This window comes from Pseudoflavitalea sp. G-6-1-2, from assembly GCF_012927185.1.
Classification (GTDB): Bacteria; Bacteroidota; Bacteroidia; order Chitinophagales; family Chitinophagaceae; genus Pseudobacter.
On sequence record NZ_JABBGB010000004.1, the window covers coordinates 57,672 to 115,342 of the forward strand.

A 57,671-nucleotide genomic window follows, 5' to 3' on the forward strand; every position below is an offset into this window, starting at 1 on the left:
ATCCACTGCCTGCTGCAAAGTGATGGGATTGGCAGACTGCGCATGCGCGCTCATGGCCGGACCAAACACCAGCAATGCAATCACTGTTGTTGCAGTGGCCAGTTTTTTACCTCCGCCTCCGATCTTTTCAAATATCATGTAGAGGCATGGAAGCACAAGCAGTGTAAGCAGCGTAGCTGTTACAAGCCCGCCGATCACTACGGTTGCCAGTGGCCGCTGTACTTCTGCTCCGCTGCCTCCGGACAATGCCATGGGAATGAAGCCCAGCGAGGCTACGGTAGCCGTCATTATTACCGGGCGCAAGCGTATGCGCGTACCCGTTATCACTATCTTCGTAAGGTTATCCATACCTTCTTTTTTTAACCGGTTAAATTCTGCGATCAGTACAATGCCATTCAACACTGCCACACCGAATAGGGCAATGAACCCAACACCGGCAGAGATGCTGAAGGGCATATCGCGCAACCATAATGCTACAATGCCTCCGATCGCTGAGAGCGGAATGGCGGTGAAGATCAGCAGTCCGTATTTCAATGATCCGAATGCGAAATACAGTAAGAATAAGATCAGCAGCAATGCTACAGGTACGGCAATCGCCAGCCGCTGACGCGCTTCCTGCAGATTCTCGAACGTACCGCCATATGCTGCATAGTAACCCGGACTGAATTTGATCTCTTTTTCAATTCTCTTTTTGATATCGGCAACCACGGTGGCTACATCTTTCCCACGAACGTTGAAGCCTACCATAATGCGTCTGCGCGCATCTTCGCGCTGTATCTGATTGGAACCAGACCTGATCTCCACATCTGCCAGCTGCTCCAGCGGAATCTGATTTCCGTTTGGTGCTGTAACATAGAGTGTGCGCAGGTCTTCGACAGTCTGACGGTTCGATTTATCGAGGCGGACCACCAGATCAAAACGGCGTTCGTTCTCGAAAACCTGTCCGGCTGCATCACCTGCAAATCCGGCGCGGATCACCTGATTCACCGTTTCGATATCGAGACCGAACTGCGCAATTTTATCGCGCTTGAATTTTACGATCACCTGCGGAAGACCAGTAGCCTGCTCCACATACACATCCACTGCGCCATCGATGGTGCCCGCGATCTTTCCGATACGGCGTGCATAGTCTCCGAGCTGATCGAGATCTTCTCCGAAGATCTTCACCACCACATCCTGTCTTGCACCAGACATCAGTTCGTTGAAACGCATCTGGATGGGTTGCTGAAATCCATAGGTAACACCGGGTATGTTTTTTTCGAGCTCTGCCTGCATTTTCGCTGCGAGTTCTTCGCGCGTATTGGCGGAGACCCATTCCTTTCTGTCTTTCAGTACAACAATGAGGTCGCACAACTCAACAGGCATAGGGTCTGTAGGGATCTCGCTCGATCCGATCTTTCCTACCACCTGTTTTACTTCGGGGAAATTCTTCAGCAGCACGTCGGCAGATTTGCCGGCAGCATCTACAGTTTTGGAGAGACTGCTTCCGGTGAGTACTCTGGTCTCCACCGCGAAATCGCCTTCTCCGAGTGTAGGAATGAATTCAGATCCCATTCTGCTGAAGAGCCACACACTGGCCACCAGCAGCACTACTGCTGCACTGATGGTAATGGCTTTTGCACGAAGTGCGCCACGAAGCATCGGTTCGTACACACGTTGCACAAGCGACATGATTCTATCGGAGATGGTTTTCTTATGACTGATCTTTTTGCTCAGGAATAAGGCACTCATCATCGGAACATACGTGAGTGAAAGAATCAGTGCGCCAATGATGGCAAACGAAACTGTCTGCGCCATCGGACGGAACATCTTCCCTTCGATACCCGTGAGTGTGAGAATGGGGAAATAAACTATGAGGATGATGATCTGTCCGAATGCGGCGGCATTCATCATTTTGCGGGAGGCGTTGCTTACCTGCTCATCCATTTGCAGCTGATCGAGCCGCTTCGCGCGGCTTAGCCCCAGCTGATGGATGGTTGCTTCCACAATGATCACCGCTCCGTCTACGATCAATCCGAAGTCCAGCGCTCCGAGGCTCATCAGGTTGCCGCTCACTCCGAAGAGATTCATCAGGCTTACGGCAAAGAGCATGGCCAATGGAATTACGGAGGCTACGATCAGTCCGCCACGAAGATTGCCGAGCAATATCACCAGTACAAAAATCACGATCAGCGCGCCTTCGATGAGGTTGGTGCTAACGGTTTTGATGGCGCTGTCTACCAGTTTGGTTCTGTCGAGAAAAGGTTCAACGATGATGCCTTCGGGTAAAGTTTTTTCGATCTGCGCCATGCGTTCTTTCACGCGGCGGATAACTGCGGAGGAGTTTTCTCCTTTGAGCATCATCACCACCGCTCCGGTAACTTCACCTTCGTTGTTGCGGGTCATGGCGCCATAGCGGATGGCAGAGCCTATCTGTACGGTTCCTACGTTGCGGATGAGTACGGGTACGTTGCCGGATGTGTTCTTCACCACAATATTTCCGATGTCTTCCATACTGCCGATGAGGCCCACACTTCTTACAAACCAGGCATTGGGATTTTTATCGATATAGGCGCCGCCGGTATTCTGGTTGTTCTTTGCGAGTGCATCGAATACTTCGGCGATGCTGATGTTCATGCTGCGCAGCTTTTCGGGGTTCAGCGCTACTTCGTATTGTTTGAGGTAACCACCGAAACTGGCAACATCGGCTACGCCTTCCACACCGAGCATCTGACGGCGGACGATCCAGTCCTGAATGGTGCGGAGATCCATGGCGGAATACTTTTGCTCGTATCCTTTTTTGGTATGGATCACATATTGAAAAATCTCTCCGAGGCCGGTAGTGAGCGGGGCCAGTTCGGGAGCGCCCATGCCGGATGGGATCTTATCGTTTACGCTGGTGAGCCGCTCGTTCACCTGCTGGCGGGCCCAGTAAATATCGATGTCTTCTTTGAAAACGATGGTCACTACGCTCAATCCAAAACGGGAGAATGAGCGTATCTCTTCAATACCGGGTACGGTGGCCATTGTCTGCTCAACGGGGAAGGTCACAAAACGTTCGATGTCCTCCGCTCCATTGGAGGGTGATACAGTGATCACCTGCACCTGGTTATTGGTAATATCGGGCACTGCGTCGATAGGCAGGCGGGTAAAAGAGTATACCCCCCAGCCTATCAGCATCAATGTAAATAATGCAACGATCAGTTTATTGCTGATGGAAAATTGAATGATCCTGTTTAGCATAATTCCTCAGGTAAAAACGGGTAGAATAAAATATACCATAATGATCAGCACAGGGGTACGTGCATGATCAGGCAATGGTGTTACAATAAAAGAAAGGGATGTTGGATCAGCCTAATTGCGGGGGTTGCCATACGGGAATGGAAACTTCCAGCACTTCATCCGTATATGGTGTAGCGTTATGCGCTGTATGAGTAGTGGGGGGAATGATCAGCTCCGGCACTTCGTGCGAAATGGAGGTGATGGCGCAGCAGCTGCAGTGGCAGAAGGGCGAACAGTACTCTTCGTGAGCATGCTCATCGGGCTGCTGAACGATTGTTAGCGACCTCGACGGACGATGCGTGTCTGAGCAGGGAACAAATCCCAGCACAATCACCAGCATAGCTATGAGGTATCCGATCAGGCGCATGTTGCAAAAGTAATAGGTTTGGCCGGCATTGGGTTATAACCGGTCCGCTAAAATATCCCGCCTGTTGCAAAAACCCAAAACTGTTTGACCAATGCCTCCGGATTCCATGTTTAGGAGGCTGTTTACGTTGATGATCAGGTTAAGAGGGGATTAAATCTAATGCGACCCTGCCGCTGATCCAGAAAAAAATTACAAAATCTAGTGACGTTCAATACCTTTGCCGTACCCCTTTCTCATTCTGAAGCTACTTTGCGAATCATCCACTCATCGGCTGCCCCCTCCGCATGACTGGAACAGGAATGTCTTTCTTTGTTCACGTAATAGATAAATGCGCTTTATGACAAAGTTGAATGCCATGGCTCAACACAAATGGAAAGTTATCATTCTGTCCTTTCTGATCTTACCACAATGGCTGCAGGCGCAGAGGCCTGCCGGTGATAGTCTTCTCGCAGAAGCTACACTCGATAATGTGATCCGTTATGCCATCAAAAACCAACCGGCCATTCAGAAAGCCCTCCTCAACGAGAGCATCACTGAAACAACCATAAAAAGCAAACTGGCCGACTGGTATCCTCAATTGAATTTCGCTTACAACCTGCAGCACAACTTCAAAGTGCAAACTGCAGTGATCGGCGGCAATCCTGTGAAACTGGGTGTGGACAATACTTCCAACCTTCAGTTCACTGCTACGCAGAACCTCTTCAACAGAGATGCGTTGCTGGCCAGCCAGACTGCAGGTGATGTAAGAAAGTTTGCGAAACAGAATACCGGCGCCAGCAAAATAGAGGTGGCTGCCAATGTTTCAAAAGCGTTCTACGATGTACTCGCCACCAAACAACAAATTAAGGTAACGGGCGAAGACATCACGCGACTGGAGCGCAGCCTCAAAGATGCCTTCCATGGCTATCAGGCAGGCGTAACCGATAAAACAGATTACAAGCGCGCCACTATCGCACTCAACAATACCAAAGCGCTTTTCCAGACAAATAACGAATTGCTGAAGGCCAAGATCGAATACCTGAAAGCGTTGATGGGATATCCTGTGAACGAAACGCTGAACATCAAGTACGATACCCTTCAGATGGAAAGTGAAGTTGTGCTCGATACCCTGCAGGCTGCCAACTACGGAGGCCGTATCGAATACCAGTTGCTCGAAACGCAGTACAAACTGCAACAGGCAAACCTGAAATACAACAAATGGAGTTTCATCCCTAACGTAGCTGCCAATGGCGCTTACAATTTCAATTTCCAGAACGATGAATTCAGCAAGCTCTACAACAAGAACTATCCCAATGCATTTGCAGCGCTCTCTGTAACCGTTCCGATTTTTCAGGGAGGAAAGAGAATTCAGAATATCCGTGCCGCTGAATTTCAGATGCAGCAGATCGAATGGGATATGCTGAGCCTGAAGAACAATATCAATGCAGAGTACTCGCAATCGCTTGCAGCATATAAAAGCAATCTCGCCAGCTATCTGGCGCTGAAAGAGAACCTGGGCCTGGCGCAGGAAGTATATGATGTGATCAATCTCCAGTATCGCTCCGGTGTGAAAACCTATCTGGAAGTGATCACTGCAGAAACAGATCTCCGGTCGGCACGCATCAATTATTACAATGCATTATACCAGTTGCTGTCGGCCAAGATAGATGTACAAAAAGCATTGGGACAGCTCAATTACTAAGACGAGACGAAAATTCATTCAAACACAAACACACACTTTCTATATGTTGATCCGACAAATTCAGCAATACGTAGGAATCAGTTGTCTGGTAATCATTGCTGCCTGTGGCGGCAATAAACAGCAGCAACCCGGAGGAATGCCACAAGGGCCCCAGGCTGTGAACGTAACTACATTCCAGGTAGAAGCTACCAGCGCCAGCTACAACGATCTTTATCCTGCCACTATCAATGCACTGGAGCAGACGGAGATCCGTCCGCAGGTGAATGGATACATAACAGGCATATTCTTCAAAGATGGCCAGCGCGTTTCAAAAGGACAAAAACTCTACAGCATCGACCAGCAGGCATATGAGGCAACTTATCAGCAGGCGCAGGCCAATGTTGCCGTACAGGAAGCCAATCTTGTGAAAGCACAGAAAGATGCCAACCGCTTTCATGAGCTGGACAAATACGACGCCATTGCCAAGCAACAGGTAGACAATGCAGATGCAGCGCTCGAAGCCGCCAAAAGGCAGGTGGAAGCAGCCCGCGCCAATGTACGCGCAGTGCAAACCAATGTGCGTTACACCACACTGCTGGCGCCATTCAACGGCACCATCGGCATCTCACTGGTGAAAGTAGGAACGCCGGTATATGCAGGACAAACCATCCTCAATACCATTTCTTCCAACGATCCCATTGCTGTTGACTTTCCGGTTGATCAAAGCAGCATCTATCAGTTCACCAAAATGCAGCAGGAAGGCAGCAAAGCGGGCGACACAACATTCAGACTCGCATTCGGGCAGGACATCTATCCTTTCAACGGAAAGATCAGCCTCATCGATCGCGCTGTTGATCCGCAGACAGGTTCCATCAAAGTGAGACTGGTATTCCCCAATCCGAAAGACATGCTGAAACCCGGAATGACAGGCACGCTCCGCGTAAACCGCACCAACAGCGATGCCGTAGTGATTCCGCATAAAGCTATCACAGAACAGCTCGGTGAATTCTTCGTATACGTAGTGAATGGAGATAAGGTAAGTCAGGTTAAAGTGCAGACCGGCCAGGCCATCGGCACCAACCTCATTGTGAAGAGCGGACTGAAACCCGGCGACGTAATTGTAGTGCAGGGTGTTCAGAACCTCCGCGAAGGAGCATCCATCAAAGTAGTGCCAGACACTACCGGTCAGAAGAAACCATAAGGAATTGTAATTGATAAGCGGATCATGCGACAGCTAAGCTTCCATGATCCTGGAAAAATGAGAAAACAATGATAGCGGATACTTTTATAAAACGGCCAGTTACTGCCATCGTGATCTCGATAGTGATAGTGCTGGTGGGGTTGATAGCCCTCACCACCCTGCCGATTGCGCAGTACCCGGATATCACGCCCCCGGCCGTGAGCGTTAGCGCCAACTTCACCGGGTCGGATGCCGAAACCATCGAGCAGACCACTACCACGGCCATCGAAACGCAGATCAACGGTACACCCGGCATGAGCTATATTTCCAGTAACAGCACCAGCGCCGGACAATCGAGCGTGAACGTTACTTTCGATATCGGCACCAATATCGACATCGCAGCCCTCGACGTACAGAACCGTGTGAGTGTTGCCGAACCTACCCTCCCCGATGTGGTGAAGAGACTGGGTGTAGTGGTGAGAAAACGTAACCCCAGCATTATGATGGTAATGGCGCTGTACTCACCCAATGGTACACACGATGCTACCTTCCTGGGCAACTACGCCAATATCTACGTTAAAGATGCCCTCCTTCGTGTGAAAGGGGTGGGTGATATCACTTCATTAGGAGATGATTTCTCCATGCGTATCTGGCTCAATCCCGATAAGCTCGCCAACCTGAAACTCACGCCCAACGAAGTAATGGCCGCACTCGCTGAACAGAACCTGCAGGTGGCAGGTGGTACCATCGGTGGTAATCCTCAGCCTAAAACGCAGACATTCGAATACAGCGTGCTCACCAACAGCCGCCTCAACCGTGTGGGCGACTTTGAAAATATCATCGTAAGAAGCAATCCTGCACAGGGTTCTATCGTATACCTGAAAGATATCGCCCGTGTTGAACTGGCGAAATTCAACTATGGCTTCAACGCCTACGTGAACGGCAAACGCGCCGCTTTCATGCTGGTGTATCAGGCTCCCGGCGCCAATGCCCTCGATACCTACGAAGGCATTATCAAAGCGCTGGACAAACTGAAAGAATCATTCCCTAAAGACGTCGATTATACCTCTCCGTTCGAAACGGTTTCTGTGGTGAAGGTATCTATAAATGAGGTGATCCATACATTGGTGGAAGCCTTGCTGCTGGTAACGCTGGTGGTATTCATCTTCCTTCAGAACTGGCGCGCTACCATCATTCCGATACTGGCGATCCCGGTTTCGATAATCGGTACATTCATCTTCTTCATACCACTCGATTTCACCATCAATACACTTACACTCTTCGGCTTCGTACTCGCCATCGGTATTGTGGTGGATGATGCCATCGTTGTGGTGGAAGCGGTGCAGCACTATATCGATCACGAAGGACTATCGCCGAAAGAGGCAACCATGGCCGCGATGAAGGATATCTCCGCGCCGGTAGTGGCCATCGCACTGATCCTTGCCGCGGTATTCGTTCCGGTAGGTTTTGTACCGGGTATCGTAGGGCGATTGTATCAGCAGTTCGCCATCACTATTGCGATATCGGTGCTGCTCTCGGCCTTTGTGGCGTTATCGCTCACACCGGCCCTGTGTATCCTGCTGCTCAAACACTCCAAAGGAGAGAACGATAAAAAGAACTGGCTCGAAAAATTCTTCGCAGCCTTCAACAGGTGGTTCGATCGCGTGAGCACCAAATACACACGCGGTGTAGGCAAATGGATCAAAGGCACTCCATACGTACTGGTGATGCTGGTATGTTTGTTTGTGGGACTCTTCTTCCTCTTCCAGAAAAAACCATCAGGATTTATTCCTACGGAAGATGAAGGAAGACTTTTCGTAACCTACGAAATGCCCGAAGCAACTTCCACTACACGAAGTGTGGCCATGCTCGACACCATTATGGCCCGCCTCCTGAAGATGCCCGCTGTAAAAGGCGTGGGTGGTGTAGCCGGATTGAACGCCATCAGCTTCTCCAACAAATCGAACATGGGTACCGTGTTCGTATCACTGAAAGATTGGGAGCAGCGTAAAGACAAAAAAGACCACGTAACCGGTGTGATCGGACAGATCATGGGAGGCATGGCTGATCTGAAAGAGGCGAGGATCCTCGCTATCGCGCCACCGGCCATTCCGGGCCTTGGGCAGACAGCCGGTTTTACGTTTGAATTGCAACAGACCACCAGTACCGATAATATTCAGCAGTTTGAAGCGGTGGCCAGAAAATTCCTCGGAGCTGTGAACCAGCGCCCGGAAATAGCCATGGCTTACACCTTCTTCAATACCAGAACGCCGAGCTACAAAGTGAATGTAGATCGTGAGAAAGCCAAGAAGCTGGGCGTGGCAGTGAACGATGTGTACAGCACTATGAGTACCTTGCTCGGTAGCTCGTATGTGAACGACTTCAACATTTACGGAAGAAACTTCCGTGTGATGGCGCAGGCCGACAGCAGCTTCCGATCAACACTCGAAAACCTCGGCAGTTATTTTGTGCGAAACAATCAGGGCAATATGGTGCCGCTGAGCTCGCTCATCACTTCGCAGGTGGTGGAAGCGCCCGCTGTGATTTCGCATTACAATATCTATCGTTCGATCGAGATCAACGGATCGCCCAAGCCAGGATTCAGTTCCGGTCAGGCTATCAAGGCGCTGCAGGAAGTGGCTGCACAGACACTGCCTGCAGGTTATGGGTATGATTTCTCCGGTCTGAGCCGTGAGGAGATCAAAGCCGGAAGCAGCACGGTCACCATCTTCATGGTATCGATCATATTCGTATTCCTCTTCCTGGCTGCATTGTATGAGAGCTGGAGTATTCCGTTCTCAGTATTGTTTGCAGTACCGATCGGGGCATTCGGATCGATCCTCACACTTACCTTCTTACCCAACCTGAGCAATAACGTGTATGCACAGATCGGTCTGATCACTTTGATTGGTCTGTCGGCGAAGAACGCGATATTGATTGTAGAGTTTGCGAAAGAACGGGTGGATCGCGGTATGGATATTCTGCACGCGACATTGCAGGCGGTGCAGCTTCGTTTGCGTCCGATCATCATGACCTCACTGGCGTTCATTCTCGGCGTACTGCCGCTGGCATTCTCATCTGGTGCGGGTTCCGAGGCACGTAAGACAATCGGCTGGACCGTATTCGGAGGTATGCTTGCCGCAACCACGCTGGCCATCTTTGTGGTGCCGGTGCTGTTTGTACTGATCACTAAATTATCATTCGGAAAGAATTTGAAGAAGTTACAGCAGAAAAGAGAGGAAGAAGCGAACATAGACAGGAATATTCAGCAGGGATAGGATTTGCTAATCCATCAACTATAAGGGGCGTACCGCATGCGGTGCGCTCTTTTTTTGTGGGATGTTGAACGCAATATTTGAGGACGGATTTTTGTTGAAGGTCGTTTACTGCAAAGGGTTATCCGGACAGTCCGCGAAATGTGCCGGGCAGCGTTGTGTCTCCGATGGGCTTTGGGAATGGAGGATTAAGCTGCAGGGCTATTCCGGGCTTTTGCGCAACACATTTCAAGGTCCGTGTCCGGATAACCCTTTGCAGCAGGTCGCTGAATGTGCGTGTTTGAATGATGTTACTTTTAAGGCTGTGCGATTACAAAAAAGAATGCCCGCAGTGGAAACTGCAGGCATTATACCCATAACAACAATTGCTGGCCAGCAGCAATATTTTCATCATATGTAGAGAGCGTTTCGCTCTTGAAATAATAGTCTACTAATTTTGTAGACTAAAGATACGGAGCATTTGCTTACCAGAAAAATATTGTCGGGAAAAATGCTGATATTTTTTTTCGGGCAGCTTGGGGAGTGTATGCCGTAAGCACATCCGATCAGCTGAAATACAAATGGGGATTGACTTTCATCCATCCCCATCTCATAGTATTCAGGTCTTTATGCAGGTATTGCGGCAAGCCGCAATACTGTTGGTTTATTTCAGCGCCTCTACACTTTCAGTAATCCTCTGAAAGACCTCGATGCATAGTAAGAATCCGCGCCATTGTGATACAGAAAAACATGATCGTATCGCTTGTCGCAGAAAAGCGCACCTCCCAGCTTTCTGATCGCTGCCGGAGTTTCGATCCAACTCGAAGTTTTTGTATCGAAGCTGCCCAGTTTTTGCAAAGCACGGTACTCTTCTTCGTTGAGCATCTTAATGCCCATTTCATCAGCCATGTTCACCGCACTGTCTTCAGGTTTATGTTGCTTTCTCGCTTCCAATGCTTCGTGATCATAACAGATACTCCGTCGTCCTTTGGGCGTTTCAGCTGAACAATCGCAGAAAATATACTCCCCCGTTTTCTTATCATACCCTATCACATCCGGCTCACCTTCGGTGGCTTCCATTTGGTGGATCGACCAGAGCTTTTCTGAATGCGCTTCGAGCTTTTTCAGTACGTCTGCCCATTCAATTCCTTTATGCCGGTTCTTGTTTTTATCGAATCGCGCCTGAAGGGTTTTGAGCAGTTCGTTGCGTTGTTCAGCGGACAACTTACGTGTTGTTGTTTTGGCCATGATGTTGATTTTTGGGTAAACAGGAACTTGTTTTGTTGCGTAGCTACCTGACTACAAATATAGGGCCAGCCATTGAATGCTTTCCGGATTCTTTCCTGTAAAACACCGGCATCCGGCCCGGATTATATGTTTCGCACCCCCACCCCAATTCAAAATAATTGATTACATTTATTAACAGGTATATCAAACGGTTACAAGCAACTCCCGCTCTGCTCTGCAATTTTTCCGAAACAAAGTTCAGGTCATCATCAGTAATACTCCCCTGCCCGTACCGCAGTACGATACTCTATTGCATTTATCCATTCAAACATATTCTCATGAGCAAAAATTTCAGGAAGGAACACGATTTCCTTGGAGAAAAACAAGTACCCAATAGCGCATACTACGGCGTTCAGACCCTGCGGGCCAAAGAGAACTTCGATATTACCGGCATTCCATTGAGCAATGAACCCCTGTTCATCAAAGCATTCGGTTATGTAAAGAAAGCAGCCGCCCTTGCCAACAAAGACTCCGGTGTGCTGGATAAAAAAATTACAGAAGCCATCGTGTACGCCTGCGATGAACTGATCGCAGGAAAATACGTGGACCAGTTCATCAGCGATCTCATTCAGGGTGGGGCCGGAACCAGCACCAATATGAATGCGAATGAAGTGATCGCAAATATTGGTCTCGAATACATGGGTTATGCCAAGGGCGATTACGAACACCTCCATCCCAACAACCACGTAAACTGCTCACAATCCACTAACGACGCCTATCCTACTGCATTCCGCATAGCGCTGTACTTCATCATCAACGACTTTACAGCAGCATTGACAAGATTGCAGCAGTCGTTCCTCAAAAAAGGAAAATCATTCAAAGATGTACTGAAGATGGGCCGCACCCAATTGCAGGACGCCGTTCCCATGACGCTCGGTCAGGAGTTCAATGCCTTCGCCACTACCATCGGGGAAGATGTGCAGCGCATGAAAGAAGTGCAGCTACTGATCACCGAAATAAATATGGGAGCCACTGCCATCGGAACCGGTGTGAACGCTCCAAAAGGCTACGCAGAAAAATGCGTAAAACATCTCGCCAAAGCCAGCAAAGTGCCCGTGAAGCTCGCAGCAGATCTTATCGAAGCCACTTACGATACCGGCGCTTATGTTCAGCTCAGCGGCACCATGAAACGTTGTGCAGTTAAGCTCAGCAAGATCTGCAACGATCTCCGGCTGCTCAGCAGCGGCCCGCGTTGCGGATTGCAGGAGATCAATCTTCCACCCATGCAGCCAGGTTCGAGCATCATGCCCGGAAAAGTGAATCCCGTGATCCCCGAAGCAGTTAACCAAACCTGCTTCTACGTGATCGGTGCAGATCTCACAGTAACCATGGCTGCTGAAGCCGGACAACTGCAACTCAACGTGATGGAACCCGTGATCGGTTTCTCGCTCTTCACATCACTCAAATACCTCACACGCGCCTGCGATATGCTTCGCGAGAAATGTGTGGACGGCATCACTGCCAATAAAGAACGTACCAAAGAAATGGTGATGCACAGCATCGGAATAGTTACACAACTCAACCCCATACTGGGTTATGAGAAATCTGCCGATATCGCCAAAGAAGCGCTCAAAACCGGAAAATCCATTCATGATATCGTAGTGAAAGAAAGAAAACTCATCACACAGAAAAAATGGGATGAGATCTACAGCATCGAAAATCTCATCAATCCGAAATTCATCAATCAGTAATCCAATACCTCACTGCCTATGCTTTGGATACAATTTGCTATTCTGCTGGCTGCTATCCTCATCGGTTCCCGAATGAAAGGGATCGGATTGGGTGTGATGGGAATGGTGGGGATGCTCATCTTCATTCTGATATTTCACATGAAGCCAGGCGACCCGCCGATCGAAGTGATGCTGATCATATTGAGCGTAGTGTCCGCCGCTGCCACATTACAGGCCGCAGGAGGAATGGACTACCTTGTACGATTAGCAGAAACTATCCTCCGGAAAAATCCATCACATATCGTATTCCTAGGTCCGTTGGTTACTTACTTCTTCACGCTGTTTGCAGGAACGGCGCATATCAATTATTCCATACTGCCGATCATTGCGGAAGTATCCACCAAGAAAAGGATCAGACCCGAACGGGCAATGAGCATTTCGGTGATCTCATCGCACCTGGCCATTACAGCAAGTCCGGTTTCAGCAGCTACTGCCACACTGCTTGGAATTGTGCGTGATGGCGGGTTTCAGCTCATCGATATCCTGAAAGTCTGTATCCCTGCCACCATCATCGGCACCATCGTTGGTACTATCAGTGTATTGAAGATGGGTAAGGATCTCGATAAAGATCCGGAGTTTCAGGAGCGAATGAAAGACCCCGAATTTGTGAAGCGGCTCGATCAGAGTTCAGAGTCCACGGCTCCATTGAAGCCCGGAGCCAAATTATCAGTGGCACTCTTCGGCATCGGCGTATTGCTGATCATCCTTTTCGGATCTTTCCCGCAGCTGCTGCCGAATTTCAGGGAGACGGAAAACTTCGTACCCAATTTCGCAGTAGGCGCCGACGGATCGATCCGCATGGCAGCGATGATCGAGATCATCATGCTTACCGTATCCGCATTCATCATCCTGCTTACCAAAACCAGTACAGCATCGGTTGCAAAAGCGAGCCTCTTCAGTTCCGCTGCACAGGCTACGCTCAGCGTATTTGGTGTGGTGTGGATGTCTGCCACATTCATGGACAATCACGTGGTGGCTATCGAAGCAGCTCTCGGATCGATGGTGCGCGACTTCCCCTGGACGTTCTCCTTTGCATTGTTCATATTCTCGATGCTGGCTTTCAGTCAGGCTGCCACTACCAAGGCACTGATGCCGCTCGGCGTGAGCCTGGGCATTGTGCCGCCACACCTGATTGCGATGTTCCCGGCAGCAAATGGTGATTTCTTTCTCCCCGGTTATCCAACGCTGTTAGCAGCGATTCAGTTCGACCCAACCGGTTCTACACATATCGGAAAATACCTGCTCAACCATAGTTTCATGCGACCGGGAATTGTGGCCATTGCCACATCCGTTGCAGCAGGTTTTATTCTGGCAGGAATTCTGTTATGAACATGAAGATTGTTTTCGTTTTTCTTTGCAGTTTGATTACCGGCTCTGTGATTGGTCAATCGCCTAAAAAACAGGTGAACGACCAATCGCAGAGCTGGTTTTCTGTAAACTCTACTTTTCGCCTCAACGAGAAGTGGGGAGTGGTAGGTGATCTGCATATCAGAAGAAGCAATTTCATGGCAGATCCGAATTTTTATTTCGTTCGCGCAGGAGCAGGATACTGGTTCAACAAGCAACTCAATTTTGTTGCCGGGTATGCGCATATGTGGCTGGCATCTGCAAAGAAAGGCGAGCGTGTATTTGTGAATGAAGACCGGCTCTATGGTCAATTAGCCTACAGCACAAAGCTTGGAAAACTCGCACTGCTGCATCGTTTCAGGAATGAACACAGATGGAAGGAATCGGTTGTGGGCGACGATCTTCCCAACAAAACAGGGTTCTCCACAAGGCTTCGTTATCTCATCAGTCTCACCTACCCTGTATTCAAAAATCCGAATCTGCCGCAGGCATGTTTGGCCAATGAGGTGCTGGTACAATTCGGTAAACCGATTGTGAACAATACTTTCGATCAGCTGAGATTATTTGCGGGAATCAGACAAACGCTGGGACGCGGATGGAGCTTCGATTGTGGGTATATGATGCTGTATCAGCAACGCGCATCGGGGTATCAGTACGATCGCAATCATACTTTCAGATTGTTCTTTTATTACACGTTGAATCCGAAACCGGTAGCGCCAGCTCCGGCTCCGGAATATGAAGACGAATGATGTACAATTTATCTCACCTGTCCATTGCCCCGCACCAGCCACTTTTCGGTAACCAGCTTCTCCAATGCAAACGGTCCGCGCGCATGCAGCTTCTGCGTTGAGATACCAATCTCTGCACCAAGTCCGAACTCTTCTCCATCAGTAAATCTTGTAGACGCATTCGTATACACCGCTGCAGCATCCACTTCATTCAAGAATCTTTCACAGTTCTTTTTGTTCTCCGACACAATCGCTTCTGAATGGCGTGTTGAATGCTCGCGGATATGCTCCAATGCTTCATCGATATCGCGTACCACTTTCACTGCACATTTCAAACTGAGGAACTCTCTTCCGAAATCTTCCGCTGTGGCTTTTTGCAGAAAAGGATATCCCTGCAATAATTTGTAGGCTTTAGGCTCTGCGAATATTTCAACGCCATGCTCCGCCAGCCTTGGATGTAATTTTTTGAAGAAGTCAGCTGCAATTGCAGCATCCACCAGAATTGTATCTGCGGCATTACACACCGATGGACGCGAAACTTTCGCATTCACTGCAATATTCAATGCCTTGCTGATCGAGGCTTCTTTTTCGATATACACATGACAAACGCCAGCGCCAGTCTCGATTACAGGCACCTGGCTGTTCTTCCTCACAAACTGAATCAAGGATTCAGATCCGCGGGGAATCAGCACATCCACGTATTTCGTAGCTGTGAAAAGTTCACTCACTACTTCTCTCTCTGAAGGAAGCAACGTTACACAATCAGGATCGAGCCGGTTATCCTTCAACACTTTTCTGATCAGCGCTACGGCTGCACGATTGGTATTGTCTGCTTCGCTGCTGCCCTTGAGCACACACGCATTGCGACTCCTGAGACAGAGCGCAGCGATATCGAAAGTTACATTTGGACGTGATTCATAGATGGCTCCTACCACTCCCAGTGGCACAGCCACACGCTCCAACAGCAAACCATTGCTGAGTTTGCGGCTCTCCAGCACTTTACCCGAAGGATCGGGCAGCTTGCTGATATTGCGGATGCTGGCAGCGATATTTTTGATGCGCTGCTCATTCAGCAGCAGTCTGTCGTTACGCGGATTATCGGGAGATTGCTTTGCAAGATCTTTCTTATTCGCACGTATCAGCACTTTTGCATTCGCTTCCAGCGCCTTTGCCATATCGGTGAGCGCCGATTTCAACTGCTTGTCTGTAGCGCGTTTCAGCGATACAGAGGCGTTGCTGGTTTTTTTTATCTGTGGTAAGATGGTGTTCATTACTGTTCAGTTCAATGCTTGTACTAAAATACAACAATGTCGTCTGCATGTGCAGCGATCACATTCTTCACTTTCAGGTTTTCTTTGATACTCGCTGCTCCCAGTTTTACTTTGGCAACACCGATGATGGTGCCTTCATCATCTTTCAGCTGCACCACTTCACCCTGTGTAAATTTCCCATGCACCTGCGCAATGCCCACTGTGAGCAGGCTGCGTCTTTGCAATACAGCTTTGGCTGCGCCGCTGTCAACGGAAATGCTTCCGAAAGTGATGCTGCCGCTGGCCAGCCATTTCTGGCGGGCTTTGAGATTGCTCTCTTGTGGCAGAAAGGTAGTGCCTTGTTCTCCGGCCAATGCTGATGCGAATGGCGCATTGCCTCTCAGCCCGGTGATGATCACTTTGATGCCGAGAGAATTGGCGAGTCGTGTAAAAGTCAGCTTGGACGTCATGCCACCCAAACCAAGGCTGCTCTTATCTGTGGTAACAAATCCGAGTATGTGGGTATCGATATTGGTTACGAGTGGAATGATCTTTTTCTCATCATCCATAAATCCGCCCACGGAAGTGCAGATGATCAGAGCCTCCGCATCAAAGCCAATAGCAATAAGGGTTGCAAGCTCATCGTTATCGGAGAACTTCAACTCCACATTGCTCACGAGATCGTTCTCATTCACAATCGGAATGATCTTGTTTGCCCAGAAGGTTTCGAATGTTTCTTTCAGTTGGAGAAACTGTGCACGTCTGCTGAAATGCACGCGTTCGGTAAGCGCCTGCGCTACCGGAATATCGTATGCGGTAAAATATTTCTGATAAAGACGAATGAGGATGGGATTGCCGATGGCGGCCGCCGCTTTTCTTTCTGTAAGCGTTCCCTTGTACTGCTTGATCAGCGATTTGCCGCTGCCAACTGCGCCACTGCTTACCAGCACTACGTTGTAGCGCTTCGATAAAGTCGCAATTTCCGCAGCTACTTTTTTGATGATGGCCTGACTGATCACGCCCTTGCTATCTGTGATCACTGCTGTTCCCAGCTTGATCACTAACACCGGTTTCTGCATGGTATAAAAAATAAAAAGGGTCAGGATAGAAATCCAACCCTCTTTTATAATCCAATATCCTATGAAAAACCATAGTATTAACGGAAAGAGGGAGGAGTTTATTGTTCCTGTTATTTCAAAATCCCTGAATCAACTACTCTGCGCAGGTACTTCTTGTCCTGAATGATCCAGGTTACTTCATAACTGCCGATCAGTTCCTTGTTCAGCATGTACACGTAAATGGTTCGTTTATCGGGAGAAAGGTACACACCGTTGTATGTTCGGGTGGTGCCTTTTTCGTCGTTGTAAGTGAAAACCGGACTGTACAGATCACCGTAGGCTTCCTTCGGGATCTGAACGGTGTCTTTGCCAATTGTCATTACCACCGAAGCGATGGAGTATTGCGGTGTAGCGCCATAGCTGCCGTAAAAGGGTTTGCCATCGATACGAACCACATGCTTCTTTTCACCGTACAATCCCATCTTATGTTTGCTTGCATCGAACGGACCAGACCTGATGGTTACTGCAATGCCATTGCCTTCAAAAGTGATGAAGTTGGCGCCATAGTCCACCGGCGGGATGGCCGGGAGCGGGCTCTTGTTCAGCCTGTCTTCCAACGCTGCCAGTGCAAAAGAAGCCACCTCACCTTTGAGGTCTTTCTCTGCCATTCTTGTATACCCTTCGGTTTTCTTTCTGTAATCGGGATACGTGTTATCGTCTTCCTGTGCAATTACCTGCATACTGCAACACATAAGCAGTAAACACCATACAAGTTTCATAGAATTAATTTGGTGCTAAGTTAACACATCTTTCAATGCCCGCTGAGCGGCGTGCAGACCACACATTCCATGTACACCGCCTCCGGGCGGGGTGGACGATGAGCAGATGTAGATGCCTTTGGCAGAAGTTCTGTAGGGAGAGAAGCGCAGCGCGGGTCTGGTGAAAATTTGACGGATATCAAGTATGCCTCCGTTGATGTCTCCACCGATATAGTTGGGATTGTATGCTTCCATGGCCTCCGTATCCATCACATGGCGTGCAAGGATGCGTTCGCGGAATCCGGGAGCAAATCTTTCCACCTGTTTTTCGATTATTTCGGTCATGTCTTTCCGTGAGCCTGATGGCACATGGCAGTAAGCCCATCCGGTATGCTTGCCTTCGGGCGCGCGGGTGTTGTCGATGATGCTTTGCTGTGCCAGCAGCACAAAAGGATGTTCGGGATGTATGCCATCCATCGTTTGCTGTTCGCTCCGCACAATCTCTTCGAGCGTATTACCGATATGCACGGTGCCTGCTTTACGGCATACATCCGCAGCAAAAGGAATCGGCGCATCCAATGCCCAGTCTACTTTGAAAACGCCCATGCCGTAACGATAACGCTCCAGCTGCCATTTGTATAAAGATGAAAAACGATGGCCGGCGATCGTCAGCAACTGTTTCGGTGTTATATCGAAGAGCACGGCTTTCGATGATGGCAATTGCGAAAGCGAACTGATGTATGTATTTGTCTGGATGGTTCCACCCAATGATTCGAAGTATGCACCCAGGGCATTGGCGATGGATTGCGATCCGCCTTTAGGTACTGGCCATCCTTTCAGATGTCCGGCTGCCATCAGCACCAATGCGATTGCGGATGTGGTTGCATTGCTGAGCGGCTGCATACTGTGTGCGGCCATTCCGGCCCATAACCCGCGCGCATCGCGGGTTTGAAAGCGATGAGCCAATGATGTGGCGGATTGTAAAGCCTTCAGCCCGAAGGAGGCCATCTTCAGCGGATACTTCGGAAAACTCAGCGGCCCCAGCACATCGGCAGCAATAGACGGCCAGTTGTTCACTACGGGTCTGATGAGTTGCAGGTAAGCCTGTTCGTCTTTTCCCAGTGCGGCAGCAGTCTGTTCCAAAGAAGGACTGAGCATGGCAGCAGTTCCATCATTAAAAGGATGGGCAGCCGCAACAGATGGATACAGAAATTCCAGTCCGAACTGATGCAGCGGCAGTTTGGAGAAAAACGGCGAGCCTGCCGCGAGCGGATGAATGGCCGAACAGATATCGTGATGAAATCCCGGCAATGTGCATTCCATAGTGCGCATGCCGCCGCCGATAGTAGGTTTGCCTTCGAGCAGCAATACAGATTTCCCGGCCTGCTGCAGACGTATTGCTGCGGCCAGTCCGTTGGGGCCAGCGCCCACCACTATTGCATCGTAGTCTGTTCTGTTCACTGCCTGAGTTGTTCTTCCCAATTTACTGCCAGATATCGAAACGGCCAGCATTTTTCGACAGAACTGCCTGCCACTGAACGGACGATGGTTCCGTACTTCCCTCAAAAGCCCATCCAATCGCTATTTCGAGGCCGATTGCGCGGAAGCTCAGGCACAAAAAAAACCGCCCCTTTCGGGAGCGGTCCACAACTATTTATGTCCGTTATCTTATTTCAGATTTGCTTTCAGCAGCTCGATTGCTTCTGTAGCATCTTTCTCTTCTGTAAGATCGAATACTGAAATGGTTTTGCCATCAACAGTAACGTTGGCATTGTTCACGATCTTTTCGATCTGCTCGTCGGTGAAGTTAGCTTTCAGTTGTTTACCGAAGCTGAAATCAGTGAAGGCTTTGATTTTGCTGTTGTCAGCGAAATCGGAGTTGTAGCGGCGCAGTTCAACCAGTGCTTCTACAGGACCTGCAGAAAGGTGAACACCGTTTACACCCTGAGATACTTCTGCCAGACCAAGTGCAGCCTGATTGTCGAGGAATTCGCGACGGAGGCTTCCTTTATTGGCAGTAGTTGGGTTGGTAGTTCCGATGAAGTTGTTGCGGGCATCGCTCCAGTTGAGATCGCCGCTGAGTGTCATTACAACGATGCTTCTTCCCTTCTCAGTGAAATGTTTCAGCTGACGTGGGTGGAAACCATTGATCACATATACTACTTCGCTGTCGATTTTGATATCTTCTGCATAAGTACCACCTGCGAGTTTCTTGTTCTCTTTGTTCTGCCAGAGGAAGTCGAGAGAATAAGCGTTGAACTGAGGATACTGATCGAGGAATTCAACACCACCGAGCAGTTTCACATCATTTACAGACTTTCCGTAGAGGCTGCTGAATTTCTCCACTGCTGCTTCAGAGAGGCTGTTCTTAGCATCAGAAGAGATCTTGTTGATTACACCATAGTGTTGGGCAATGATATTGTATTGCTCCAGGTATTTGGCAGAAAGTACTTTTACATTGTGGATGGTAAGACCGAAATGACTGATCCTTTCGCGCACCAGTTCCAGAACTGCTTCAATGTTGATGCTATCGCTGGCTAAAGTGATCTCAGGCTTGATAAAGAATAAGAACTCATTTTTACCAACAGGGGCAGCCGTATTGGAATAGACCTCTTCAAAGAAAAGTTTTTCTTCCTGTGCTTTTTTAATGCTGCCGATGATGCTGGCGGTGAGTTGATCGGCTGTAACCGTTGTATTGCTCATTGTTTTCTAAAAATTTTCGCAAAGATACCCGGTTTTTTTCTGATTTTCAGACCCTTTTTTTCCGTTGGGGATCATACGGTATTTGGCCCCAAACCCTTGCCAGACGGCCCTTTACATTTTCCGGGTAAGGGTTTACCATCCTGAAATATGCGTTTTTTTGGTTTGTGCCCTGGGTTTTGCGGGTGTATGTTTGCATTATCAAAATAACCACCCGGCCCAACGGTGTAGCTACAAAAAGCAGCAAGGTGCTGCGTTTCAGGCCGACTGAGTTTCCGATTGCCTCCATAGAAGCGATTCACTATTACGAACTGTAAACTTAAAAATATATTAACATGAAAAATGTTGCTAAAACCTCCATGTCTATTGTAGCCTTATTGGTTATCCTTACCCTTTCTTTCTCTACCTCTGCATTCGCAAACGGAGAAAAAGAAAAGGCTCCCAAAAACGAAAGCACCAACAGCATCGAGCTGAAACATATCGGTGATTATGAGAACCAGCCTATCTTTCAGCTGAATCTCACTACCTCTGAAGCTGATGAGTTCACCATCACACTGCGCGACAGCGATGGCAACCTGCTCTATGCCGACAAAATCAAAGGCACTGTTATTTCAAAGAAATTCCTTCTCACTACTCAGGAGATCGGAGATAATATTGTTACCATCGAAGTAAGAAGCAAGAAGAGTCCTAAAGCTGAAGTATACACGATTAACAGGAAACAGAATCTCGTAGAAGAAACTTACGTAACTAAGATCAGGTAACAAATTGTTAGGTTATTGTAGTTAAGAAATTAGTGTTTGAACGAAAAAGACTGCCCGTCCCCGGCAGTCTTTTTACGTTTAAAACAGTCCCGTCCCGTTATTCTGCAATCCATCGTCGAATTCAGTTGATTCGTCGCAAGCCACTGCTGCCAGCTGCCGCCATACTGTACTTTTGGCCGAAACGATACCAGGTTCAGTAATATCAGTAACTGAAAGGCAATGATTTGCAGCAATAGAAAAATCTACCGGAATGTAAAGGCGGCCGAGCTCACAGCATGGCTGCTCTATGTGCTGTTCTGGAGTGTGTTTTTCTATCTGGTGCTCGATATGAGCTATCATCCTAAAAATAAACTCACCTACGCCTATATCAATCTCATCGATTCTGCCATCAAGATCATTTTCACAATCCCGCTCTGGTGGCTCTTCATAGTAAAGCTGGCCAATGTTCCCCTACGCATCAAGCTGCTGCTGCATATCCCCGCATTGGCCGTTTTCTGTTACGTGTGGGTGCATGTGTATGGCTACACTATCACCAAACTCTGTCTCACTGTTTTTGATGTAACCACTTCCATGTGGGATGTTTATATCACGGCGCTTTTTTATTGCGGCGAATTCGCCGTATTTCATGGATACAATTACTGGCTTCGCACCAAAAAGCAACATATCCGCGAACAGGAACTGATGGAACTCAGCCACCGCAGCGAAATCAGGGCTTTGAAAGCGCAGATAGAACCGCATTTTCTTTTCAATACACTCAATAGCATCAGCGCTTCCGTACCGCCTTCACTCGAAGAAGCAAGAGTGTTGATTGCCAAACTCGCAGACACTTTCAGGTATGCACTGAAAGTGAGTGAACGCAGCGCCGTTCCTCTGGAAGAAGAGATCGGATTCGTGCGCACCTGGCTTTCACTCGAAAAACACCGGTTCGGAGAAAGACTGAAACTGGTGTATGATATCGACCCCGAAACCCTTTCCACATCTGTACCTCCGATGATTCTGCAGCCTTTGCTGGAAAATGCATTGCATCATGGGATCAGTCCACTTGTAAATGGTGGAACTGTTACCGTGAGTTGCCAGCTCGAAGAGGATCATGTTCGCATATCCATTTCCGATACCGGCATTGGTTACGATGGTCTGCTGACCGACCTGTTTCACAAAGGAGTAGGACTCAGCAATACCAGCAAACGCCTCGAATTGCTCTTTGGCGAACCGCTCAATATCAGCAGAAATACCACAGGCCTGCGGTTCACTTTCCGGATACCCATTTCCCAATCGGACAAAGAACAGGCCCTGTTTTATACGATGCCCAAATTATCAGGAACCCGCTCAGACAGGGTTTCATCCGAACAGTAATGAACGCAGACTGTTCCAAAACCGGACGAACAACCTACCCTCACATCTTCTTATTCGCTGATTTTCAATCCGCTGCATTTCCGGCACTTTGTTGGTAATTTTAGAAGTTCAAGTATCGTCTATGACTTCACACAGCCTGAAAATTACCTTCCGCAATATGTTCAGAAAGGGTTCCTGGAACCTGCTGAACATAGCAGGATTGGCCATTGGCATCACCTGCGCAGCACTCATTTTTCTATGGGTGGAAGATGAAACCAGTTACGACAATGTGCATCAGAAAAAAGAGCAACTCTACATCGCCACGGTGAATATGAAAACCGATGGAAGGATATTCACGCACAATTCCACACCCGGACCAATGGCGCCCGTACTTAAAGCGGAGCTCCCCGGTGTAAAAGAAGTTTGCAGAATGACCGAAGGGACTAGCACCTCCCTCTTCACCATCGGCAACAATGCGTTGTATGCAGATGGAAGATTTGCAGAGCCATCCGCCTTCAGCATGTTCACGCTGCCATTCGTAGAAGGCAATGCAGCAACGGCTTTCAGCCAGTTGCATTCGCTGGTGATCACGGAACGTACCGCCATTAAATTCTTCGGCACCTCCCATCAGGTTACCGGAAAGACCGTACGGATGAACAACAATCAGGATTACGTGATTGGTGGCGTAGTGAAAGACATCCCCACCAACTCAAGCATCAGCTTTGAATGGCTGGCCCCCTTTCAGCTGTTTTCCGATGAAAACCCCGGCGTAAAAAAATGGGATAATTTCTGCGTCAATACGTACGTTGAACTGGCGCCTGAAGCCGATGCAGATCAGGCCAACAAACTGCTCGCACAATTTGTGAAGCAACGAAATCCTGAAGGCAATTCATCCATCTTTCTCTTCGGCATGAAAGAATGGCGCCTCTACGACCAGTTTGAAAACGGTGTTCAAACCGGCGGAGGACGGATCACCTACGTGCGGCTATTCAGTTTCATTGCCTGGATCATTCTGCTGATCGCCTGCATCAATTTCATGAACCTCAGCACTGCCCGCAGCGAAAAGAAATCGAAGGAAGTGGGTGTTAGAAAAGTATTGGGGGCAGGCCGGTCCGGACTGATTGGCCAGTTCATCAGCGAGACCATGTTCATGAGTTTCATTGCAGCCATACTCGCCGTACTACTGGTTACGATGCTGCTGCCTGCATTCAATACTCTCGTGCAAAAAGACCTGAGCATATCCTTGAACAATCCCAGGCATATTTTTTCATTGCTGCTCATCAGTGTGGTATGCGGATTGGTGGCGGGCAGTTATCCATCTTTCTACCTTTCTTCTTTCAATCCCATTGCGGTTTTCAAAGGAACGGGAAAGCGTCAGGGCAGCGCCACTTTTATCCGAAAAGGACTGGTGGTACTGCAGTTCAGCGTTTCTATCATCCTCATCATCTGTACCGTGATTGTGTATCAGCAGATCGATCACGCCAGAAACCGTGAGCTCGGATTCGAAAGAAAAAAACTCATCGCTATGGATGTTCAGGGCGATATGGTGAAACACTTCGATGCCATCGATCACGATCTCCGGATGAGTGGCCTCATCAGCAGCACAGCGCTTAGCGATCATAATACGTTAACAGCAGGAAACAATACCACCGGCTTTTCGTGGGAAGGAAAAGACCCGGACAAAATAGTGCTGATCAGTGTGAGAGTGGTAACAACTGATTTCCTCCATACATCAGGAATGAAGCTGGCGGAAGGAAGAACTTTCGAAAACAATCCTTCCGATACACTCAATGCAGTGATCACGGCTTCATTTGCAAAACTGATGGGCGGCAACTCCGCCATCGGAAAGATCATCTACGACGACAATGTGCCTGTGCTCCGTGTAATTGGTGTAGTAAATGATTATGTGTATGGAGATATTTACAGCAACGCAGACCCCGTGGTGTTTGTCTGCAATAAAACACATGCAAACGCTGTGATGTACATGCGGATGTCTGAAAATGCAGATGCACAGCGAACACTGGCTACCATTGAATCTGTGATGAAGAAACATAACCCCGGATATCCCGTGTATTTCAGGTTTGTGGAAGACCAGTTCAATGCCATGCTTGGCAGTGAATTGCTGATAGGGAAACTCTCCAGAATATTTGCTTCGCTCGCTATTCTGATCTCCTGTTTGGGTTTATTTGGACTGGCTGCGTTCACCGCTGAACGCCGCACCAAAGAGATCGGTGTACGAAAAGTGATGGGAGCAAGCACAACAGGCATCACCACTTTACTGTCGAAAGATTTCCTGAAACTGGTGATCATCGCCGCCGTGATGGCGTTCCCTGTTGCATGGTATGCCATGCATCGGTGGCTGCAACAGTTCAACTACAGAGTGTCTGTGCAGGCATGGGTATTTGTAGCGGCAGGAGTACTGGCAGTGATCATTGCGTTGCTGACGATCGGCTTCCAGTCTGTGCGGGCAGCGAAAATGAATCCGGTGAAAAGCCTGCGTACCGAATAAAACCTTTTCCTTTTAATTACACTAAGAAAAGAAGGCCATCTGAATTCAGACGGCCTTTCTTTTTTGGTACACCTTTACGGGCTGGGACTATTGTTTAGCAATCCATTCTTTGATTGCATCCATATCAACATTTGCAAGCACGATCTTTCCTGATGGATCGATCAGAAATTTCTGAGGCACTGCTCCTACTGCGTAATTCTTTGCTGTGGCCGATTTCCAGCCATCCTGATCTACCACCTGCTCCCAAGGGAGCTGATCTTTTTCAACAGCTTTCAGCCAGGCTTCCTTCTTTTCGTCGATGCTGATGCCGAGAAAAACAATATCCTTTCTGGTGAGGCTGTTGTAATAAGCAAGCAGGTCCGGATTTTCTTTGCGGCAGGGACCGCACCAGCTGGCCCAGAAATCGATCACCAGATATTTGCCACGGAAGTCCGTAAGACTTTTGTTCTTGCCGTTCTTATCGGGCAAAGTGAAGGCCGGAGCAAGCTGCCCCGGCTGCACTTTTTTCCAAACTGCAAGACGGTTATTGATGATGGTAAGGAAATTATTGGTGACTTTCTTTTTGTTAATGGTAGCAGCCAGTTCTTTCATCTCTGTAAAACTGAACTGATAGTAATTTGAATACAACAGGTAACTGCCGATAGCATTGGCTGAATTTTCGCTGATCAGTTTGCGGAGCAACTCTGCCTCCTGCTTCTCTGCATTCAGTTCCATGTTGCGATAGAATTGCAGACTGTCGGTTCGCTGCTCTTTCTGAAGACGCGCGATTGCAAAACCTGCAATGCGCTTTTGCTCATATACAACCGCCTGAGCTTCCTGCACTTTATTCCATTGCTGCTGCAACTTACCGCCTCGAATAGCAGGTCTGATAAGCCTTCCGGAGGTATGCAGTGTTCCATCCACCTGATATACGGTATCGCTTAACGCAAAGAAAGTAAGCGGGAATTCGTATTTGCCATACTGAAACCGAACGATGCTGGCATTGCCAATTTTTCCTTTCAGTGAAAAAGAACCGTTGATGATCGATGCAGAATCGAACAACACCCAGTTTTCTCCGGATGGTTTCAGCAGGTATACTTTCGTTTCTTTCGCGTTGCTGATAGTGCCGTTTACAGTATAGGCAGATGCGGTTAACGACACAGCAGACAGGAGGGTCAGTGCAGGAATTAATTTTCTCAGCATGCTTTAGAGTTTTTCAATTTTGTCGATGATCGCCTGCGCCAGTTTCTGAATTTTGGATGTTTCCAGATCTGCGAGCTGACGTGCTTTCCGCGCTGCTTTCAATCCTTCTTCTTTGTATCCGAGTACATAACAGGCTTCAGCAAGTGTAGCCTGATTGCTGTATTCTTCAGGTTCGAGCATTGCGGCGAGTCTTGCCATTTCATAACATTGTTTTTGCACTGCCGTGTCGCCATTGGACATATAGCCTGCGCGGCGGGCAATGAAACTGAGATCATCAGGATTATTGCGCAAAGCTCCTGCCTGTGCAGTGCGGGCGGTTGCGAGAAACGCTTCTGTGTTCTTGTTGGTGAGATAGTACTCCACCTGCAGCATCACAGCGTTGCGTTGCGCCACTGCGCTGGTATCACGAAGAATAAGTGTGAGCTTATCGAAAAATGCTTTGTCGTTTTTGGAACGGATCAGTCCATACATGGTAGAACTGGCCAGCTGACTGAGTTTGGTGCGGATCGACGCCTCATCTGCAAATGCTTTGAATGATTGCTGATGGGCGATGAAGTAGCTGCCCAGTTTATCTTCTTCCTCACGCGCAAAGGTTTTAATGATGGTCCAGCCGAGTGGGGAATTCAGCTCTTCTTCTTTCACACGGGTGATAAGTTCGGTACGCACCTTATCGAACTGGCCGCCGTTTACGCGTTGCAATACAATTGCATAATCGGTGAGCAGCTGAAGGGATCGGTCGCCTGCATTGAATTTCTTTTCCATGGCAGCGAGTGTGCTTCCCGGATCATTGGCGCGTTTGGCTTCGGTAAGGAACTCCGCCACACTCATTTTCGATCCGGTGCGGTGAATCTGATTGCCTTTGGCATCGAGAAAGAGATAAGTAGGGAAGCTGGTTACTTTGTATTTTTCGCGCAGCGCAATACCTTCTCCTTTCTCCATATCGATTTTGAAGTTGATGAATTGTTTGTTGAAATACTGATGTACAGTATCGTTCACAAATACAAACTTCTCCATCCATTTGCAGGGAGCACACCAGCTGGTGTAGCAGTCTACGAAAACAAGCTTGTTGCTTTTCGCAGCGGCCTGCAACGCTTCGTTAAAGCTTTGATTGGTGAACTGAATGGTGTTCTTTTCCTGAGCAAAAAGGGAGATGCTGCTGAAGATCAGCAGCATCATCCCCGGTACGTTTTTGAAAACTGACATACGGGTAATTTATTAAGAGAGATCTAATAATCAGGGTTCTGCGCCACCAGCCCTTTGGAAAGTTGTACAGACATTTTGGGAATAGGCATAATATACCTGCTCGGAGAAATTACACCGGGCCTGATGTTTTTGATAATGATATCGCCGAGGCTTGCATAACGAACCAGATCGAACCACTCTTCTCCGCTTTCAGCGCCCAGCTCGCGAATTTTCTCACCACGGATCAGCTGCAGCAGTTCAACGGGATCATCACTGGTGAATTCAGCCATTTCTACCCGTTTGCGAACAGCATTAATGGCATCTCTTGCATCCTGCAGATTTCCATTGCTGCGCACAACGGCTTCTGCACGGATAAGATACATTTCTGCCAGACGGAGAAAGTATTCGGTATCTCCACTAACTGCCTGCCCTCCAGGGATAGTATTGTTGGTGAACTTTCTGTTTCTCAGAGCGCCTGAAACTGTTGTAAGCGCAGCAGTATCACGGTTATCTCCTATAAGCATCAATTTGTAAAACGCTGATGGAATATAGGTAGAGCGATACATGAACGCTTTGTTGTTGCGATCAGATTTATCATCATAGGGTAGCTGAAACATGGCCTCCAGCGGCGAGAAAAATATCTTCTTGCTCCAGATATCAGAGAACTTGTTTTCAAGTTTGAAAGGACCTTCATCGATCACTTGTTTTGCCAGTGCGGCTGCACCTGCATAGTCTTTCATGTACAGCAGCACTTTCGCTTTCAAACCTTTTGCCGCCTGGCGTGATGCGTATAAAGTTTTTTTGAATGAAGGAGCTTTATTGATAGCCTCATCGAGATCAGACAGAATCAGATCATACGCTTCTTTTACGGTGCCTCTTGGAGACGGTTCAGCTGATTCTACCGGAGCAGTTTTCAGTACGATGCCGAATTTGGAATTCAGATCGTAATGCTGGGCAAACATCCGGAGCAGATAGAAATTGCAGAGGGCGCGGAGAAATTTCGCTTCTCCCAACACTTCATTCTTGCGAACATCCGGAGTTTCGATCTGAGGTACGTAAAGTATCAGATAGTTGGTGGCATTTATTACAGCGTACAGTTTGGTGTAAACTGCATCGAGCGTATAGTTGTCGGCGCTTGTTTCGTTATTGGAGAAACTGATCTCAGAAGATCCCCCCTGAGTTCCCGGCGCCATGGTGCCACCAAGCAGGCAGGCAGTTCCTGGATAGTATACATTTATCTCGAGGCCTGTTTTCAGCTTGCTGTATGCTCCAATCATCGCGCTGTTGGCCTGCGAAATATTTCTGATGGCCTTATCTTCCGGCAGTTGATTCACAGGATCAACATCTACCACATCCACCAGGTTGCAACTGGTAATGGAAAAAAGTGTGGCGGCAATACCTGCTATATAAATATGCTTTAACATGATTATTTCAGTTTAGAAGTTAGCAGTAAATCCGATTGTAAAGGTTCTGGTCAGTGGGTAGGTATTGCCATCCACTCCCTGCGCAAAGTTGTTGGTGCCCGCTGAGTTCACTTCAGGATCGAGACCTCTGTATCCGGTAAGTACAAATACATTGCTTACAGATGCATAAGCCCTTACACCAGTAAGGAAAAGGCTGCGAAGGAAATTGTTGCGCAATTGATAGCTAACCTGCACATTCTTCAGTTTGATGAATGTGCCATCTTCAATAAACAGATCAGAAGTACGGCTGTTTTTGTTTGGATCTCCCTGTGCCATTCTTGGAACCCAGGTATTGGTGTTTTGCGGAGTCCAGGCATTTAAGATATCTGTAGAATAATTGTTGTTATTGGTAGAGAAGATCATCATGTCTTTCAATCCGCTATTCCAAACTTTATTGCCAATGGAGAAGTTGAAGAACATGCTTACTTCGAGGTTTTTGTAGCGGATAATATTGTTCCAGCCACCATAAAAATCAGGTTCTGATTTTCCGATGTATGCGTCTCCGTCATCTACAGTGATCTGTCCGTCTCCATTGATGTCTACGAACTTATAATCGCCGGGTCTTGTATTAGCTGACTGATAAGCGCCTCCCGGAGCTTTTGCATTCAGGGCATCGATTTCCGCCTGACTTTGGAAAATGCCGGCTGTTTTGTAGCCGGTGAAATATCCCATTGACTGACCTTCTTCGAGGTTACGGTATCTTCCTCCGTTCAGTTTAAGTACTTTACTGCGTTGTCTGGTTATGTTGAAATCAACCAGGAAAGCAAAATCTTTCTTGTTTACCAGATCGCTGCCGATCTGCAGTTCCCATCCCTGATTCAGAAAATCGCCGAGGTTATCCCACTGCTCTCTTCCTCCGGTTTCACGAATGATGTCTTTCTGCACAATCATTCCGTTGGTTACTTTTCTGTAGTAGCCTACTGATCCGCGGAGTTTGTTATTGAAGAGGTTGAAGTCGGCAGCGATATCCAGCTGATTGGTTGTTTCCCATCTGATGTTCGGATTGGGGATTTCAATATTGGAGACGCCGTTGGATCCTCCATAAAAATTACCTGCCCCGAAGAATACATCCCAGATGAAATCGGCGAAGTTGGCTGAACCGGATTTACCATAGGATGCACGCAGTTTCAGATCTGTAACAACTTTATTTCCCAACAGAAAATTCTCTCTTGAAAGGCGCCATGCAACTGCACCGGAAGGGAAATAACCTGTACGGTAGTTGGGACCGAATTTGGTAGAGCGGTCTGTACGTCCGGTGAAAGTGAGGTAATATTTTCCGTCGTAATTATAGTTTGCTCTCGCAAAGTAAGAGGCAATACCACTATTGGTTCCCCCACTTTTGTAGATAGAGATAAGATCGGCACCACCGAGATGATTCAGTACGTTATCGTCATTGAAATTGGTGGATTCAAGCTGTACGTAGTTAGATCTCAGTGAAGAGAATGAAGTTCCCAGCACTGCATTGATACCGTGCATTCCAATACGGTTGTTGTAGGTGATCGTATTATCGAACACTGTTGTATTGGTATTGCTGATATAGTCTCTTCTGGAACCTTTTCTTTTGTTGTAGGCTTCGAACACATCGGTTGAAGGCACATATTCTTCACTGGTTCCTTTGAGAGAGGTTACTGAGAACGCAGAACGGAACACCAATCCTTTCAGCAATTCCAGTTCGCCAAAGAAAGAGGTGAGGATGGTTTGGTTCTTCAGTTTATTGGGCTGCAGCATGCGTGCAACTGGGTTGGAAATTACACTGTCTGGTGACGCGCCATAATTTCCTTTCGCATCATAGATGGGAATATCCGGGCGATATCTTACCAATGTGTAATACTGGCCGGTGCCTCTTCCATTGGTTTCATTCACACTGAAGTTGATATTGGTTCCAAAGCGGAGTTTTTCAAACAGGGTACTTTCGAGGCTCGCTCTGAGGTTTTGTCTGGAGAAATTTGTTCCGATGATTGCTCCATTGTTTTTGGTAAGTCCTCCTGAGAATGAATAGAGTGTATTTCCACTGGGACTGCCACCGCTGATATTGAGATAAATATCATTTGAGGTACTCGTACGCGTAGACTCGTTTGCCCAGTTGGTGCTGGCGCCGGGATATGGATTGAAGTTTGAAGGCAGTTTATCTGCCCCATATGCATCAGTTACCAGTTTATGATACTGATCTGCATTCAGCATGGTGTATTCCTTTACAAACTTATCTGCAGCTGTATTTACATTGAAGGTGATATTAGGCTTCTCTCCTTTCTTTCCTTTTTTAGTGGTAACCAGCACAACGCCATTGGCGCCTCTTGAACCATAGATGGCTGTTCCCGATGCATCTTTCAGGATGTCGATGCTTTCAATGTCTTCTGAATTGATGCTGGCAAGCGGAGATATCTTATTGCGCGTACCAGAATTGTAGACTTCATTTCCGTAGCCGTCACCCACTTCCATGGGAATTCCGTCGATTACATAAAGTGGTTCATTGCTGCCGTTTGCTGAAGTGGCGCCACGAACACGAATGGTAGCAACAGCACCGGGGGCACCGGTGGTTTTAGTTACGAGTACACCAGCTGAACGGCCGGCCATCATAACATCGAAAGTGCTTGCATTCATTTTGTTCAGTTCATCTCCTTTGAGTGAACTAACAGAGCCGGTTACATCCTTACGGCTTACCTGCCCATAACCTACTACCACTACGCTTTCCAGCTGCTTGTTATCTTTTTTCAGAATTACGTTCAGTGTATCATTCACTACAGGCACATCCTTTGCCTCAAATCCGGCGGATGAAACATGCACCAGATTTCTGCCGGCAGGGATCTTTATCTGAAACCTTCCTTCATTATCTGTATACACTCCTTTGAATGATCCTTTCACTTCAACGGAAACTCCGGGGATTCCTTTGTTGTCTTCATCCACCACTCTTCCTCGTACTTCATTGTCTTTCTTCTCTTTTACAATGGAAGTTGTTTTTGCAAAAACCACCAGACCATTGTTCACTTCCCGGAATTGCAGATTGGTATTGAGCAGCAGTTTTGTGATAATCTCATCTACAGCTGTTTCTTTGAAGCTCAGATCGTTGATAGTGTATTTAGACACTTCATTTTCATTGAATGAAATGCTCACACCGCTCTTCAATTGCAACTGTTTCAAACATTCACTGAGCGATTCGTAATTGTAACGGATGGTTACTCTTTTGTCGCGGATACTTTGTGCAGCTGCCTGCTGCGCAATCAGCAGCAGCATAAGCAACAGGCCATTTCTGATAGCCGTAAACTGTTGCCGGAAGCGGGTTACAGGGCCTCTACCTTCCCTGAAGGTACTTTTCGGGTTGTGCATACTCACGAGTAGTTTTGGTTAAATAATTACAGACAGCCTTCGCCGTCGAGATAAATGGTCTTATTTCTGATACTGTACTTTACGTGATTGATGAGTTTCAGCAGATCGAGCACTTCTTTCAGCGGATCTTTATCGCGGAAGTTGATGGTGTTCTTGCATTGAGCCAGATCCTTATTCACAAATACCACCTCATAGTCGTATACATTTCTGATGTACACAGCCAGCTCTTTGAGTGAGATATTGTTGAGGTAGATGCGGCCATTTTTCCAGTCGTTCGCTTTGGCGGGGTCGATGGTATCGATGCTGTACCGGTGATTGTTGCGGCTATAGGTAAGCACCTGATCGCGCTGCAGATTTTCGTGGCATTGCAGGGAGTCGCTCACCGCTACTTTTCCGTTGGTTACTGCCACTTTGATTTCGCCGAGCTGCGGGAATGCCTGGATATTGAATGCAGTGCCCAATACTTCCACCTTCAGTTCATCCACCTGCACCATAAACGGGTGTTGAGTATCTTTCGCTACATCGAAATAGGCTTCCCCATATTCGAGAATTACATTGCGGTTGGCATCGAAGCTGTTGGCGAATCTGATCTTGGAATGAGCGTTCACCCAAACCTTCGAACCATCCGGGAGTGTAACAGCTTTCTGCTGACGCTGTGTCTGAACAATGGTGTAGCTGATGGGTTTGTCGGCGCTCCGGCGATTGAGGAAAATGCCGAGAGCCGCCATTCCGGCGATCAACACCAGTATGGCGGCAGCCACTGTCCACGGTTTCAAAAGGGTACGAACCGGCGCGGCAATTGTCTCGTCGTGCATTTCCGTGGTCTGGGATAATTGTGGTTTCAGCGCTTCCCAGGCCAATAGTTTATCGGCTTCCATTTCTTCCGCTGTAACGGGAATGGAGTATTGCAGGGACTGGTACCATTTTTCCAGAATCATTTCTTCTTCGGGAGAGATAGCTCCGCCAGCCTGCTTATTGAGCAGGTAATATATATAGTCGTTGTGCAAGGTTGCAGTTTGTTACTGTGTAATTACAGATGGCAGTACCGATAGTACCATCGGAAAAAAATTATTTTTTTTCCAGCATCGTCAACAGGATAATAATCAGGATAGAAGGCTCAATTCTGGCAGCAATGTATTCTTTCACCTGGTCGTTGGCGCGGTACAGCTGATTCTTCACGGTTTGTACCGACACATGCAGGTTTTTGGCAATTTCAGCGGGGGACAATTGTTGTTCTTTATTCATCCTGAACACCAATTGCATTTTTGGAGGAAGTTGGGAGATGGCTTCTTCGATCAGTTTTTTCAGTTCGCCTGAAGCCAGTTTTTCGGCCACGTCGTTGGCAGCGCCGGTGAACCGGCCTTCCATGTCGCGGATAAACTGCTGTCTTGTTTTGGTGCGGGCATAATGGTTGTAGATCCTGTTTTTAAGGCAGGTGCTGAGCCAGGGGAAGAGCGAAGTTTCGCTCCGGATCGACTCCCGGCTGGTCCATAAGCTGAGGAAAACTTCCTGAACGGTATCTCTGGCCTCTTCGCGTGAAGGCAGTTTGGTAACTGCGATGGCATACAGCATTTCCCAGTACTTATCAAAAAGTATCTGGAACCCTTTTACGGGATCCTGTTGCAATAACTCCAAAGCGTCCTGGTCAGAAAAGTTCATGGAATGCACTTCGTCAAGGGGCAATTTATAAAAATTTACTCTCCCGGTATACCCCGGAACAATTGATTCACATGGCAAGAAAAGGTCTAATGGATCGATAAGGCGGGATAAAATACGTGCCGGTGCACGTTGATACTGCTAAGATAGCATAAAAAAAGATTGGCATACGTTATTATGCCTTCAAAAGAGTGGCAGGTAGGGATGAGATATAGGTATAGCACCAGAGCACTCCGGAATTCCGGTGTGCTCTGGTGGTCGGATGAGACCAGTTACACAGCATGTTCTTTGAAGAAAGGAGATTGTCTGCCTCCCTTGAGCTCGCGCACATCTATTCTCGGGGATTTTCCGAAACGCCAGAGATAGCCACCGGCGCTGATTGCATTGCCGCGGGCCACCTGCAGAATATTGCTGGCATTGCCATCTGTGCTTCGTGCTGCTTCGCGGGCACTGGGATAGCTTTGTATCTTCTTGCCCCGAAAATTGTATTGCGAAACGGGCCGCATTCTTTTGGCGCGGGCCTTCTGCAATCTGTCGAGAATTTGCCGGCGCGTGAGCTTATGCAGCGGAGAGGGAGACCGTCCCAGCTCCTTGATCCTTTTCTGCTTTTCGCTGAGCGTGGCCGAACGGAGATTCTGTGGAGCAAGATTGAAAGAGTTATTGTCTTTGTAGAAAATAACAATGCTCTTGTCTTCGAGATCCATCTCTTTCACAAAACAATGATACACCAATCGCGCAACTGTATACCGGTAACGAACGCCTTCTACAGTAAGGGTGATGCTGAGATACGATTTGAAATCGCCCTTGAATTCGTTCTTATGTCGGTGAACATAGGGCTTCATAATCATGGGGCGCTCATGATAGATCACTCCATTTGAATAAACTGCTTCGTATGCCAGACGCTTTACACGCCCTCTGTTGGAGATCTTGAAATATCCTTCAAGTCCGGGGATGTCTTTCCATCGCTCCCCTTCCAGATTACTTAGGCTAAGGTTCAGATAAGGTTTAGATTCTCTTCTCATTGGCAAGGTTAATACCGGATATAACGGAATGCCATATCCCGGAATAAAAATACTATTTCTATCTGGTCGACTATTCAAGTGTCGACGAAAAAATTTGACATAATTCATTTCCCTCATGCGTTTGAATTTTATCAACCAACCTGTACCAATAAACGATGATGAAAGCGCGGCTGCTGCCCTATTTCGTCGAAATTGCCGTAGGCGTTTGCTGCGGTATTCCGCAATTGCTGCAAAAAGCAGCAATTGATCTCCGCAGGATGACGCATGTACATGAAAACATTAGAATATTCCGCGTATGTGCGTTTCTGTTAATTGTTTAAGTACTAACATAAGTGCAGCAAATGGACCATGCCGGGCAACTGCATGTTGTAACAAGGAGATTCACAGTACTTGTTTTGCCTCCCCGAAAACCGGTAGCGGTTATGAAAGTATCGCTGCATCTGCCTCCCAGAGACTAATCAGATGGTTATTAATCAGCATTTTATCGTATTTTTAGATCAAGTGGGAATTATGGCATCGGCGCTTCCCAATCAGCGCTGGCACGAATCTTTTGTTGAAAACAAATAAACTATTCAAGTATGGCACAAGCTCCCCGGAAAGTAGTTGTAGTAGGTGGAGGATTCGGTGGCGTTAATTTTGTAAAGAAACTGGCGAACGACGACCGGTTTCAGGTAACACTGGTAGACAAGAACAATTATCACTTCTTTCCCCCGCTTCTTTATCAGGTAGCCTCTTCTTTTATCGAGCCGTCGAATATCAGTTATCCCTTCCGGCGCATGTTTCAGAAAATGCGCAACTGCCGTTTTTTTATGGGTAGCCTGCTCAGGGTAAATCCAGATGAGAATACCATCGAAACCGATAACGGTATCCTTCCTTATGACATACTCGTACTGGCAGTAGGTGCGGAATCTAATTTTTTTGGCCTCACTAACGTACAGGCAAAAGCGCTTCCCATGAAATCCATCGACGATGCATTGCTTCTGCGGAATCAATTGCTGCTGAATATGGAAGAAGCCGTTCGGAGCAACGACCCTGAAGTGAGGGCCAGACTGCTCAACATTGTGATCGCAGGCGGAGGCCCCACCGGCGTGGAAGTAGCAGGCATGCTGGCAGAAATGGGAAGATATATCGCCCAAAAAGAATACCCCGAAATAAAAGACCTCACCTCACATATCTATCTCATCGATGCAGGATCTGCTCTATTGGGTCCCATGAGCACGAAAGCTCAAAGAGAAGCCCTCAAACAACTTGAAAGGCTCGGTGTACACGTAATTCTCAACAAAGCGGTAAAAGATTATGTGGATGGGAATGTGATACTCGCCGACGACAGCACCATTCAAACCCATGCATTGATCTGGACCTCCGGCGTTACCGGCCGCAGCATTCCCGGACTCTCCGCCGACTCCATTGGAAGAGGGCGACGTGTAATTGTGGATGCGAACAACAAGGTGCAGGGCACTAGCAATATCTATGCTATCGGAGATATATGTTTTCAGACTTCCGACCCTGCGTATCCGAACGGACATCCTCAATTGGCGCAGGTGGCTATTCAGCAAGGCACATTACTCGGAAAGAATCTGAAAAGAGTAGAGGATGGAAAGAATATGCTTTCGTTCTTCTATTACAATAAAGGATCATTGGCCATCATCTCCAAATACAAGGCAGTGGCGGATTTGCCGAAGATGTTCTTCAAAGGATTTATAGCCTGGTTCATCTGGCTGTTTGCGCATATCATACCTCTGGTGGGATTCAGGAACAAAGTGTGGCTGGCATTTTCATGGATGTTTGCGTTCCTTACCAATAACCCTACTTTGCGGTTGATCATACGTCCGAAAAAGAAAGAGGCTTCCTAGATAAAATATTGAAGAGTATTAAATGGTCGGAGATCTCCGACCATTTTTCTTTTTATACAATTGTGTTTCAATATGGCCGAAACCTCCCAGGCATGTGCAAACATCAGTTCACATTCCCCTAACAATTCCTTCAACATTGCATAACACAGCTGAGTGGGGGGCCTCCCCGTCAACTAATACCTTCGCGGCCAGAAACTCCATTCAAACCAATTTTCAGTTTATGAAACAATTGTACGCAGCTTTGGTAGCTATATTAGTTACCAGCTTCGCTATGGCACAAACTGCCACTGTTAAAGTAAAAGTGCTGGACGAACAGAATTTTCTTCTCCCCGGCGCAAGCATTCAACTCGACGCACAAAACTCCCGTTCCATCTCAGGCAATGAAGGCATCGCTACCTTCATCAATGTTGCCAAAGGGAAACATACCATCACTGTAACTTATATCGGATACAAAACATTTCAGCTCGAATTTGATTGTGCTGCCAGCATGGAACTCACAGCCAAACTGCAAGCCGGCTCCAACGCACTGCAATCGGTGCTGGTATTGGGCGATCGTCTGAAAGGACAAGCCAAAGCGCTCAACCAGCAAAAGAACAGCGATAACATCACCAATATCATCAGCTCCGATCAGGTAGGAAGATTTCCTGATGCGAATGTGGGTGATGCCCTCAAACGCGTACCAGGCATTACTATGCAGAACGATCAGGGTGAAGCACGCAATATCGTTGTTCGCGGTATGGGCCCGGAGTTCAACTCCGTTACTTTCAACGGAGAGCGCATCCCTTCTGCCGAAGGCGATAACCGCCGTGTGCAGATGGACCTCATTCCTTCAGACATGGTTCAGACCATCGAAGTAAATAAAACACTCACTGCCGATATGGATGCAGATGCCATCGGCGGATCGGTGAACCTCATTACCCGCTCTACTCCAAATGGATTCCGTTTGTCCGGTACCTTGGCTGGTGGCTTCAGCCCTATCCGCAACAATGGTTTCAACGGAACTGCCAGCGTGGTAGTGGGTGATCGCTTCTTCAAAGACAAGCTGGGAGTAATTCTCAGCGGATCTTACAACCGCAATGTATTCGGATCGGACAACGTGGAATCCGTATGGCTGAAAGACGCCAATGGTAAAGTGTTTGTGGGCGATCACGATCAGCGCGTATACAACGAAATGCGCATCCGCAGAAGTACAGCGGTTACCGTAGATTACAAGATCAATACTCTGCACAGCATTTCTCTTACCGGCAGCTACAACTGGCGTGATGATAAAGAAAACCGTTTCCGCCTCCGCCATCGCTACCGTGGCAACTTCGACAAACCCAATCCCGCAGACCTGATCTACGACGACAAAGGAGAGATCGCCGGTTATAAAAATGCTGAAGTAATTCGCCAGACAAAAGGTGGACTGGATAACGGCCGCAACGAAAACCGCCGCCTCGAAGACCAGCGTGTTCGTTCGCTCGCACTGAAAGGAGATCACCTCTTCGGAAGACTCCGCAGTACCTGGAGTGTACAACTGGCCAAAGCTTCAGAAGAAAGACCTAATGAAAGATACATCGCGATGGGCCGCAGAAACATCACTGTTAATCAGGATATCACTGACCCAGAACGTCCATTTACATCAGACAATACACCCCTCACTTCTTACAATCGTTTGGGTGAATTGTCGGAGCAGTTCCAGAAACAATTTGAATCTGATCTGAATGCCAAACTGAATTTCGAATACCCGCTGAACATCTTCCCTAATCAGAAAGGAAGCATCAAAATCGGCGGACGTCTCAGAAGCAAGAAGAAAGAGCGCGACAACACTTTCTTCAATTACACTCCGGTAACTTCATTCGGCGATATCACCAAACTGCCGCTGATAGATGAAACCAACAGCGATTTCTATCCCGGAAGCAAGTATGCAGCCGGACAATTCATCGATCCGAAATACCTCGGTAACCTTAAATTCAAAGATGCTGCACAGTTCAAAGAAGCCGATGCACCGGATGAATACGTTGCTACCAATTTCAAAGCGAGAGAAACCATCACTGCAGGTTATCTTATGCTGAAACAGGATATCACTGAGAAATTCTCTGTAAACCTCGGCGTTCGCGTGGAGAACACCAGCATCGACTATACCGGCAATATCGTTGAAGACGAAGAAGAGCTGAAAGGCCAGAACAGCCTGAAATTCGATTACACGCATGTTCTTCCTAATCTCAACCTGAAATACCGCTTCAGCAACTATTTCGTGGTAAAGGCAGCATACACAGAATCGGTTTCACGTCCCAAATACTTTGATCTTGTTCCTTACATGCTCATCAAACGTGGTGATGGTGAGCTTCAATCCGGCAATCCCCAACTCAAGGTAGTTACCTCAAGGAATGTCGATCTGATGGCTGAATACTACTTCAAAACAGTTGGCCTCGTTTCAGGTGGTGTGTTCTTCAAAAAACTCGATAACTTCTTTTACAAGCATATCGATCCTGCATATACCACTGAAAAATTCGCAGCAGACTTTCCGAATATTGCCAACCCAATTCCTGCGGGCGAAAGCTGGACCTACTCTCAACCCCGCAATGGCAAAGGCGCCGATGTATATGGATTTGAAGTGGCAGTACAGCGCCAACTCGATTTCCTCCCCGGCTTCTGGAAAGGATTTGGTGTATACTTCAATTACACCTACACGCATTCAAAAGCAAAAGGCCTTGTGAGCGTAGATGGAAAAACAACACGCAACGACGTGAAACTTCCAGGCGCAGCACCCAATATGTTCAATGCCTCACTCAGCTATGAGAACAAACGTTTCTCTGCGCGTCTCTCTGCCAACTACACTTCTTCTTATGTTGACGACAGCGATGATGGCGGTTACAACGCAGACAGTTTCTACGACAGATATTACGATAAACAATTCTTCCTCGATGCAAACGCATCATACGCCATCACCAGCAGATGGAGAGTATTTGCCGAGGCCAACAACCTCACCAATCAACCTCTCCGTTATTATCAGGGTGTACAGGAAAGAACTGCGCAACTCGAATTCTACGGTCCTAAATTCACCACAGGTGTGAAGTTCGACCTGATGAAATAAGTTACATTTATCGTTGAAAAATTAGTTGATGAAGCACACATTATTATCCATACTCGCAATATCCTTACTCGCATGCGGACAGCAGAAGAAACTGTCAGCAAGTACAGATCCCAATGCGGTGAAGCCGGCAGTAGTCACTGAAAAAGTGATGTTCGATACAGATGATCCTGCTATATGGATTCATCCTGCAGATAAATCAAAAAGCCTGATCATCGGCACCGATAAAGAAACCGGAGGCGGCCTCTATGCTTTCGATCTCAACGGAAAGATTGTGAAAAAGGCGCTTGGACTGCAACGCCCCAATAACGTAGACATCGCTACCGGCGTGGTTCTTGGCGGAAAGGCAACAGATATCGCTATCGTTACGGAACGCGAAACAGACAAACTTCGTTTCTTTTCACTTCCCGATCTGCAGGAGATCACTGCCGGCGGACTCGAATGCTTCGCAGGCGAAGCTGCACGCAAACCCATGGGAGTTGCCGTGTACACACGTCCATCCGATAAGGCAACTTTTGTGATAGTGGGAAGAAAAACAGGCCCTTCAGGCTCCTATCTCTGGCAATACAGACTGCTGGATGATAAAGGGAATATCGCCCTGCAACTCGTAAGAAAATTCGGCAACTACAGTGGCAAAAAAGAAATAGAATCCATCGCTGCCGACAATGAGAACGGATACATTTATTATTCCGACGAACAGGCCGGCATTCACAAGTACTACGCCGATCCTGCAAAAGGAAATGATGAACTCGCGTACTTCGGTCAATCAGATTTCAAATCGGATCTCGAAGGGATTTCTTTCTACAAATTCCCTGACGGAACCGGTTACATTCTGGTTTCCGACCAGCAGGCAAACCGTTTCAATGTGTATGCACGTGAAGGCAGCAAAAGCAACCCGCATGAGCATACGCTGATTGCAAGCATCCCAACTTCTACCATGGAAAGCGACGGCAGCGAAACCAGCTCCGTGAGCCTTCCCGGATTTTCAGGAGGTATTTTTGTAGCCATGAGTACAGACCGAACATTTCAGTTCTATCGCTGGACAGATATTGCGGCTAAAGCCGGACTGAAAGTACTCACACCAGCACAGTAAGTTTTGTTTTAATAACCATAATCATTGCAGCCGCTCAATTCTTTGAGTGGCTTTTTTGTTGCCACGAAACAGCACCACATCGGTGATATTTGAATATCTTTATTGTAATACAAACCAGATCCATGAGCAATAACCTGAAGACATTTGTGGCGATCCTTTCGGTCTTACTGATCTTCATTCTGATCGCCTGCGGCAGCAATGGCATCGGAACAAAAGAAGATACTTCCGCCAGCACAGACCATACAGACAATAACACGGAGCATTCACCCATCAACAATACTGATTGTGTAATCAAAGCCAAACTCGGTGCCCGCGACTGGACTGCACACTCCGTAATCGTCAACAGAATCGACGAACATCTCACCATCAGCACCAGTGGCGACGGCAATGAGCAGGAAATTCACAGCCTGCAGATCATGATCCATAATTTTACTGGTCCTGGAACATACACTTACAAAGGTGATGGTGTGGTAACATTTTCGGTTGGATTAACACAGACAGACAGTTATGTTACAACGGGAAAGGATGATCACGGAACCATCACTATCACAGAATACGCGCCTGATAAATTCAAAGCCAGTTTCAATTTCAAAGCAAGCGACAGCGACACCATGGGCCAGCCTATCGAAGTAACGGGTGGCGAAGTATCCATAGAGAAAGGCGCCTGCACTATTCAGGAGATCATCAATAAGAAATGAACATTCCCAGTTTATACGTGAAGATCTTCGAGCAGCTGCAGATAATCATCCCATTTGTCAACTGATACACCGAGGCCATGGTTGAGATTCAGTTGTGTTATTTCGGCTCTCAGTTGCTGCATCGGAAATTCATTGGCCAGCGCCAGCAGGTCGATGCGCATCAGCACTTCTTTGGTGAATGTTCTCTTGGCATCGGCAAAACTCACTGATTGCAGAAAAAGCTTTACAGGTGCGGCATTCAGCAGAATATAGGTGAACGCTGCAAAGTCCGCATCATCGAAACCGAGCATATAACAGGTATCATCCAGCATCAGCGGTTTTCCGTTTTGCGGCAACACCAATGTAAAACGGAACGATTTGTACAATCCGGAGATAGCAATTTTATAGGGTCTGAAAGAATAGGAACCGATTCCAAAAATGGAGAAGGGGGGCCTGTTTTTGTAGATGGATGATTTTCTTCCATCGAGCAGCTCTCTGTATCGATTGAGATATTCGAATGTATTTGGATAAGCGTTTCGGATATAACCCGTATCTGCTCCGGGTTTCTGTTGTGTAACAATGGTGAATTTTCTGGCTGCATCCACCACGCGCTGTTGAAGATCGGAGCTTTTGAGCAGTCCGTACACGAGCGGCTCTTCGAGCGGAAACAGCTCCTGTTTTGCATTGCGGAAGAGTCCGGCTTCCTGCTCGAATTCCATTACAGTGGTGCAATCGTGTTTCAGTCCCTGCCGCCACTCGAAGGGAGAGAGCCCATCGATATAACTGTGCTGGATATAGGTATCGAGGTTGGACACATATTTTTCTCCTTCCCATCCGAAAATATTCAACTGTGTTTCCGGAGAATAGAATGCGTATTGCGAGCAGGTGAAAGAAGGCGCTTCATTGAGTTTGAAGCAAAACAGCGATGCTTCTGCTTTTACATCAAACTCACGCTGGCTGTTGATCTGGTACTGCCGGATGTCTGCAATGGGATGCCGGTATTTTTTCTGATCGCAAACGATATTCCGGATCACGGAGTTTTTGATCAGCAGGGCTACCTGTCCTTTTCTGTGCTGAAATGCCCGAACCAGCATCAGCACAATATTTTCCGCGATATCGAAATTACCCTTGCCTGTTACGGCATCGATACCATTGAATTGTTTGAAATTCGATTTTGCAGGAAGATTGTCCGATTCGAGACTGCCCAGCATCGCATTGGTAACCCATGGTGGATTGCCCGCAACGAGCACTGTTTCGTGAACATCATCATTCAGTGTTTCGAAGTCGAAATCGAACACATTGGTATGCCAGATGCTGATTGCAGGTTTATGCGCATCGGGATGATGCAGAAAGTGATCGATCAGCGAGAATTTCGTTTCCCACACATAAGGCCGGTAGATATCCAGTGCATGTATTTTTTTGAGCAGCGGGAATTCTTTCAGTGCGGCAAGAATAAAATGTCCTTTGCCACAGGTGGGTTCTACAAAAATATCCGGTTGTGCTGTTTCACGGCCAATCAGCCGAAGCACCCGCGCAGCGAGCTCAGGAGGTGTTTGAAAATCACCAAACTCTGTCCTGTCCGGTGTTTCATGATGCAGAGATTGCTGCTGCAATGCCGCACAGGCCTCCTCCCACTCTTCTGCAGATCCGAAACATTCACGGATACCCGATAGCTGCTGCACCATGGCATTCACTGCATCAACCTCAGCAGTGCAATGGCTGCTAAAGAGTTGCTGAACAAGGGCGGGCATATGGGCTCCGAAAACGATCATTCCATCAGACGGTTTAACTCAGGCAATATTATGGCAAAGTTACCTCAGAATGATGCAGGCTTGCAGAAAATACCGATATTGGACCTATTCATCAAAATTTTAGCGGATGACCCATCCTGACAGGGAAGACATTCACCTTATCGGAAGCTACAGCGACCTCACTGCCGGAGATACCAACAAAGCGCTGCACACCTTCGTGTACAGCGACAAAAATGCCTGGCAGAAATTTCTGAAGATCTTTTTCCTTACCCTCGGCACCGGCTTCTTTGTTGCCGGCGTAATTTTCTTCTTTGCTTACAACTGGAATAATCTCCACAAATTCATCAAGATCGGAATTGCGGAAGGGCTGGTGATACTGCCCATTCTGGCCGCAGTATTGTTCAGCAAGATGAACCCGATGCTGCGCAAAACTCTCATCACCGCTTCGGCAGTTTTTGTGGGTGTGTTGTTCGCTGTCTTCGGACAGGTGTATCAAACCGGAGCAGATTCATTCGATCTGTTTTTCAACTGGACGCTCTGTGTTACCATCTGGGCCATCGCCGCAGGCTTTGCGCCACTATGGCTGATATGGATTGTATTGGTGAATGTCTCATGGGGATTGTACAATACTCAATACGGTACGGAATCATCCATGTTGTCTTTCATGCTCGGTACATTTATTTTCAACAGCCTTTGTTTGATTGTAACACTGTCGCTGAAGAAATCTACGGAGCATCGCATACCTACCTGGTTTGCAGTAACACTCGCACTGATCGTAGCTTACTTCGTAACTACAGCTCTTGCATACAAATATTATGACAGATCAGGCAATCAGATTGTGATCTATTTTGTACTGGCTGCGCTGTTGTATTCGTGGATGGTATGGTACAGCATCCGCAACAAAACCATCGTTTATCCGGCTATTGCCGGAGCGAGCACTATCATCATCATCACAAGCAGAATTATCAGTGACAGCTGGAGCGCCGTTGCGCTGCTGCTCGCCTGTCTCTTCGTTGCCGGAAGCATCACTGGCCTTGTAATAGTATTAATGAAACTTCAAAAAACCTGGGCCAATGAGAAAAACAGCTGAGCTCCCGCAATTGCTTGAAACAATACAACAGTTCACCGGCAAGCCATTGCAGGTGAAAGAAGAAGCGCTGAAGCAGGCTTACGATAAAGCAGCTGCCAATCGTTCCGGCATTGCCATCAAAATACTGGTGGTAATCGGTGGTATACTTTCCACCATTGCTTTCATTGGATTTCTGCTGGTTGCCGGGCTCTACGAATCCGAGCAGGGTCTGCTGGTTACCGGCGTACTTTTTCTTGCCGGTGCATTGATTACGCAGGCAGTGGTCGATCACCTTTTTCTCGATACACTGGCAGTTACCTTTTATTTATCGGGCGTTACGCTTTTTGCCTTCGGCCTTGGTTTTTCAGCAAGATCGGAGGACACCGTTTGCATTGCCCTGATAGTAGTTGGCCTCATCTCGATGGTGATTGCTCAAAGTTATATGCTCGCCTTTTGTGCAGCGTTACTCATACTCGGAGGCAGTTATGCGATTATACTGATCCACTCGGACGGCGGGTTGATGTCGGTCTACAACACCGTACTGATACTGGCTTTCACGGCTTTTGTGCTGCTCGAAGCGCAGATCATCAACATTCATCCCAAGGTCTGCAAGATCTACAACCCGATTCGGATCGCCATGCTCTGTACACTGCTGGTTACTCTCTACATGGGTAACGAAAGATGGCTTGCCAGAAATCAGCAATACCACTGGATGCCTGCACTCGCGGCCATTTTGTGTACACTCTCACTGATGCCTTTTATCTGGAAAGCACTGAACATTCAAAACATAGCGATACGCGTAGCGATATTTCTTGCAGCTGCATTGGTACTCGCGCCAACATTCTGGGCGCCCGGCATTGCTGCTGCCGTGTTGATTGTCCTCATCAGTTTTCTGGTGAATTATAAAACCGGCATCGTGCTCGGATCTGTAGCGCTTATCGTATTTGTATCGGAATATTATTACCATCTGGCCATTAACCTGATGACGAAATCCCTGGTGATGATGGCATCGGGTGTATTGTTCCTGCTGTTCTACATTCTCTCACGCAAACAATTATCCAAACCATGAAAAAATATCAGCTGATACTAATTGTAGTGAACCTGTTGATAATACTGGCATTCTTTCATTATACGATGAACAGGAAGGAACAGACACTTTCAAACGGCAAACTGGTATTGCTGCCGCTGGCTCCTGTAGATCCACGCTCACTGATGCAGGGAGATTACATGGATCTCCGCTATGCAATCTCCACCGAAATGCCAGACAGTTTTCCCGTGAAAGGTTATTATGTGGTGGAACTCGATTCCGGCAACATTGCCAGAAAAGTAAGGATACAACCCAATACCACTCCACTTCAACCCAACGAATACCTGATCGGCTATCGTAAAGAAAGCTGGCGTCACTCTATCGGAGCAGAATCTTATTTCTTTCAGGAAGGCGAAGCAGAGAAATTCGAAGCAGCGAAATTCGGAGGATTGCGAATCGATGATAAAGGCAACAGCGTGCTCGTTGGACTCTACGACGATCATCGCAACCTCATCAAATAGCTAAGAATGGGGATAACAATTATGGCTTTTTCTTAACAATTAATATTAAAGAAATATTGCGTTTATAGTTTTGCCGGCAAAACAAAATGCGAAAAAAGGCTCTACTCTTCTACCCCTTTCTCTTGCTGTTTTGTTTCTTTACCGGTGATATATATGCGCAAACTACTCAGGCGTCATTTACTGGTAAGGTTACAGACCCGGAAAACAATCCACTTTCAGGCGCCAGCGTTCTGGTTAAGAACGAATCAACTGGTTTCTCTGCTTCCACAGTTACCAATGCAAAAGGAGACTATGTATTCAAGGAGCTTCCACTTGGCGGCCCTTATTTTATACAGGTGAGCTATGTAGGCTTCGCCGATCTGAAAAAGCCCGGATACTCACTTAATCAGGGCGATGTATTCACTGTTAACTTCGAGCTCTTCAGCAAAGCCAGTGAATACAGTGCAGTTACCGTTACCGCCAATCGCGGGAAAGGCAGGATCGAGAACCTGGGAGCCGCTACAGCCGTGGGTTCCAGACTTATGACCAAAATGCCGATCAACGGAAGGAACTTCTCTACACTCATGGATCTTTCCCCGCTCAGCAGAGGTAACAATATCGCTGGCCAGCTCGGATCATCTACCAATTTCACCATCGATGGTATGACAGCGAAGAACCCTACTTCGGCAGGTGCAACTACCAGCCGCAGCGGTGCTCCCTACTCCATCTCCATCGAAGCAGTTCGTGAATTTAAAGTGGTTACCAATCAGTATGATGTTACTTATGGCCGCGCAGGTGGCGGTACTGTAAGTGCAGTAACCAAATCGGGTACCAACACACTCACCGGTTCGGTGTTCGGATTCGGAAGAGCCAACTGGTTGAGCAGCCCCTACGATATGCGTGGCAACAAACGCAATAACGACTACTCCACTTATCAGTTTGGTTTTTCACTCGGTGGTCCCATCATCAAAGACAAACTCCATTTCTTTCTGGCCTGGGATCATCAGCAGGATCTTCGCTCTCTCGTGATTGCCGATATCAAAAAAGCAGGCGATGACGTTACTTTCAAAACAAGCACCAAGAGCCTTGATTCCGTGATCAAGATCGGTCGTCAGCAATATGGCCTCGGTTCTGAACGCCAGTACGGTTCATTCGACAAAACCAGAAAATCAGATGCTGCTTTCCTGCGTCTCGACTGGCAGATCAATCCTAAGAACCTGCTGACCCTCCGCAACAACTTCACCAACGACAACAACAAGCTGGGACTGATCGACAATACAGCCATCAACCTGTATGAATCAGCCGGTAACGATTTCAACATCGACAACAGCTTGCTGATCACACTCCGCTCGTCAATCAATTCGAAACTCACCAACGAACTGAAAGTGCAGCACCTCTACACCTGGCAGAGCAGTGAGCCCGGCGATATTCTTGGCAAATCGAATATCCCCAGAGTGATTGTAGACCGTGTTCCTTCAGGAGTATTGAGCGATGGAAAATCTTATACCACCAGCGTTCAGTTCGGCGGACATCGTTTTGCACAGGAAAACTTCCGCAATAACGTATTTCAGGTAGTGAACAATCTGTACTACAACACCAACGCCATCCGTTATACATTCGGTGTAGACTTCATGTACACACGCGCCACATCGGTATACGGCAGTGAGGTGAACGGCCGTTATCACTACGATGGATTTCAGAATTTCATCGACAATAAACCTGATCGTTTTTACCGCGAAGTGCCCATCACCCCCGATCAGGCAGTTACTTCGAACATCTACAATATTGGCTGGTACGGGCAGATGCAGACCAAACTCGCAAGAGGCCTGGATATGACCGCCGGTCTGCGTTTCGATTATGCGATCTATCCTTCTTCACCATTCAATCAACTGGTGTATGATGAACTGAAGATCCGCACCGACAACAAACTCCGTTCGTTCATTGCACAACCCCGCATTCAATTTACATGGGATGTGAATGAAGAACACAAGAACTACATCCGCCTCGGCGCCGGTGTGTTTGCATCGGACATCAACAACTACATGGTGATCAACAATCTCGTATTCGATGGCAAACACCTCGCAACTGTAGATGTAAGATATCCGAATGTGCCTGCTGCAGATTTCAATGCAATCCGCAAAAACCCAGCTCTGACGCCTACTTTCGACAGTTATCAGATCCCAACCATCAATACCAATGGTGAAGATGTGAAGATCCCTGTGGTGTACAAAGCCAATATCTCCTACACACGTTTCATCACCGAAAAACTGAAAGTTGGCATCAGCGGTTTTGCTACACTCGGAAGAAACAACTATCTCTATCTCGACAGAAATATGGTTACCACACCTTTCTTCAAACTCGCGGATGAAGGCAACAGAGGAGTGTACGTACCACTTAGTTCCATGCCATCAAACGGCAGTGCCGACTGGACCAAAGGCCGTATCAGCAACAAACTCGGACGTGTACTCGAACTGAACAGCACGGGTAAAGTAAATCAGTTTGCCCTTGTACTCGACGCAACCTGGAATTACTTCAAAGATGGTGAAGCATCGTTCAGCTATACCTGGAACGATACCAAAGACAATATCTCTTACAACGGTAACGTAGCCAACACATCCACTTTATCATTGCCAGTGAAAGACGATCCCAGAGATGTTAGCGCAATGACCTATTCAGACAATCAGTTCCGTCACAAGATTGTGTTCTATGCTACCTCTCCTTCTTTCAAAGGATTCAGCGTAGGTGTGCGTTACTCAGGAATCGGCGGCACAAGATTCAGCATGCTTTCCGGTGTAAACAGCAATGGCGACTTCGTATCGGGCACCAACGACCTTGCTTACATCTTCGATTTGAAAGGTGGAAGCACTCCTCAGAATATCAAAGACGGATTACAAGCCATCCTCAACAACCCAATGGCAGCGCAGTCTTTCAAGGATTACATCAACAAATACAACGGCAAACTCGCCGAAAGAAATGGAGGTGTAAACGGATTCTACGGAACGTGGGATCTGAGAATAGCCAAGAAGTTCGGTCTGTCGAAAAAGAACAAGACCCATGGCATCGAGCTGTCGGCCGACATCTTCAACCTGGAGAACCTGTTCGACAAATACTCTGGCGCTTCCAAAAACTTCGGTAACCAAAGCCTTTATGGGGTGAACAACTTCGATAACGTGGCTGGCCGCTTCAACTACAAAATGAATGCAAGCGGAGTGGTTACACGCGGAGGTGATCCTTATCAGATCCAGATCGGATTCAGATATACTTTCTAATGCCTAAGATAACAATCACATCGAAACCCGGCCTTGTGTCGGGTTTTGTTTTTCTTTAAACCGGAAAATATTAGCTTTACGATACCGCCTATGAGTATCGGTCAGCAAATACTGTTTTTCATCAGCATACTGGGAGCCTTCAATGGTTTGGTTCTTGGTTTTTATTTATTGTTCAGCAAAAAAAACCGCTCTCTGCCCAGTCTGTTGCTGGCAGCTCTGTTGCTGGTTACCAGCATAAGGATTGCCAAAACGGTTTTTGCGAGCTTCAATCCCGGTTTACCGAAGATCTGGTTGCAGATAGGTTTATCAGGATGTTTTCTCATCGGTCCGGCATTGTTCTTCTTTTACAGGTCGGTTTTCAATAAGGTAACGAAAGTGCCAGTCTCGTGGAAATGGGTGTGGGCGGGCCTTCTGGCCATCATATTTGTTGCGGGGGCTATTGTTCCGTATCAAACCTATCCTGTTATCTGGAACAAATACTTCGCAAAGATCATCTATGCCGAATGGACTTTGTTCGTACTGGCCACTACCTGGATAATGATCCCATCCATCAAAAAATTCCTTGCCCGTGGCGTGGTACTGAACAGCAGTGAAAAATTCCTGCTGCTGGTTTTCCTCGGCAACTTCACCATCTGGTTTGTGTATGTGGTTGGCCTGCCGAAGGGATTGCTTGGATTCTGCCTCGCCGGCGCACTCACGCTTACGCTCTACCTGTACATTACGCTGATCTTTTACTCATCGGATAAGAGCGTGCGCAATCTGCTGAGCGGCAGCGAAGCAGAGCCTCCGGTGAAAACCGAAAAACGCAGGATCGCAGAGCAGGATGCCAGCATCTGGATGGATAAACTCGAAAAAGCCATCCATTCCAAAGAACTCTACAAAGACCCCAATCTCAAACTGAATGATCTGGCGCAGCAGATCAATATTCCCGGCCATTTATTATCGCAGTTACTCAACGATAATCTCGGCAAAAGTTTCTCCACCTATATCAATGAGTTCCGCATCAGGGAAGCCTGCAATCTGATCGTCTCCAACGACAGGCTCACTTTTGAAGCCATCGGGTATGAGGTGGGATATAATTCAAAATCCACTTTCTACACAGCCTTCAAAAAAGTAACAGACACTACCCCGGCGCTATTCAAGGAAAGTCTGGAGAACGGCAACGCAACCACACCCGTTCAGTCATGATAAGTTTCATTGCCGGCTGTTCCGGTCGGCCATCAAAACCCCGTGCATAGGGTTCGGATTTATAAAACCGTACTCCTGAATTCTCAATACAAGACCTCCCAAATCCGCATCACGACTAGGTTTGCAGAAACTTATCTGCATGACCATCGTTAAGCCCCTGTTGCTGGCAATTCTGTTGCTGTTTGCCCGGTTCTTTGCTTTCAGCCAAACCCTGAGAGGAGTTGTGAAGGATGAAAAAGGATTGCCGGTTACCTCCGCCACCATCGGTTTATTATCCCTCCCCGATTCGAGTCTGCTGAAAGAGCAGGCTACCGACACTGCCGGAAAATTCCAGCTCTCCGGAATTGGTTCCGGAAAGTTTCTTCTGCGGACAACCGCCATCGGGTATTTGAAAAATGAGCAGGAAGTAAATCTGGCCACCGGCGCTTCCTCCCTCGATCTCAGTATTGTATTGCAGGCTGGTTCCGATATGTTAGGCGCCGTAGTGGTGAGAAGTGCAAGACCGGTTTTTCAGCAGGTGGCAGACAGGCTGGTGGTGAATGTGGCAGGGAACAGTTTCTTCAAAACATCCTCCAATGGTTTTGATATCCTGCGCAGAATTCCGGGGCTGGACATCTCCTCCGAAGGTGTGTTGCAGATGAATGGCCGCACCACTCCGGCAATCTACATCGATGGCAAACCGGTACAGATGAGTGCCGAAGAAATTCAGCAATATCTTCAGACCATCACTCCGGATATGATCGCTTCGGTGGAAGTAATTTCCAATCCCTCCGCCCGGTTCGACGGCGACCAGAAAGGCATCATCGACATCAAACTCAGGCGCAACAATCAGCTAGGCTGGAAAGGGCTCATCACAACATCCTATCAGCAGAATAATTACACACTCTTCGACAACAGTTTGCTGCTGACTTACAAAACGTCCAAACTTGCGTGGACGTTCAGAGGAGCGTACACAGGTGGCACAAGAATCTATCGTTACACATCCGATCAAAGGCTTGCCAATACCAATTTTCAGCACACCAAAAATGCGATCGCTACCGGCAACAATATCACAAATTTGCAATTGGGCCTCGATTACAGCCTGGCGAAAAACCAAAGCCTCGAACTGGTGCTGCGCACCACGCAGAATCACAGGGACATCAATGCATTCGGCACAATCGATCGCCGCGATTCCGCAGACAAAAATCAACTTTGGCTGATCGGCACATACAACACATCAGCCCCATCTCTGAAAACCTATGGAGGAAATCTCAACTACAGTATCCAGAAGGGGCACACAAGAATACAATGGCTGAATTCCTTTCTCCAACTCAATTCCCGGCAGAATGAAAACATCATCAGCTGGTATTCCGACAGCAAAGAATTATACCAGCATTGGAAATCCGATCTCCGTCTCGATAACAAACTGGCAGCTTCTCAGCTCGATCTCACCACTGAAATCGGAAAAGGGAAATTCAGTGTAGGAGGAAAATTTGCTTACACGCGCATAGAGAATTTCAATGAATACGACACATTGAACAAGGAGCAGGTCTTTGTGATCGATGCCGGTCGCACCAACAGTTTCAATTACACGGAGTACATCAGTGCGGGTTATCTATCCTATGAACGTGCAATAAAGAAGTTTACGATTACGGCCAGTTTCCGCGCAGAAAATACCCGCACTATTGCAGATGCACTCACCAGCAAGGAAACCACCAAACGAAATTATTTTTCATGGCTTCCATCCGCAGGAGTGAGTTATGCGATGAATGAAAACAATTCATTCCAGCTCACCTTCTCCCGAAGGCTTACCAGACCTGAGTTTCAGGCCCTCAACCCTTTCAGGTTGTATTTCAGTCCACTGAATTATTTTGTAGGTAATCCATATCTGCAACCTGCAACCACTACATCTGTCAATGCCAGCTGGAGCAGAAAAACATTGAATATCGCATTGAATATCGGGCATGAGTCAGACCCGCTGGGCCGCTATCCGAGGTACAACCCGGAGACCAATGTGCTGGAATATCTGGGAAGGAATTTTATGAGCAGTGATTTTGCCAATCTGCAGATCAGTTATCCGCATACCATTAAGCCATGGTGGAAGATCAACCATACACTCACCGGCTATTACTCCAAAGAGCGCATACCTTATCTTGAATATGTATTTGCCAATCCGGTATATCAATTCATTTTCAATGGGAGTCAGGTTTTCACATTGCCCGGCAACTGGTTGTTCGATGTATATTACTACTACCGCTCACCATTTGGCAACAGCCTCTATACATTCAAACCGATCACCTACGTTAACCTTGGATTGCAAAAGACATGGTTCAATGGCAGGCTCAATTCCAAACTCAACTTCAATGATATTTTCGACGGGAATATGGTAACACTTACATTTCGGAGAAAGGAGCTGATCGATAACACGCTTTCACACTGGAATGGAAATAAGAAGCTGGTGCTTACACTGAGCTTCAACTTCGGGCAATCGACTTACAAAGCAAAACAGTCACGCGGCAACGAAGAAGAGAACAGAGCATCTATGTAGTACCTAAAATAAAAACGGGCCTCCGTATAAAAATACAGAGGCCCTAACGTCTATGATGTTACTCGCTTCTCAAACTTTGTACAGGGTTGGCCAGCGCCGCCCTGATGGCCTGCACACTGATCGTAAGCAGTGCAACGAGGAGGGCCACAGCTCCTGCCAGCAGAAACACCCACCAGCTGATGCTGATACGGTAAGCAAACTGTTGCAGCCAGTTATGCATCAGGTACCAGGAAACCGGAATGGTGAGCAATACTGCAAGCCCTACCAGTTTCAGCAGATCGAAGGATAACAGCCGTACAATTCCTGCAACACTTGCTCCAAGCACTTTGCGAACACCAATTTCTTTTACACGTTTCTGTGCTGTGTAGATCACCAGTCCGAGTAATCCGAGTGATCCGATCACTACGGAGAGTATGCTCGCCAGTCCAAGGAAAGCCTGCTGTTTTTCTTCCTTTTTATATTGCTGCTGGAAGTCTTCGTCCATAAATTCAAACTCCATCGGGTAACCGGGATACACTTTATTCCAGGCCGCCTGTGCTTCACTGATAGCCTGTTTTGCACCGATGCCTTTGTATCGCACCGCGTACAGGTTGATATTATTGACGAGACTCAATACCACCGCTTTGATCTTGCTTTGCAAGCCATGCTGATGGTAGTCTCTCACTACACCAATTACTTTGCCATCTTTACCAGAGGTGGAGAGTTTTTTTCCGATGGACTGCTTCGCATCACCCCATCCGAAATATTTTGCAGCGGCTTCATTGATGATAAAACCTTCCTGCTCATCGGCTTTGCTGTCTTTGAAAAAGTCGCGGCCTGCACTTAATTGCAGTCCTACGGTTTTTACATAATCAGGATCTACTGTGATATATTCCACGGAGAGGGCATCTTCTTTCGACCTCCCTTCGGGGTATGCGAACTGTCCATCCCAACCCGATCTTCCCGGAACCGCTCCGCAGGCAGAGACACTGAGGATGCCCGCATCCTTCCTCATTTCGTTCTTAAATACTTCCACTTTATTATGACGAAGCACCCATGGAACTTTCGCCACACTTACCAATAGCATGTTCTCTTTATCGAATCCGAGATCTTTCTCCCGCATAAACTGCATCTGCTTCCACATGATGATAGTGCCCATGATCAACCCCGCAGAGATCACAAACTGCGTAACCACCAGCGTTTTTCTCAGCAGCGTGCCTGCGCTGGTATGACTGAAACTTCCTTTCAGCACTTTGATTGGTTTGAAACCCGACATCACCCATGCCGGATAAAACCCGGCCAGCGGAACCAGCACTGCAATGATGGCCAGCAGCGTCAGCAGATTGCTCCAGGAGAAAAGATCACCCATCGTTAAATGTTTTCCGGTGAATTCGTTGAACGGAGACAACAGCGCCATCACCAGAATAATGCTGAGCAACGATGCCAGTATGCACATGAAGGCTGCTTCTGAAAGAAACTGCATGATCAGCCTTGCTCTGCTGTTGCCGAGTACTTTCTGCACACCAATTTCTTTTGCACGCTCTACCGATTTGGCTGTGCTCAGGTTGATGAAATTCAAACAGGCGATCAGCAGAATGAAGAGTCCGATACTCAGGAACAGTTTCACCGATTTGATATTCCCTATCGGTCCCCTGGCCGTTCTGGCATCGGAGTACAAATAGATATCTTTCACCGGACGCAGGGCCAGCGTGGCTTTGAAGCCGGAAGCAGCTACCTGGTCTTTTCCTGCATCGAGCACAAGACCGCTGATCTTTGCTTCAGTTGACAGCAACGATGCGGTGCTCTTCAGTTTCACATAATTGAATACGTTGAGATCGAACCATCCTTTGGTGAATTCTTCTTCACAATCCTGGGGGAACATGCTGCAGAAGGTGGAGAAAGAACCGATCATATCAAACTTCAGGTGAGAGTTTTCGGGGAGTTCTTTGAATACGCCGGTAACGCGGTACTGCACGGTATCATCCATCATCAATACTTTTCCCAGCGCATCGGTGCTGCCGAAATATTTCTCTTTGAGGGCGGCACTGATCACTACGCTGTAGGGGGCTTCGAGTGCGGTGGCGGCAGATCCTTCTTCCAATGCATAACCGAATACGTTGAAAAATCCCTTATCCGCCATCAGGGCCGTTTCGTAGTAGTAGCCCTGATTGTGTTTGATGATGGGGCTCCACCCGCGCAGGTAGGTCAGCGATTCTATTTCGGGATAACGGCTCTGGAGATTTTTGCCCACCGGCCACCCCACAGCAGGCGTTCTTTCGGAAGCGCCATCGGGCATGAGCAGATTGGTTTCTATCCGGCAGACCCTATCGGCATCGGGGAAATGCTGATCGTAACTCAGTTCGTCTTTCGCCCAGATACTGATGAGAAAGAACAGGGTGATACCCAGCACCAGGCTGCTCAGGCTGATCAGGGTGAACTGGCGGTTCTTTACGGCATTCCGCCAACTCATTTTTAAGAATGATCGTATCATAAGGATAGTTTAGTTGGTGAGCGATGCCGCAGGCATCGTATAATTCAATAAGGACGGGCTTTCCCGGAAAATGTTACAGCCGTCTGCAGAAATCCGCCGGCATTTGAGGCATTACCGCAGTAAATACATTCTTACGGGTATGCGCTTTTACGGGAAAATGAGTAGAAGTTCTGCAGCCAAAGCCACGGTTAATGCAGTTTGGATGTCCATTAAAAGATTTTTAACTACCCTATGCGGGGGCCCGAAACCGGGATACTGTAAAAAATAGTAACTTGAAATGCATCTGTTGAACCATTTTTCAATGCAGCAGCCTAAAAAAATACATATGAGATATAGTCTTGCTATTTTACTCGCTTTTTTTACCGTACAGGCATTTGCACAGGAGACTGTGGTGGACCAGTTCAAAAAGATCAATACCGTGCAGCAGGCACAAACCTGGATCGATGCAAATCCACTGCTGAAGCCTGCCATTCTGAAGCTCTCCGCAGGTAAAGATTCGGCCCTGATCGAAAAAAGACTGCTGAGACAAAAGAAAGGAGATATCTTCTCTGTAGGATATGTTACCTATAAAGTAATCGAAGCCGATGAAGCTGTGGCTTATCGTGCCAACTATATTTTCCTCGACGGAGGTTCACTCTCCCCTTCCGAGATCGACAGCCTCAAAAAAAAGATTGTTGCCAAAGCCAATGCCGGCGAGTCTTTCGAGAAACTCTCAGATGAGTTCACTATGGACGGCAACAAAACCCGCGGCGATACCGACTGGTTCTTCGGCGAATACAGCTTCCCCAAAGAGTTTCAGGATGCAGTAGCAAAACACAAAAAAGACGAGATATTCTTTGTGGATGTTTCTGAAAAAGACTGGCACTACATCATAAAAAAGACTTACGATGATCGTGTAAAGAAAGATATTACCGTTCTTCGCGCCAATGGACGCTAGAATGGAAAATAACACGACTATGATCAGAGTAATGGTGATCGACGATGAACCCGCTATCCGAAAAGACATGGAGTTGCTGATGAAACGGCAAACCGGGTTTATTGTAGTAGGCAGCTGCGGCAGTGTGCAGGAAGCGAGGACCATCATACCCGCCACCCAGCCCGATCTGCTGTTGCTCGATATAGAACTCTCCGACGGAACAGGTTTCGATATTCTGCAAACACTCGACAATCCCTGCAAGATCATCTTCATCACAGCCTATCATGATTATGCCATCAGAGCCATCAAATACGGTGCGCTCGATTACCTGCTCAAACCTGTTGATGAAGAAGAACTGAACGAGGCCCTCGACAAAGTGCGCAAAGCGATCTCCGCCGTACCGCAACCAGATCAGCTGGCCATTGCGCGCCAGTCTCTCCAGCAGGGCGGATTGCAGAACCGCATTGTACTTCGCTCCCAGCAATATTTGCAGATAGTGTGTTTCGACGAAATCGTGTACTGCCAGAGCGATGCAGGATACACTACTTTCTTTCTCACCGAAAACCGGAAGATAGTGGTATCGAAGAGCATCAAGGAGTATGAAGAATTGCTGCCTGCATATTTCATGAGGCCGCACCAATCCTATCTTGTAAATCACCATTTCATAGACAGGTATCATAAAGACGGATACCTTGTACTTCGTCAGGGTACGGAAATCCCTGTATCTACGAGACGTAAAGATTATGTGATAGAGTATCTCACCGGCGTTCGCTAATAACCGTTACGATGGTTCCACTTACCCGTATCATTTGCTGTATGCTTGCTGTGCTGCTAAGTGCAGTTGCCTGTAATCAGCATCCGGAAAAACCGGCAGCAGCAATACAAAAGGCAAACAAGGATACATTGGTGACGTTTATGCAGCATCATCTGCGTCCGCTTCTCATCGAGAATAATGCAAAAAAGGCAAAACAAATTTTAGACAGTTTAAAGCCCTTTGTAGAAGAGCAGCATTCTTTTTCCAGCACTTACCTCTGGCTCCGTCACATGATGTTTGTGCACCAGCTGCAGCGCAATGAAGACAGTATCGAATACTATACGCGCAAAGCTCTGGCATTAGCTATAGAAAATGACAGCACAAGGCAAATCATCGCAGGCAAACTGGAATTGTCTGACATCCTCAATTCCAGCAATAAGTCAGATTCTGCGCTGATGCATGTAAAAGACGCCTACTTTCTGGCTAAACAGAA

At 47.5% G+C, this 57,671-nt stretch carries 39 protein-coding genes (2 of these 39 cut by a window edge); 22 read left to right on the forward strand and 17 right to left on the reverse strand.

Annotated features, from left to right (window positions below; translation table 11 throughout):
• On the reverse strand, nt 1–3,222 hold the 5' portion of the coding sequence (locus HHL16_RS24490; protein ID WP_169428074.1) for a CusA/CzcA family heavy metal efflux RND transporter. 1,143 nt of this gene lie to the left of the window's left edge; the window shows 3,222 of its 4,365 coding nt (coding positions 1–3,222); its start codon is at nt 3,220–3,222; its stop codon lies off the left edge, out of view.
• 106 nt (nt 3,223–3,328) lie between these two features.
• Entirely contained in the window at nt 3,329–3,628 is a 300-nt protein-coding gene (locus tag HHL16_RS24495; RefSeq protein WP_169428076.1) for a DUF6660 family protein, read from the reverse strand.
• 337 nt (nt 3,629–3,965) lie between these two features.
• Here HHL16_RS24495 and HHL16_RS24500 point away from each other — a divergent pair, with 337 nt between their 5' ends.
• The 3 genes from HHL16_RS24500 to HHL16_RS24510 all read left to right on the forward strand — a co-directional run bounded on the left by HHL16_RS24500 (nt 3,966) and on the right by HHL16_RS24510 (nt 9,746).
• On the forward strand, nt 3,966–5,309 hold the full coding sequence (locus tag HHL16_RS24500) for a TolC family protein (protein WP_169428078.1): 1,344 nt from the start codon (nt 3,966–3,968) through the stop codon (nt 5,307–5,309).
• Between the two features lie 43 nt (nt 5,310–5,352).
• Nucleotides 5,353–6,489 carry an efflux RND transporter periplasmic adaptor subunit gene (locus HHL16_RS24505; protein WP_169428080.1) on the forward strand — a complete coding sequence of 379 codons (1,137 nt, stop codon included), beginning with the start codon at nt 5,353–5,355 and terminating at the stop codon, nt 6,487–6,489.
• A 68-nt stretch (nt 6,490–6,557) separates the two neighbouring features.
• Nucleotides 6,558–9,746 carry a multidrug efflux RND transporter permease subunit gene (locus HHL16_RS24510; protein WP_169428082.1) on the forward strand — a complete coding sequence of 1,063 codons (3,189 nt, stop codon included), beginning with the start codon at nt 6,558–6,560 and terminating at the stop codon, nt 9,744–9,746.
• Nucleotides 9,747–10,400: 654 nt separating this feature from the next.
• On the opposite strand, the gene HHL16_RS24515 is transcribed toward HHL16_RS24510, so the two are convergent.
• A complete protein-coding gene (locus HHL16_RS24515; protein ID WP_169428083.1) occupies nt 10,401–10,970 on the reverse strand; it encodes a DUF4256 domain-containing protein in 570 nt (189 codons plus the stop codon).
• 317 nt (nt 10,971–11,287) lie between these two features.
• Here HHL16_RS24515 and aspA point away from each other — a divergent pair, with 317 nt between their 5' ends.
• The 3 genes from aspA to HHL16_RS24530 are packed head-to-tail and all read left to right on the forward strand — an operon-like array spanning nt 11,288 to nt 14,835.
• Nucleotides 11,288–12,700: an aspartate ammonia-lyase gene (gene aspA / locus HHL16_RS24520; protein WP_169428085.1), complete on the forward strand. Its 1,413-nt coding sequence runs from the start codon at nt 11,288–11,290 to the stop codon at nt 12,698–12,700.
• 18 nt (nt 12,701–12,718) lie between these two features.
• A complete protein-coding gene (locus tag HHL16_RS24525; protein WP_169428087.1) occupies nt 12,719–14,068 on the forward strand; it encodes an anaerobic C4-dicarboxylate transporter in 1,350 nt (449 codons plus the stop codon).
• A gap of 2 nt (nt 14,069–14,070) precedes the next feature.
• On the forward strand, nt 14,071–14,835 hold the full coding sequence (locus HHL16_RS24530) for a DUF2490 domain-containing protein (RefSeq protein WP_169428089.1): 765 nt from the start codon (nt 14,071–14,073) through the stop codon (nt 14,833–14,835).
• 8 nt (nt 14,836–14,843) lie between these two features.
• Here HHL16_RS24530 and HHL16_RS24535 read toward each other — a convergent pair whose 3' ends face one another.
• The 5 genes from HHL16_RS24535 to HHL16_RS24555 form a co-directional block, all read right to left on the reverse strand.
• Nucleotides 14,844–16,085 carry a glutamate-5-semialdehyde dehydrogenase gene (locus HHL16_RS24535; RefSeq protein ID WP_169428090.1) on the reverse strand — a complete coding sequence of 414 codons (1,242 nt, stop codon included), beginning with the start codon at nt 16,083–16,085 and terminating at the stop codon, nt 14,844–14,846.
• A 23-nt stretch (nt 16,086–16,108) separates the two neighbouring features.
• Nucleotides 16,109–17,143, reverse strand: a complete 1,035-nt coding sequence (proB, locus tag HHL16_RS24540) for a glutamate 5-kinase (protein ID WP_169428092.1) — start codon at nt 17,141–17,143, stop codon at nt 16,109–16,111.
• Between the two features lie 110 nt (nt 17,144–17,253).
• Nucleotides 17,254–17,901: a hypothetical protein gene (locus tag HHL16_RS24545; protein WP_169428094.1), complete on the reverse strand. Its 648-nt coding sequence runs from the start codon at nt 17,899–17,901 to the stop codon at nt 17,254–17,256.
• Between the two features lie 15 nt (nt 17,902–17,916).
• Nucleotides 17,917–19,362: an NAD(P)/FAD-dependent oxidoreductase gene (locus HHL16_RS24550; RefSeq protein ID WP_240966326.1), complete on the reverse strand. Its 1,446-nt coding sequence runs from the start codon at nt 19,360–19,362 to the stop codon at nt 17,917–17,919.
• Nucleotides 19,363–19,548: 186 nt separating this feature from the next.
• Nucleotides 19,549–20,583 carry a hypothetical protein gene (locus tag HHL16_RS24555; RefSeq protein WP_169428095.1) on the reverse strand — a complete coding sequence of 345 codons (1,035 nt, stop codon included), beginning with the start codon at nt 20,581–20,583 and terminating at the stop codon, nt 19,549–19,551.
• A 332-nt stretch (nt 20,584–20,915) separates the two neighbouring features.
• Here HHL16_RS24555 and HHL16_RS24560 point away from each other — a divergent pair, with 332 nt between their 5' ends.
• The 3 genes from HHL16_RS24560 to HHL16_RS24570 all read left to right on the forward strand — a co-directional run bounded on the left by HHL16_RS24560 (nt 20,916) and on the right by HHL16_RS24570 (nt 25,182).
• Entirely contained in the window at nt 20,916–21,341 is a 426-nt protein-coding gene (locus HHL16_RS24560; RefSeq protein ID WP_169428098.1) for a hypothetical protein, read from the forward strand.
• Nucleotides 21,342–21,560: 219 nt separating this feature from the next.
• Nucleotides 21,561–22,694, forward strand: a complete 1,134-nt coding sequence (locus HHL16_RS24565) for a histidine kinase (RefSeq protein ID WP_169428100.1) — start codon at nt 21,561–21,563, stop codon at nt 22,692–22,694.
• Nucleotides 22,695–22,815: 121 nt separating this feature from the next.
• Complete coding sequence (locus tag HHL16_RS24570; protein ID WP_169428101.1) at nt 22,816–25,182, forward strand: ABC transporter permease; 2,367 nt, start codon at nt 22,816–22,818, stop codon at nt 25,180–25,182.
• A gap of 87 nt (nt 25,183–25,269) precedes the next feature.
• Here the strand turns inward: HHL16_RS24570 and HHL16_RS24575 are convergent, their stop codons facing one another.
• The 7 genes from HHL16_RS24575 to HHL16_RS24605 form a co-directional block, all read right to left on the reverse strand.
• Nucleotides 25,270–26,364, reverse strand: a complete 1,095-nt coding sequence (locus HHL16_RS24575) for a TlpA disulfide reductase family protein (RefSeq protein WP_169428103.1) — start codon at nt 26,362–26,364, stop codon at nt 25,270–25,272.
• Nucleotides 26,365–26,367: 3 nt separating this feature from the next.
• Complete coding sequence (locus tag HHL16_RS24580) at nt 26,368–27,567, reverse strand: thioredoxin family protein (RefSeq protein ID WP_169428105.1); 1,200 nt, start codon at nt 27,565–27,567, stop codon at nt 26,368–26,370.
• A 23-nt stretch (nt 27,568–27,590) separates the two neighbouring features.
• Nucleotides 27,591–28,970 (reverse strand): RagB/SusD family nutrient uptake outer membrane protein, encoded by a 1,380-nt coding sequence (locus HHL16_RS24585; protein WP_169428107.1) that lies wholly within the window; start codon nt 28,968–28,970, stop codon nt 27,591–27,593.
• A 12-nt stretch (nt 28,971–28,982) separates the two neighbouring features.
• A complete protein-coding gene (locus HHL16_RS24590; RefSeq protein WP_169428109.1) occupies nt 28,983–32,333 on the reverse strand; it encodes a SusC/RagA family TonB-linked outer membrane protein in 3,351 nt (1,116 codons plus the stop codon).
• 26 nt (nt 32,334–32,359) lie between these two features.
• Nucleotides 32,360–33,340 carry a FecR domain-containing protein gene (locus HHL16_RS24595; protein WP_169428111.1) on the reverse strand — a complete coding sequence of 327 codons (981 nt, stop codon included), beginning with the start codon at nt 33,338–33,340 and terminating at the stop codon, nt 32,360–32,362.
• Between the two features lie 61 nt (nt 33,341–33,401).
• Complete coding sequence (locus tag HHL16_RS24600) at nt 33,402–33,992, reverse strand: RNA polymerase sigma-70 factor (RefSeq protein ID WP_169428113.1); 591 nt, start codon at nt 33,990–33,992, stop codon at nt 33,402–33,404.
• A gap of 269 nt (nt 33,993–34,261) precedes the next feature.
• The gene (locus tag HHL16_RS24605) at nt 34,262–35,011 is read right to left on the reverse strand and encodes an NUMOD4 domain-containing protein (RefSeq protein ID WP_169428115.1); all 750 of its coding nucleotides are present in this window, start codon (nt 35,009–35,011) and stop codon (nt 34,262–34,264) included.
• Between the two features lie 578 nt (nt 35,012–35,589).
• On the opposite strand from HHL16_RS24605, the gene HHL16_RS24610 reads away from it, so the two are divergent.
• From HHL16_RS24610 to HHL16_RS24625, 4 genes are all read left to right on the forward strand, one after another.
• Nucleotides 35,590–36,864 carry an NAD(P)/FAD-dependent oxidoreductase gene (locus HHL16_RS24610; RefSeq protein ID WP_169428116.1) on the forward strand — a complete coding sequence of 425 codons (1,275 nt, stop codon included), beginning with the start codon at nt 35,590–35,592 and terminating at the stop codon, nt 36,862–36,864.
• Nucleotides 36,865–37,084: 220 nt separating this feature from the next.
• Complete coding sequence (locus tag HHL16_RS24615; RefSeq protein WP_169428118.1) at nt 37,085–39,940, forward strand: TonB-dependent receptor; 2,856 nt, start codon at nt 37,085–37,087, stop codon at nt 39,938–39,940.
• A gap of 28 nt (nt 39,941–39,968) precedes the next feature.
• Nucleotides 39,969–41,030, forward strand: a complete 1,062-nt coding sequence (locus tag HHL16_RS24620; RefSeq protein WP_169428120.1) for a phytase — start codon at nt 39,969–39,971, stop codon at nt 41,028–41,030.
• Nucleotides 41,031–41,152: 122 nt separating this feature from the next.
• Nucleotides 41,153–41,728 (forward strand): DUF6252 family protein, encoded by a 576-nt coding sequence (locus HHL16_RS24625; protein ID WP_169428122.1) that lies wholly within the window; start codon nt 41,153–41,155, stop codon nt 41,726–41,728.
• An 11-nt stretch (nt 41,729–41,739) separates the two neighbouring features.
• On the opposite strand, the gene HHL16_RS24630 is transcribed toward HHL16_RS24625, so the two are convergent.
• On the reverse strand, nt 41,740–43,479 hold the full coding sequence (locus HHL16_RS24630) for a hypothetical protein (RefSeq protein WP_169428124.1): 1,740 nt from the start codon (nt 43,477–43,479) through the stop codon (nt 41,740–41,742).
• 106 nt (nt 43,480–43,585) lie between these two features.
• Here HHL16_RS24630 and HHL16_RS24635 point away from each other — a divergent pair, with 106 nt between their 5' ends.
• The 6 genes from HHL16_RS24635 (at nt 43,586) to HHL16_RS24660 (ending at nt 53,038) form a co-directional block, all read left to right on the forward strand.
• Nucleotides 43,586–44,548, forward strand: coding sequence for a DUF2157 domain-containing protein (locus HHL16_RS24635; protein ID WP_169428125.1), 963 nt, complete (start codon nt 43,586–43,588; stop codon nt 44,546–44,548).
• A complete protein-coding gene (locus HHL16_RS24640) occupies nt 44,532–45,596 on the forward strand; it encodes a DUF4401 domain-containing protein (RefSeq protein ID WP_169428127.1) in 1,065 nt (354 codons plus the stop codon). Before HHL16_RS24635 ends, HHL16_RS24640 begins: the two co-directional genes overlap by 17 nt.
• Nucleotides 45,593–46,075 (forward strand): GDYXXLXY domain-containing protein, encoded by a 483-nt coding sequence (locus HHL16_RS24645; protein ID WP_169428129.1) that lies wholly within the window; start codon nt 45,593–45,595, stop codon nt 46,073–46,075. Before HHL16_RS24640 ends, HHL16_RS24645 begins: the two co-directional genes overlap by 4 nt.
• An 86-nt stretch (nt 46,076–46,161) precedes the next feature.
• Nucleotides 46,162–49,323 carry a carboxypeptidase regulatory-like domain-containing protein gene (locus HHL16_RS24650; RefSeq protein WP_169428131.1) on the forward strand — a complete coding sequence of 1,054 codons (3,162 nt, stop codon included), beginning with the start codon at nt 46,162–46,164 and terminating at the stop codon, nt 49,321–49,323.
• A gap of 90 nt (nt 49,324–49,413) precedes the next feature.
• On the forward strand, nt 49,414–50,511 hold the full coding sequence (locus HHL16_RS24655; RefSeq protein WP_169428132.1) for an AraC family transcriptional regulator: 1,098 nt from the start codon (nt 49,414–49,416) through the stop codon (nt 50,509–50,511).
• 139 nt (nt 50,512–50,650) lie between these two features.
• The gene (locus tag HHL16_RS24660) at nt 50,651–53,038 is read left to right on the forward strand and encodes a TonB-dependent receptor family protein (RefSeq protein WP_169428134.1); all 2,388 of its coding nucleotides are present in this window, start codon (nt 50,651–50,653) and stop codon (nt 53,036–53,038) included.
• A 58-nt stretch (nt 53,039–53,096) separates the two neighbouring features.
• Here the strand turns inward: HHL16_RS24660 and HHL16_RS24665 are convergent, their stop codons facing one another.
• Nucleotides 53,097–55,508: an ABC transporter permease gene (locus tag HHL16_RS24665; protein WP_169428135.1), complete on the reverse strand. Its 2,412-nt coding sequence runs from the start codon at nt 55,506–55,508 to the stop codon at nt 53,097–53,099.
• A 325-nt stretch (nt 55,509–55,833) separates the two neighbouring features.
• Here HHL16_RS24665 and HHL16_RS24670 point away from each other — a divergent pair, with 325 nt between their 5' ends.
• The 3 genes in view from HHL16_RS24670 to HHL16_RS24680 are tightly spaced (at most 19 nt apart) and all read left to right on the forward strand, a layout consistent with a single transcriptional unit that may run on beyond the window.
• Nucleotides 55,834–56,445, forward strand: a complete 612-nt coding sequence (locus HHL16_RS24670) for a peptidylprolyl isomerase (protein ID WP_169428137.1) — start codon at nt 55,834–55,836, stop codon at nt 56,443–56,445.
• Between the two features lie 19 nt (nt 56,446–56,464).
• Entirely contained in the window at nt 56,465–57,199 is a 735-nt protein-coding gene (locus HHL16_RS24675) for a LytTR family DNA-binding domain-containing protein (RefSeq protein WP_169428139.1), read from the forward strand.
• An 11-nt stretch (nt 57,200–57,210) separates the two neighbouring features.
• Nucleotides 57,211–57,671, forward strand: partial view of a histidine kinase gene (locus HHL16_RS24680; protein WP_169428140.1) — the start only. Its footprint extends 1,450 nt past the window's final position; 461 of the gene's 1,911 nt are visible here — the first part of the coding sequence; the start codon lies at nt 57,211–57,213; the stop codon falls past the right edge of the window.

Bases quoted from the DNA above. Each gene is read 5' to 3' on its own strand.
- HHL16_RS24525 (WP_169428087.1), top strand. From the start codon at position 12,719: ATGCTTTGGATACAATTTGCTATTCTGCTGGCTGCTATCCTCATCGGT.
- HHL16_RS24565 (WP_169428100.1), top strand. From the start codon at position 21,561: ATGATTTGCAGCAATAGAAAAATCTACCGGAATGTAAAGGCGGCCGAG.
- HHL16_RS24605 (WP_169428115.1), bottom strand. From the start codon at position 35,011: ATGAGAAGAGAATCTAAACCTTATCTGAACCTTAGCCTAAGTAATCTG.
- HHL16_RS24630 (WP_169428124.1), bottom strand. From the start codon at position 43,479: ATGATCGTTTTCGGAGCCCATATGCCCGCCCTTGTTCAGCAACTCTTT.
- HHL16_RS24650 (WP_169428131.1), top strand. From the start codon at position 46,162: ATGCGAAAAAAGGCTCTACTCTTCTACCCCTTTCTCTTGCTGTTTTGT.
- HHL16_RS24570 (WP_169428101.1), top strand. From the start codon at position 22,816: ATGACTTCACACAGCCTGAAAATTACCTTCCGCAATATGTTCAGAAAG.
- HHL16_RS24500 (WP_169428078.1), top strand. From the start codon at position 3,966: ATGACAAAGTTGAATGCCATGGCTCAACACAAATGGAAAGTTATCATT.
- HHL16_RS24585 (WP_169428107.1), bottom strand. From the start codon at position 28,970: ATGTTAAAGCATATTTATATAGCAGGTATTGCCGCCACACTTTTTTCC.
- HHL16_RS24580 (WP_169428105.1), bottom strand. From the start codon at position 27,567: ATGTCAGTTTTCAAAAACGTACCGGGGATGATGCTGCTGATCTTCAGC.
- HHL16_RS24620 (WP_169428120.1), top strand. From the start codon at position 39,969: ATGAAGCACACATTATTATCCATACTCGCAATATCCTTACTCGCATGC.
- HHL16_RS24560 (WP_169428098.1), top strand. From the start codon at position 20,916: ATGAAAAATGTTGCTAAAACCTCCATGTCTATTGTAGCCTTATTGGTT.
- HHL16_RS24640 (WP_169428127.1), top strand. From the start codon at position 44,532: ATGAGAAAAACAGCTGAGCTCCCGCAATTGCTTGAAACAATACAACAG.
- HHL16_RS24590 (WP_169428109.1), bottom strand. From the start codon at position 32,333: ATGCACAACCCGAAAAGTACCTTCAGGGAAGGTAGAGGCCCTGTAACC.
- HHL16_RS24545 (WP_169428094.1), bottom strand. From the start codon at position 17,901: ATGAAACTTGTATGGTGTTTACTGCTTATGTGTTGCAGTATGCAGGTA.
- HHL16_RS24645 (WP_169428129.1), top strand. From the start codon at position 45,593: ATGAAAAAATATCAGCTGATACTAATTGTAGTGAACCTGTTGATAATA.
- HHL16_RS24665 (WP_169428135.1), bottom strand. From the start codon at position 55,508: ATGATACGATCATTCTTAAAAATGAGTTGGCGGAATGCCGTAAAGAAC.
- HHL16_RS24615 (WP_169428118.1), top strand. From the start codon at position 37,085: ATGAAACAATTGTACGCAGCTTTGGTAGCTATATTAGTTACCAGCTTC.
- HHL16_RS24530 (WP_169428089.1), top strand. From the start codon at position 14,071: ATGAAGATTGTTTTCGTTTTTCTTTGCAGTTTGATTACCGGCTCTGTG.
- HHL16_RS24510 (WP_169428082.1), top strand. From the start codon at position 6,558: ATGATAGCGGATACTTTTATAAAACGGCCAGTTACTGCCATCGTGATC.
- HHL16_RS24505 (WP_169428080.1), top strand. From the start codon at position 5,353: ATGTTGATCCGACAAATTCAGCAATACGTAGGAATCAGTTGTCTGGTA.
- HHL16_RS24655 (WP_169428132.1), top strand. From the start codon at position 49,414: ATGAGTATCGGTCAGCAAATACTGTTTTTCATCAGCATACTGGGAGCC.
- HHL16_RS24635 (WP_169428125.1), top strand. From the start codon at position 43,586: ATGACCCATCCTGACAGGGAAGACATTCACCTTATCGGAAGCTACAGC.
- aspA (WP_169428085.1), top strand. From the start codon at position 11,288: ATGAGCAAAAATTTCAGGAAGGAACACGATTTCCTTGGAGAAAAACAA.
- HHL16_RS24675 (WP_169428139.1), top strand. From the start codon at position 56,465: ATGATCAGAGTAATGGTGATCGACGATGAACCCGCTATCCGAAAAGAC.
- HHL16_RS24600 (WP_169428113.1), bottom strand. From the start codon at position 33,992: ATGAACTTTTCTGACCAGGACGCTTTGGAGTTATTGCAACAGGATCCC.
- HHL16_RS24515 (WP_169428083.1), bottom strand. From the start codon at position 10,970: ATGGCCAAAACAACAACACGTAAGTTGTCCGCTGAACAACGCAACGAA.
- HHL16_RS24625 (WP_169428122.1), top strand. From the start codon at position 41,153: ATGAGCAATAACCTGAAGACATTTGTGGCGATCCTTTCGGTCTTACTG.
- proB (WP_169428092.1), bottom strand. From the start codon at position 17,143: ATGCAGAAACCGGTGTTAGTGATCAAGCTGGGAACAGCAGTGATCACA.
- HHL16_RS24495 (WP_169428076.1), bottom strand. From the start codon at position 3,628: ATGCGCCTGATCGGATACCTCATAGCTATGCTGGTGATTGTGCTGGGA.
- HHL16_RS24535 (WP_169428090.1), bottom strand. From the start codon at position 16,085: ATGAACACCATCTTACCACAGATAAAAAAAACCAGCAACGCCTCTGTA.
- HHL16_RS24660 (WP_169428134.1), top strand. From the start codon at position 50,651: ATGACCATCGTTAAGCCCCTGTTGCTGGCAATTCTGTTGCTGTTTGCC.
- HHL16_RS24610 (WP_169428116.1), top strand. From the start codon at position 35,590: ATGGCACAAGCTCCCCGGAAAGTAGTTGTAGTAGGTGGAGGATTCGGT.
- HHL16_RS24670 (WP_169428137.1), top strand. From the start codon at position 55,834: ATGAGATATAGTCTTGCTATTTTACTCGCTTTTTTTACCGTACAGGCA.
- HHL16_RS24575 (WP_169428103.1), bottom strand. From the start codon at position 26,364: ATGCTGAGAAAATTAATTCCTGCACTGACCCTCCTGTCTGCTGTGTCG.
- HHL16_RS24555 (WP_169428095.1), bottom strand. From the start codon at position 20,583: ATGAGCAATACAACGGTTACAGCCGATCAACTCACCGCCAGCATCATC.